Here is a 57,671-nt window from a genome sequence, read left to right on the forward strand (position 1 = left end):
AACAATAATAACATCAAACTACATCGAGGTGTTTATACAGCTGTTGTTGGCCCACAATTGGAAACCAAAGCCGAATATAGAATGCTCAAAATCATTGGAACTGATGCAGTAGGAATGAGCACTGTGCCTGAAGTAATTGTAGCCAATCATCTTAATTTGCCAGTTTTAGCCATTTCGGTTTTAACTGATGAATGTGATCCTGACAATTTAAAACCAGTCAATATCCCTGAAATTATTGCATTGGCTGGAAAAGCGGAACCAAATATGATTACAATTTTTAAAGCACTAATAAAAAACTAGAATGAGAAATTATATAGCCGAATTCATCGGAACATTTGCAATGATATTCTGTGGTACAGGCGCAATAATAGTAAATCAAGAAGCAAATGGTGCAATAACTCATTTAGGAATTTCAATAATTTTTGGTTTAATAGTAATGTCTATGATTTATGCTTTAGGAAATATTTCTGGAGCACATTTTAACCCTGCAGTAACCATTGCTTTTACAGTAGCTAAAAAGTTTCAAGCAAAACAAGTTTTACCTTATATAATTAGTCAATTATTAGGAGCTGTTCTTGCTAGCGCAACACTATATTTCTTATTTCCTAAAAACGAAATGTTGGGAGCAACTCTTCCGACTGGAACCGAATTACAAGCATTTGTATTAGAGTTTATTATAACCTTTATTTTAATGTTTGTTATTCTTTGTGTTGCCCACGGATCTAAAGAGCAAGGTATGTTTGCAGGCATAGCAATCGGTTCTGCAGTTTTATTACTAGCCCTATTTGCTGGACCTATTTGTGGAGCATCAATGAATCCTGCAAGATCATTTGCACCAGCATTAATATCAAATCATTTAGAACATATTTGGGTATACATAGTAGCACCAATTTTTGGAGCCATATCATCGGTATTTATATGGAAATATATCAACGAAAATGAAGAAATTAAAATCAATTAAAAAACTATCTTAAAATTAAATTATTATGGAATCTTATTTAAACGCAACTACAGATTTATACAAACAAGCAGCATTAACTCCAGATGTTGGATTATGTTGTACCACAACTCCTATTTGGAAATTCCCTGGATTAGAGATTCCAATGATTATGCAAGAAATGAACTATGGTTGTGGAAGCACTATATCGGCTCAAGATTTAATTAATAATCCAAAGGTGTTATACGTTGGTGTAGGAGGTGGAATGGAATTGTTGCAATTTGCTTATTTCTCTCGTCAAAAAGGCGGGGTAATTGGTGTTGATGTTGTTGATGAAATGCTAGAAGCGTCTCGCAAAAACTTCTTGGTTGCTGAACAAGAAAATGATTGGTTTAAAAGCGAATTTGTTGAACTTAAAAAAGGAGATGCGTTAAATTTACCAATTGAAGATGAAAGTATTGATATCGCTGCACAAAATTGTTTGTTTAATATTTTTAAAACTGAAGATTTAAAGAAAGCATTGCAAGAAATGTATCGCGTTTTAAAGCCTCACGGGCGACTAGTAATGAGTGACCCTACTTGTGAACAAACTATGAACGAAACTTTACGTAACGACAATCATCTTCGCGCTTTGTGTTTAAGTGGAAGCATTCCAATTGCCGATTATATCAAAGCTTTGACTGATGTTGGTTTTGGAACAATAGAAATTCGTGGGCGTCGTCCATACAGAATTCTGGATCCTGAAAATTACGCAACAGACGAATTGATTTATATTGAAAGTATCGAAGTTTGCGCCATAAAAGACCCAATGCCAGTAGATGGACCTTGTGTTTTTACAGGAAAATCGGCAATTTATTATGGTTCAGATAATCATTTTGATGATAAAAAAGGACATATTTTAATGAAAAATCAACCGCTTGCGGTGTGTGATAAAACAGCTGGGGCTTTGGCTTCTTTGGGTAGAAACGATATGTTTATTAGCCAAAGCACCTTTCATTACAACGGAGGTGGCTGTTGTTAAAGATATCTTTTTTTTGATTAAATTTGTATAAATAAAAAAACAAAAATGATGAAACATATATTCAAAACAGCAATTTTTTCAATACTTTTTTTTAATCAATTTGTCACAGCACAAAGTCCTTGGACAAGAGAAGCTGGGAAAGGATTTGCCCATTTAGGATTTTCTGGAATTTTTTATAATAAAGTAGAAATTAATGGAAAAACAGTCGATTTAAATGCGGATTATACAGATCTAACATTGCAAGTTTATACCGAGTATGGGATAACAAATAATTTGGAATTTCAATTCATTTTACCTTATAAATCAGTAGGTTATAAATCCAATATTGGGAATTTTTCACAAGATTTATCTGGAATTGGAAATGTAAGTTTTGGTATGAAGTACAAAGTGTATGATGGTAGGTGGAAAGTAAGTACAGGATTGTTATTTTCAGCCAATTCAATTTCAAAAAACAATGTCAAGCAATTGAGTTCAGGATTCAATGCAGAAACGTTCTTAACCTATGCATCTATAGGAACAAGTGCTGGTAAATGGTATTATTTTGGAAATATTGGATACGGATTTATGACCAATCATTATTCAGATTATATGAAAGTTTCAGCTGAATTAGGGTATAACATCATTGAAAAAGGGCATATTGTCTTGCTTGTTGATACTAGAAATGTAATTTCAGAGGAAGGTGCTTTTGATGGTGATTCGAATCAATGGCCTTCTTATCAAGACAGACAGTCATTTTCTGCGGTTGGTTTAAAATTTAATTATGACTTCACTAAAGATAAATTTGGAGCTAATATAGCGGTTTTAGGTGCTTTCGATCTTGACAATGCACCAGTAGCACCATCAATAAATTTAGGGGTTTATTCAAAATTCTAACAATGAACAAATATGTAGAAATAGTTTCTAAATCCTATAATGATTACTTCAATTATTTAAAAAATGAAGTATCAGATTTGTATATTGAAAACTATTTCTACGGATTGATTGTTATCTCATTAGTCGTTTTTCTATTAGAGATTATGTTTCCTTGGCGAAAAAATCAGGCTATAATTCGAAAAGATTTTTGGCTGGATTTTTTCTATATGTTTTTTAATTTTTTTCTGTTAAATCTTATTATTCTCATTGCATTATCAAATGTTACGGAACAGCTTTTTAATGATATTTTAGCAAAATTTGATTTGAAACTCATTTCATTACAACTAATCGATATTTCAAAATATCCCAAAATAATTTCACTTTTCCTATTCTTTATAGTTTCAGATTTTATCCAATGGAACACACATCGAATGTTGCATCGAGTGCCTTTTTTATGGAATTTTCATAAAACACATCATTCCGTCAAAGAAATGGGATTTGCTGCACACTTGCGTTATCACTGGATGGAACCAGTAGTCTACAAATCAATGTTGTACATTCCAATAGCAATTATTGGTGGATTTAGTATTCAAGACGTGTTTATAGTTCATTTTTGCACTATCACAATTGGTCACTTGAATCACGCTAATTTAGGCTGGGATTATGGTGTTTTTAAATACGTTTTCAATAATCCAAAAATGCATATTTGGCATCATAGTAAAGAAATGCCTTCTAAATATGGTTCAAATTTTGCACTCACGTTGAGTGTTTGGGATTATATTTTTAAGACCAATTACATCCCAAAAGACGGTCGAGATATTGAATTAGGTTTCAACGGCGATGAACAATTTCCAAAAGAATTCGTCAAACAAGAAATATATCCATTAAAGTTTTAAGTATAATTGAATTAATTTGAATGTATTTAATTAGGATTTAGGTTCTAAAAAGTACAATTTAGTTAAAAAAAAATGTTTTTTAATGATGGAAATGTAAATTATAAAAAATGAAAACGAATCAAAATAAATCTTATGATTAACCCTAAAAATACACTTTCGGTTTTATTCATTTTATTTTATCAAGCGTTTTTGATCAAATAAATCCTGTAGATAAAAATAAAATTGCTAATGGTGGTTATGATCTCGTATCTTATTTTAAAGAAAATAAAGCAACAAAAGGGAATGAAAAAGTTGAGACAACACATAATGGCGTAAAATATCGTTTTTCGAATGCCGAAAATAAAACTTTATTTATTGAAAATCAAGTAAAATATTTACCCCAATGTGATGGTTATTATGCGTATGGTGTTTCCGAAAAAAATGCAAAAGTCTCAATAAATCCAGAAACTTTTAAAATTATTGAAGGGAAATTGTATCTGTTTTACAATGATACTTTACTTGGTACTAGAACAAACACGCTATTAGATTGGAACAAAACAGAAGCCAAACAACTTAATAAAATACATGGGAACTGTCTAAAATTGAAATCGAAAAAGTAATATTTAAACTGATTTAAAAACTTTGCGTTAACTTTTTTACCTCATTATGATAAATAAAATAGGTATTTTTGTTAAAAATAAATTATGGAGTTTTTAGGGAGTTCTGATGAATCAATTCAATTATTGACTATTACCAATAAAGATACGGATGCTGTTACAAGAAATGTAGATAGTAATTTGTTTATTTTTTGGAATACCAATCAAGAAACAATATTGAACATTGATGGGATTGAGTTCAAAATACTGCCCTATCAAATGGTTTTGTTAACAGAGTTCCATAAAATAGATATTTCTAAAATTAATGAAATGAAAATGATAAAATTTAATAGAAAATTTTATTGTATTCACGAGTTTAATGAAAAAATTGGGTGTAGAGGAATCTTATTTTTTTGGGCTTCAGAAATTCCTATTATATCTTTAAATGAAGAAAATATTACTAAATTTGAATTGCTTTGGACAGTTTTTCAAGCAGAATTGAAATTAAAAGACGATCTTCAAGGTGAAATGTTAAAAATGCTTTTGAAACGTTTTCTAATTATGGCAACACGGATTTATAAAGAATTTCATCAAATGAAAGACATCGAAGAATCTAAAATTGATGTAATTAGAAATTACTTTTATTTTGTTGAAACCAATTATAAAACAAAACATTCCGTTGCTGATTATGCCATTTTGCTTAATAAACCTGCAAAATCAATAACAAATCTTTTTGCAGCACATTATAACAAAAGTCCACTAAAAGTGATTCAGGAACGAATACATATTGAAGCAAAACGCTATTTAGGGTTTTCTGACAGAAGTATTAAAGAAATTGCTTATGATTTGGGTTTTGACGATATGCAATCCTTTAGTCGGTTTTTTAAAAATATTGAAGGTGTTTCCCCTAAAGAATTTAAGGATGCTTCACGAAAATTAGCATAATTGATAAGTTATTAGGTAGCATTGTCAATTTCAAGACCTTTTTTTTTAATTAAATTTGAATAAAACTTTAATTATGAAAAATTTTATTCTCCAATTAGCAACATTGTTTTTTTTTATATATACTAATTTAAATGCTCAATGTACCGTTTTGGCTACAAATTTCGGCAATAATGCAACTACTTTATCTTATAATATTACTGGAAATGTAAATGTAGTTTTGAATGCCAACAATACAGTTACACTAAATTTAATGCCAAATTTTATGACCGCTGCTGGACCAGATGTTAGGGCTTACCTTATTGCACCAGGAAGTGTTTCTGATGCTATGATTAGTAACTCAAATATTTCTGCTTTTCCAAATCGTATTATGTTTGGCATTGTAAGTAGTAGTACAATCCCAGAAGATGGGGAAAAAACCTTTACAGTTGCTATTCCTTCAGGGCAAAATATTAGTAATTATACTCGAGTACTTTTTTATTGTCAACAGTTCAATGCTTTTTGGGACTTTGGGAGAATCATTCCTTTTACAACAGGAAATTGCTCAGTTTTAGGAACTGATTCCTTTGAACAGTATAATTTTAAAATGTACCCAAATCCAGCCTATGATAACTTGAATATTGATTTTAAAAATGAAACACAGCCAGAATTGATTAGAGTTTATAATGCATTGGGTTCTGTTGTTTTAGATAAAAAAAACTTTTTAACATCTAATGAAAAAATCAATATAAGTCAACTTAAAAACGGAATTTATTTTGTTGAAATAACGGATAAAGTAAGTAATCAAAAAACGGTAAAACGCTTTATAAAACAGGATTAGATAAACCCTTTGTGAGTGTAATCATTGCGAAATGTCAGTTCAGTGTTTTGTACAGAGAAATGCAACAAAACTTCTCGATACGCGCTTCGCTACTCGAAGTGACGTGAATTGTGAACCGTTTTAATGAAATTTTTCTTGTTCTCTCATCCGTAGCGAAGCCGAAAAGTGTTTTTTTTTAAATCACTTTAACAGACGAATTTTTTTCATTTAATACCAACTACACCCAACGGGTTAAATAAATGATTTTTTATCATTTAACCTGTAAAGCAGTTTTTGATATTTAATTTGTTAATCATCTCCACTAATTTTATTTGGTTTAAAAAGCAACATCTCTAACTCCAAATAGAGCAAACATATCTAAATAATTATACCGTTATGTTGAATAAACCAGTAAAATTATTAACGTATGTTTTTGAATTGCATTACAATAAAAGTCCTCTAAAAGTTATTCAGGAACGAATATATTCTATACTAGCATAAATGTCACTTATAATTTTATGAAGCAAAAAGCACATTTTTTTTTAAAATTTGACAACCTATTCACAAACGTAGTATAATTGCTAAACCAATGTAAAATATGCTTGTAACTAAATTTATAATCTCATATCTAACTATATTTAGTTATTTATTTTGTCATTTTACTTACTAAATAATTTTTGGCACTAAATTTGGTTAATAATTTTATGCAATTTTATTGGATTTTAAAAAAAAGTACTATTTTTAACACCAAAATTAAAACGAAGGGCTATTTTTTTTCGTATATAGAATATGCATAATAACAAATAACTAAATTTTTAAAAATGAAAAAATTAATACTATTAATTGCGTTTCTTGGGTTTTATTCACAAGCACAATCGCAAACTATTGATTTGTTTTTTGAGCAATCAAATGAATTCTTCAAAAAAAATGTAACTCCTGATGGAAAGATTGACTATTTGTCCCTTAAAAAAAGTCCTGGAGAATTGATGTACATTTTGAGTAACATCGAAAAGATAAAAACACAATTTGATACTAAAGAAGCAGCAAAAGCTTTTTGGATTAATGCCTATAATCTCCATGTTATTAAAGGAGTTTTGGATAGTTATCCAATAAAATCTGTTGATTTTGTTAAAGGTTTTTTCAAAGAAAAAACATTTATGGTAGGAAATCAAGAATTAACACTTGATGATATTGAAAACACTATTTTAAGAGAAATTTTTGTCGATGCAGGAATTCATTTTGTTCTCTCAAGTGCAGCAAATGGGGGTGCTCCGTTATTGAACATTGCTTATTTTCCACAAACTGTAAATGAGCAAATGAAACAACAAGCAAAATTGTTTATAAATTCAAAAAATTTTATGAGAGTTAACAAAGAAACTAAGACTGTTGAACTTCCTAAAATTTTCGAATGGTACAAGAAAGATTTTGTTACGCAGTATTTTAATGAAATCGACTTTTTAAATTTATTTTTAGAAAAGAAAATTGACAACAAAATGATTATTAAAACCTATGATTTTGATTGGTCTTTGAATCAAAAAATTTAAAAAAAATAGAATTATATATAAAGCAAGGTACAATGTGATGTTGTACCTTTTTTATTTTTTAGCATATTGATTTTTTACAATCAGTTCCGATGGTTTATTTTGAACCGTATAATCGGTATCTATTGTTCCGCCTACTTCGTTGTGGTTGTCATACCATTTCCAAAGAAATCCACCAGCAAACCAATCTTCTTTCCAGAAAATAGTATAAATTGATTTTAAGGCAATTTCTTGACCTTTTAAGTTCACTAATTTATCTTTTGAGTATTCCCAAGGTTCTTGCGCTGTAAAATCCTTACTTTGATAACCGTACTCTGTGAATAGTATTTTTCGATTGTATTTTTCCGACAGTTTCTTAATCTCATTTTTCAATGGTTTCCAAGCTTTTTGTATTGTTTTTAATGTAGGTGTTTTTTCACCACTTAAAGGGAAATAAGCATCAATTCCTATATAATCAAGACTAGAAATAAAAGGAACCTGCTTGTATGTGTCCCAATTTTCAGCGTATGTAATTTTACCAGAATATACTTTCTTAATTTTTGTAATTAAGTTTTTCCAAAAAAAGGGTCTTGAAGACACAAAACTATTTAATTCAGTTCCAATACAGTAGATTTCGCAATTTGTGGTCTCAGCAATTTTTGCATAAAACAGTATAAAATCTTGATAGTTTTTTTCGAAAGCAACCCATTCATTTTCACTTTTCATATTTATTTTACCTGTAAAACCTCCTTTAGGAATCCAGATTTGAGGTTTTAACATTACTTGTATTTTTCTCACTTTGAATGATTTAGCCGTTTTTTCGATACCTTCTTTGCGCTCGCCAATCCATTGTCTTTTACTATTATAAAGTATTGTAGTGTCAGTAGTGGTTTTCATAAATGCAAATGGCATCAAGGTTACCCAGTTTGCATTTAATTGAATTACAGGTTCAATTGCACTAGTTGTAATGTTTCTGTCTGATGCCACAAAACTAACTCCATTAATTTTTTTTTGAGAATATGAAGTCCCAGTGATTATTAAAAAAAAGAAAAAAAAATGTTTCATTTTTTGATTTTTAAACTAATTTTAAAAATATTGACCTATTCCAAAAACCACACCTTGTGAAGCGTTTTTCGTAATTCCATATCCATAATCTAATCTAAATACAGCATTGAAAATGGTTTTATGGATAAATCGTATGCCCAAACCAGAATAAACCCTAAAATTTTTTGAATTTCCAAAATCGCTAAAATCACCACCGGGATTCCTCCAAGTCCCACTATCAACAAATGCATTTCCTTGCAATACAAACCAATTTTTTTCAAATAATGTTTTTCTAAATTCAGTGTTCAGTACAATAGTTCCAGTTCCTCTATCAATAATATTTCCGACACCTCTTATATTTAAATTGTTATCTACGGAAAATGGAGAAAATGGACTTTCATTATTAGAGGCAAGTCCCAATCGTAATCTAGAAGCCCAGTTCCCACGATTGCCAATTCTTTTGTAATAAAGAAAATCATTCCAACCAATTAAAAATTTTTCTTGAAAATTATTTTCAGAAATTACATATTGAAAAAAAAAGTTATTTTTAAAACCACTTACAATATAGTAGTCATAATTTAGATTGTCATAAGTATACGCTGCTTTTATAAGTTTTTTATTCAAATTCAAATTCTGTGGTATTGAAGTGTTCATTGCTCCTTCAATATATTTATACTTTTCATTAAAAAGGGTTATACCCAATTTGAATTGGTTTTTTGCATTGTATTGGTAAACACCCACAGTTTCGGCAGCCGTATTTGAATAAATGTAATTTGCCGATGTATTATCAAAAAAAACAGGCTCTTTACTAACTAGTTTTTGAGTATTAAATTCAAAGCCATATTTTGAAGAAAAAAATTGTGGTGATGAGAAATTTAACCCAAATGAATTGTAATTATTATATTGATAAAACCCACCAAGGGTATTATTTTTTCCAAGAAAATTGTATTCGTACAATCCAATTCTATAAGCTCCAATTTCGTTAGTAGTCCAAACGGATAGTATTGGTATCAAGCTATGATTTTCGGTTACAGTATAGTTTACTTCGTATTTATTGTTTTCTATTAATTGAATATCAAATTCCGCTTTAGAAATTCCATTTAGTCTATTTAATACCTGAATATCACTCATTATTTGAGTGCTATCTAGGGATTGACCTTCTTTAGTTTTAATTATTTTTTTTAAAAAATCTACATTCATTTTTTTAGTATTTGAAAATACAATTTTACCTATGACTTCATCTTGAGCATAGCTTAAATTTAAGAACAAAAGCATAAGAAAAATAAATTTCATTTAAATGATATTTTAATTACCAAATATCTAAAAAAATAATAAGAATTTAAACTAATAAATTTTGAATATTTTTTTTATAAGAATATGATTTAGTTTAAAAATAAAATATTGATTTTCAGTTATTTATTATTTATTTTAAAAAAAAATATTTTTTTTTAAAACCATAAAAAACTTTTTGTCGTAAATTACTTTAATTAAAACAAAAAATACTATCATTATGATTAAAAACAAATTACTCTCGGTTTTCGTATTTGCATCATTTGCAGTAACAGTTAGTGCACAAAGTCCAGTAAGTGGTTTTATGCAAGGAAAAGGAAAAGGAAATGTGGTTGTTTCCTACGGAATGGAAAAATACGATAAAGTACTTCTTGTGCCAAAAGTTGTAGATGCTGTTCCAGTTTTTAGAAATGTTGATGTTTCAAGCGCTTCTCTTTATGCAACTTATGGTATTACAGACCAACTTGATATCGAAGTTTCATTACCATTTATTACTGTAACTGGAAATGCTTCAGAAGAAGTGCTTAAAAATTTGAATTTTGAAAACGAAAGAAGCGGTTTGCAAGATGTTTCTGCTTTCCTAAAATTCAATCCTTTTGATATTAACATTGGATCTTCAAATTTAAAATTAATTGGTGCTTTAGGTGTTAAGACTCCAGTTGGAGATTATAAGGTAGACGAAGGACTTCAGTCTATAATTGCAATTGGTAATAGAAGTACAACAGTAAGCGCAATTACATTAGCAATGTTTAAAACCAAATATGGAATTTTCACAACAGGACAATTTGGAGTAAACCTAGCTTCAAAAGGTGTTCCTGATTCCTATATATCAGAAATAAAATTAGGATATGCTGCTAGTAAGATTTATGGTGATGTTTTTATTTCAAATCAAACTTCGGCTTTTGGTACTGATATTTTAGCAAATGGATTTGATGGATTCTTTCCTGGAACTAGAGTAAATACAACACGTGTCGGATTGAATCTTTATGCACCCATATACAAAACTATTGGAATTGCAGGTGGTGCAAATTCATATATTGATGGGAGAAACCTTGGGAAAGCAACGGGATTTTACGGAGCATTAGTTTATAAATTTTAATTACGATTTTAAAAAATAGAAAATATGAATAAAATAAAATTTCACATCGGTTTGTTGGTTATTGCTACCACAGCTTTTTTAAGTTCTTGCGAGAATGATTATGAAAATCAATTGCCTAGTATTGCTGCAATTGCAGTTGAAGGAGTAGATTTTAGTATTTTGGAAGCTGCCGCAATTCAAGGGGATGTTGCTTTAACTTTAAGTAATAGTAATCCAAATGATCTATCTGGAAAATACACCGTTTTTGCCCCAACTAATGCAGGATTTGCACGATTAGGTTTTAATACTCCAGGAAGTTTAGGAGGTTTGCAGAATTCTTTTTTAACAAACACATTGCTATATGCTGTTTCTAATGGAAACTTATCAAGTGGTTCAATAGTTGCTGGAGGCACTTCGCAATCTGCTTTAGGACCTAACAGACGTTTTATTACAAGAGGATCAGATAAGTTTATCAATGGTTCAAAAATTATCGCAACGGACGTTGCAGCAAGTAATGGAACTGTTCACGTAATTGATAAAGTTTTAATCGCTTCAGGCGCTGATATTGTTCAAACGGCAATTGCATTACAAACCGCTCAAGTTTTTAAACAAAAAGAATTGACCTTCCTTGTAGAAGCAATTGTATATGCAGGACTTGCAGAAGCATTAACAGCATCAGCAGGAAGTCCGTCATTTACAGTTTTCGCTCCAAACGACGCTGCTTTCAAAGCTTTAGGCCCAATTTTAGGAATTTCGATGAATGTCCCTACTGATGTTCGTCAAATTCCAGTTGCTACATTAAGAGCAGTACTACTAAGCAGTGTGATAAATGATGGAGGAAAGTTTACTTCCGAAATGAACGCTGGTGCTGTAGCCAGTTTGAGCGGAGCAAATATAACATTTGGAGCTTATAATAATGGTGTGTTAACTGTAAAAGGAAACGGTTCATCTGAGGCAAATATGGTTATTCCAGACGTTCAAACTACAAACGGAGTAGTACACGTTATTGACAGAGTATTGTTACCATAAAAATTTATTTATTTTGATTGTTAATAAACCGGGGCAAAGTTTGTAATTCTCCGGTTTATTTTTTTTAATTCAAATTCAGAAAAAAGTAATTAATTTTCAATTATATCATTATTTAATTGTAACATTATAGATATGAAATATTGCTAACTATTAAGGTAAAATTGAAAATTAAATTCCTAAATAAAACTTTAATATTGTTTTTTCCAAGTTAAGTACTATTTAGGAATTATAAAATTAAAAAATCTATGAAAAAGATAATATTAGTAATTACATTTTTAGTCTTAACAACCCTTTGTAAGGCTCAAAGTATTGATGTTTTTTTTAGCAAAACAGATGCGTTTTTTGACAAATATGTCAAAGACAATAAAGTGGATTATGATGCCATTAAAAAAAATGATGATGCTCTTGAGAACATTCTTGAAATAGCTTCTAAAATTGACATTTCAAAAGAAGGTGTAAATACTACAAAAGCATTTTGGATTAACGCTTATAATTTATCTGTTATAAAAGGGATTGTGTCTAGATATCCTGTGAAATCTCCACTCGACATATCTGGTTTTTTTGATAAAATGACCTTTACTATTTCGGGTAAAAAAGTCACGTTGAATACCATCGAAAATAAAATGATTCGTGCAAAATATGATGATGCGCGTGTTCATTTTGCCTTGGTTTGCGGAGCGAATGGATGTCCACCGATTATAAGTAATGCTTATATGCCCAATACCTTAGAGGAGCAGTTAAACAAACAAACTAAACTTGCTGTTAATAATCCAAGTTTTATAAAAGTAAACGAAGAGTCAAAAAAAATTATAGTCTCGCAAATTTTCGAATGGTATAAGGATGATTTTATTTCAAAGAATTCTAAAGAAATTGATTTTATAAATAAATACAGAACTGACAAAATAGGAAATGATTTTAAAATTATATACTATAAATATGACTGGACATTGAATAAAAAAAAATAAATTAGTTTAGATTTTTAACACCAAAAAACCAACCAGAATGAAATACTTTCAAAAACTCTATGTTGTAATTGTATTAAGTCTATTTTCTACAACCTATGCGCAAGTTGATAGCATTTATGTTGGAGAATCAAATATTCAAACGTATACCCCATCTAAACTTTTAGAAAAAGGAAAGTTAGATATTAAATGGTTTAATAATTTGTATACTCAAACACGTGCTGAAGATGATGGAGAGATTGTAGATGTTGATAGATCTAACTATTTTACAACGTCTTTAGAAATTTTTACAGGTGTTTCTGAAAGTAAAAAATTAAATGCAGGTTTGATTCTTGAATTCAGGTCAAATACTTTTGGAGGGAAAAGTGCAGGGAGTGTTTTTGGTTTTAATAATCAATTAGGAGAATCAAGATCTAGGTTCACTCATATTGCACCATCTATAAAAATTGCACCTTTTGAATCTTTAACTAATTTTTCTATTCAAAGTTCCTTTTTTATTCCTTTGCACAAACAAGAGAGCGATTCTAAATTTGCATTTCTTGCGGCTAAAAGTTTTATCTGGCAAAATCGATTTTTCTATGATTACACTTTTACTGGAAGTAAGTTCCAGTTGTTTTCTGAATTGGGGACTCGGTTTTTCTTTGGCAAAAAAAGTAAGAATCCTGATGGATCTTCAAACCCAGAAGGGGGTTATGCAAACAATAGTGTAGAGTTAGCACCAGGTGTTTTTTTAAGTTATTTTCCTTCAAATAAGTTTACTGTTCTAACCTTTTTGCAACACGCTCAATTGATTGAGATAAGTAATAAATTTTCTCAAAATTACACAGCTACAGGTTTAGGCGCAAAATATCAATTATCACAAACTTTAAATATTGAAACCATTTATAGTAAATTTATACGTGGAAATGATTCTGGTTTAGGGCAATCGTTTAATCTTGGTATTAGAGCTATTTTCTAAAATTATAAATTTGTCATTACATACATTTTTTTTTTAAAACTTAACTACACTTTATGGAACACATAGCAATTATAGGGAATGGTATTTCAGGTGTAACATTAGCGAGACATATTCGTAAACTTTCTGACAAAAAAATAACGATTATTTCTGCTGAAACCGATTACTTTTTTTCAAGAACAGCTTTGATGTATGTTTTTATGAGACACTTAAAGTTTGAACATACACAACCTTATGAAGCTGATTTTTGGAAAAAAAACAAAATAGAGCTCAAAAAAGCATTTGTAAATAGAGTTGATACGGAAAATAAAAGCCTATTTTTTTCGGATAATTCAACTTTAAAATACGATAAATTAGTCATTGCAACGGGATCTAAACCTAACAAATTTGGCTGGAAAGGTCAAGATTCAAACGGTGTTTTTAGTTTGTATAGCAAACAAGATTTAGAAAAAACAGAACAATTGGCTCTTAACTGCAAACGAGCAGTAGTAGTAGGAGGAGGATTAATAGGAATCGAATTAGTCGAAATGTTATTGTCTAGAAACATTCCAGTAACCTATTTGGTTCGGGAAAAGAGCTTTTGGTCAGGCGTTTTGCCTTCTGGCGAAAGCGAAATGATAAGCAAGCACATTGTAGAACATCACGTTGACTTGAGATTGGACACAAATCTGGAAGAAATTATTGCTGACGAACTTGGAAATACAAAAGCAATTGTAACGGACAAAGGAGAAACTATTGATTGTATGATGGTTGGAATTACAGTAGGTGTTTCGCCAAATATTGATTTTCTAAAAGGGTCAACTATTGATATAAACCGTGGCGTCAAAGTCAACCGATTTTTAGAAACTAACATAAAAGATGTATATGCTATAGGTGATTGTGCGGAACAACACGAAGCCATAGGAAACCGAAAAACTATTGAAGCCGTTTGGTACACAGGCAGAATGATGGGTGAAACTTTGGCACAAACCCTTTGTGGAAACCCGATGCAATACAATCCAGGACATTGGTTCAATTCTGCAAAATTTCTAGATATTGAATACCAAACATACGGTTGGGTTTTTTCAAAACCATTAGAAAATGAAGAACAGTTTTATTGGGAACATTCGGCAAACAAAAAAGCCATTCGAATCTCGTTTGACAAAGAAACCAAAGTGTTTTTAGGAATTAATACTTTTGGGATTAGAATGCGTCACGATTTTTTTGATAAAATACTTACCGAAAAAAAATCAGTATATTATGTTATGGAACATTTAAAAGAGGCAAATTTTGATCCTGAATTTTTTAAACCCCACGAAAAAGAAATCCAAGTTCAATTCAATTTACAGTTTAAAAATCTAGAAACAGTATAAATTATGAGTATATTAGACAAAAACATATCTATCGCTTCACATCAAGATAGTAATTTAAAAACGTCTCAAAAAATAGGCTTAGCACTAGGTTTTGTAGGTCTTTTTATATTGGCAATAGCTTTTTTTAATGTTTCTATTCCATATAAAATGGCTTGGCTTACAGGAGCATTACTTTCTATTTTATTAGGATGTATTATTTATGCAAACGCAACTTATTTATCTCGTCCTGAAGGAATAAGTAATAATGGAGTATATGCCAAAAGCATTTCTAATAAAGGGATTGTAGCTTGGATAATAGGAATTGTTTTAACAGCATTTTATGTTGCTTTATACTGGTTTCCAAAATATTTAGGGCTGGGAGAGAATGGAATTGCTAATTCTGGAATTGTAGCTTTTTTTGATCCGTTAAGTTTGCTTTTGAATGGTAAAGTTGCCTCACAATGGTTTGTTTATGGAACATTGTATACGGTAGCAATTTTAGGTTTAGGATATAAATTTATATTGAAATACAGACACAATAAATACCAGTTGGTTCGAACCATTTCTGTAATGTTCTTTCAGTTAGGTTTTGCTTTTTTGATACCTGAAATTTTAGAAAAACTAAATCCTGAGAAAGCTTATTTTGCTAAAGATTTGAAGAATATGTGGCCATTGAATTATTATTTTTTCAACGATTGGCATCTTAAAAACATGCTGGCTGGTGAAAATCTTGGAATGTTTATGTTGGTTTTTGGTATTGCAATGATATTCATAATCTCGCCAATATTGACTTATTTTTACGGAAAAAGATGGTATTGTTCTTGGGTTTGCGGTTGTGGTGGTTTGGCCGAAACTGCAGGCGATAGTTTCCGTCATTTGTCAAATTCAACACAAAAAGCTTGGAAATTTGAGAGATGGTCTATACATATCGTCCTAGTACTTTCTTTTGTAATGACAATTGCGGTTGTTTTTACTTTTTTGAATGACAATCCTGATTTGAGTTTCATTACAAAAAATCAATTTGTTAATGGGATTGTTGGTTTTTTAATTGTTTTCACAGCGGTTTTGTATCGTTTTAAACGCAACGATTTGGATACTGACGCTAAGTTTACTTTAGGTTCATTAGTGGCAGTTATTATTATTTCGTTACTCATAAACTTCTTTTCTGGAAGTTCAAATATACTTTTTATAAACAGTAATTCCTTGCGTGAATGGTATGGTTTTGCCATTGGTTCTGCCTTTAGTGGTGTGATAGGAGTGGGGTTTTATCCCATTTTAGGAAACAGAGTTTGGTGTCGCTTTGGTTGCCCAATGGCTGCAATATTAGGATTACAACAACGTTTATTTTCTAAATTCCGAATTACTACTAATGGTGGTCAATGCATCTCTTGCGGTAACTGCACCACACATTGCGAAATGGGAATTGATGTTCGTGCTTATGCTCAAAAAGGAGAAAACATTGTGCGTTCTTCGTGTGTAGGTTGTGGAATTTGTTCTGCCGTTTGTCCTCGTGGTGTTCTAAAATTAGAAAATGCATCAGAAAATGGAAGAATAAATGCGAACGAGATTTTACTTGGAAATGATGTTAACTTGATGGATTTGATAAATAGAAAATAAAATTCACTTTTTTGAAAACCAAATTCTGTGATTTTTCGTAAATGTAATTAGCAATAAACATAAAAACAAAAAGTATGAAAATTTCAAAAAAATCACAAATTACATTCTTATTTCTTTTATTTTCGTTTCTAGTAAATGCAAATACAGTAGAAGTTTTTTTTCAAAAATCAGATTATTTTTTTAAATTGTATGTATTCAAGAACAAAGTTGATTATGCAGCAATAAAAAAAGATCCTAGTCTGCTTAATGAAATTGTAGCGATATCTGCCGATTTGGATTTGTCCGTTTTGGAGAAAAACAGCTATAAGGCTTTCTGGATTAACGCTTATAATATTATGGTGATAAAAGGAATTGTGAGTAATTATCCAACATCATCAGTTCAAGAAATTAAAGGTTTTTTTGATAAAAAAGTCTATAAGATTGGCGGAGAAGAGATAACGTTGACTAATATTGAAAGGTATAAATTAAAATCCATACTTAAAGACTCGTTTCTAAATTTTGTTCTTGTATGCGCTGCAAATGGCTGTCCGCCTCTTATAAACCAAGCCTATATGCCTGATATGATAGATCAGCAATTAGAAAATCAAGCGAAAACATCGATTAATAATCCCAATTTTATTCGAGTAAACAAAAAAGCTAAAGTGGTAGAAATATCAGAAATTTTTGATTGGTACCGACAAGACTTTATTAATCAAGACGAACGAATTATTGATTTTATTAATAAATACAGAACCGAAAAAATTGACAATACGTATACTATTGAATATTACAAATACGATTGGACATTAAATACTAAAATTTAAGTTGCGATACTTCTAAATTCAAAATAAAATAGTAATTTTCAAAAATAATATTTGCAAATGTTTAAAGCGATATATATAGTCATAATGGTTGCTTTTTTCCAGTTTTCGGATGATAAAATCTATGTCAAAAATTATTTCGACAACGGTCAAATGAAGTCGGAAGGATGGATGAAAAAAAATCAAAAAGAAGGATACTGGTTCTCCTATTACGAAAATGGAAACAAAAAAGAAGAAGGACATTTTAAAAATAATAAAAAAGCCAAATGGTGGATTTATTATAATGTAAATGAAGGTATAGAAAAAAAATGTGAATTTGAAAACGATGTAATGAACGGATATTGCATCATTTATTTTAATGGAGACGTTGTTAGAGGTGAAAAATACCAATCAGGAAAAAAAATTAAACAGTGGAATAGTCTTTCAGAATTCAAAAAAGACAATTCCATATCACAAACCAAATGAAGATAATAAAAGTTATAATTCCTGCATACAATGAACAAGATGCCATTGCAAATGTCATAAATGAAATTCCTAAAATTGTTGATGAGGTTATCGTTATAAGTAACAATTCAACAGATAAAACAATTGAAGTTGCAAAAAATGCTGGAGCAACTGTGCTTTCAGAAAATAGAAAAGGATACGGTTTTGCTTGTTTAAAAGGTTTAGAATACATTGCTTTGCAAGAAGTGAAACCAGATATAATAGTTTTTTTAGATGGTGATTATTCGGATTTTCCAGAAGAGCTAACAAAAATAGTTGCGCCAATTCTTGACCAAAATATTGATTTTGTAATTGGTGCAAGAGTGTCGTCATTACGAGAAAATGGATCAATGACACCGCAGCAGGTTTTCGGAAACTGGTTGGCAACATTCTTAATGAAGTTGTTTTTTAAGGCTAAATTTTCAGATTTAGGGCCATTTAGAGCCATCAAATATGATAAATTAGTACAACTTCAAATGGAAGACAAAACCTATGGTTGGACTGTAGAAATGCAACTTAAAGTGCTAAAACAAAAAATGACTTATGTAGAAATCCCAGTCCGATACAAAAATCGTATAGGTATTTCTAAAGTTTCTGGAACAGTAAAAGGAACGGTTATGGCTGGAATAAAAATAATTGGATGGATACTCAAATACTCCTTAAAAAAATAAAATGATTTTAACCATTTCGTATATAATTATAGTCATTTACAGTATCTCGATTCTATTATTATTCTTGTATAGTTTAACGCAATTCAATTTGTTAATCAACTATTTGAATAGTAAAAAAAACAGTATTATAAACGAAAAATTTGATTTTTCCAACCCATCAGAAATACCATTAGTAACCATTCAATTGCCAATTTATAACGAAAAATATGTGGTGGAACGATTGCTTGATGCCATATCAAAATTAGATTATCCTTCAGAAAAATTAGAAATCCAAGTTCTTGATGATAGTACTGATGATAGTATTTTGCAAACCATAGCATTAGTCCAAAAATACCAAAATCAAGGAATTGATATCAAGCACATTACAAGAAAAATTAGAACAGGATTTAAAGCGGGTGCATTAAAAGAAGGACTTGTAACAGCCAAAGGAGAGTTTATTGCTATTTTTGATGCTGATTTTATGCCCAAAAAAGACTGGTTGTATAAAACAATTCCAAATTTTAAAAACCCAAATGTTGGGGTAGTTCAAACTCGTTGGGGGCACATAAATCGCGATTATTCGATGCTTACTAAAATACAAGCCTTTGCTTTAGATGCTCATTTTACTTTAGAGCAAACAGGGAGAAATTCCAAACAACATTGCATTAATTTTAATGGAACCGCTGGAGTTTGGAGAAAATCATGTATTCTTGATGCAGGAAATTGGGAAAGTGACACGTTAACCGAAGATTTGGATTTAAGTTATAGAGCACAACTTAAAAACTGGAAATTTATTTATCTTGAAGATGTTGAAACTCCTGCGGAATTGCCTGCAATGTTAAGCGCAGCCCGTTCGCAACAGTTTCGATGGAACAAAGGTGGTGCTGAAAATTTTGTAAAAATGGCTTCAAGAATCGTTTTGGCAACTACCATTTCTGGCAAATCAAAGTTTCATGCCATTCTTCATTTACTCAATAGTTCTATGTTTTTATGCATATTTGTAATGACAGTGTTGAGTGTTCCTATGTTGTATCTCAAAAATAATTTAGTTCATTTGAGTTTGTATTTTGATATTATGGTGTTTTTTATTATTACATCAATTATTTTCTTTGTGTGTTACTGGTTCACTTTCAAGAACATACAGGGTGGAGGTTTTAAAAATTTTATAAAATATACGGGACTATTTTTTACTTTTTATACCATTGTGATGGGTTTTTCATTTCAAAATTCAATTGCGGTTTTAGAAGGATTGTTAGGTAAAAAAAGTGAATTTATTAGAACGCCAAAATTTAATATTGAAGCTTTAAAAGACAAATGGAAAGACAATATTTATATTTCTAAAAAAATATCAAAAAATACTATTTTTGAAGGGTTATTGATTTTTTATTTTTTATTTGGAATGTATAGCGGTTATAAATTCAACGATTACGCCTTGTTTCCTTTTCATTTGATGTTGTTGTTAGGATATAGTTATGTTTTTGTACAATCAGTAAAAGCCAATTAGTTTGCTGAATTTTAATACAAAATACAGCAATTATACTTTTTTACTTTTAGTTTCAATTTGCTGTTTCGTGTTGGGTTATTTTACAGAAAGAGAAGAGTTTGAAATGTTAATTGCAATCTATATTTTCGTGTTTATGACATTTGTGTATGCAATGAATTTAAAAATAAATGCCAATCATCTTTTTAAAATAGGCTTACTTTTTAGAATTATTTTTCTGTTTTCTATACCGTTTTTATCTCAAGATTTTTATAGGTTTATTTGGGACGGAAGACTTATCATTTCTGGAATAAATCCATATGAATTTCTACCCAATCAAATTATTGATACACTGGTAAGCTTCTCACAAGCGGATATTTTATATCAAAAAATGGGTGATTTGAGTGCGGCTCATTATTCTAATTATCCACCTTTTAATCAATATATTTTTGCTATTACTGGATTGCTTTCTGGAAAATCGATACTTGGATCCGCCATAGTTTTTAGAATAATAATTATTTTGACTGATGTTAGTATTTATTTTTATGGAAGAAAAATTTTAATACATTTCAATCAAAGTCCCGATAAAATATTTTGGTATTTCTTGAATCCGTTGGTTATAATAGAACTTACTGGAAATCTTCATTTTGAAGGCGTAATGTTGTTGTTTTTGATACTTGGGTTTTATTTTTTGATACAGAATAATTGGTTTTTAGCAGCTGTTTTTATTTCCATTTCCATTTCAGTTAAGTTATTGCCCTTGTTATTATTGCCTATTTTTTGGCGTTATTTAGGTTGGAAAAAAAGCATTGCATTCTATTTTTGGATTATAATTTTAAATCTTCTTTATTTTATTCCGTTTTTAACACACAGTCTAGTTAGTAATTATTTAGAAACTATTACATTATGGTTTACTAATTTTGAATTCAATGCTAGTATTTACTATCTTGTTCGGGAAATAGGGTTCTATTTCAAAGGGTATAATATTATAGGAACAGTTGGAAAAATCACTCCAATTATTACAATACTGATAGTGCTTTTTTATGCTTTTTTCAAAAAAAATGAATCCGTCCAAAAAGTTATTACCCATTCTTTAATCGCCTTAACAATTTATTTTTTTATTTCTACAACTGTCCATCCTTGGTATGTGATTAATCTGGTATTATTAAGTGTTTTTACAAAATATAAATTTCCAATTGTATGGAGTGCTACCATAATTTTAAGTTATTATGCATATGGTATCACACCATTTAAAGAAAATATGATACTTATTTTTATAGAATATTTAGTTGTTATAATTGTATTTCTATTTGAAATAAATAACAAACAGTTTCCTTATACATCTTTAATAAAATCATCAAATTCTAGGTAAAAACCTTCCAAAGCGTCCATTTTTGCATTAAAAAAATCAAAAATTTCATCCCAGTAATTTCGATTACTAACACTTACACTGTTTAGTTCTACCCAAATTCTGCAAATAGTTTTGCCTGATTCCAGTGTGTGATTTTTTTCAAAAACCAAATTTTTAATATAATCTTCTTCTAGAATAGCTTTCAAAGATTCTAGTTTCTCAAAATAGGCTACTCGTTTTTCGCCATCACGCATTTCAATATCAATAAGCACTTGAGCTTTCTTGTTGTCTACATAAAATTTAAACGAAAAATCTTTGATTTTTGTATCATACAAAATCCATTTTCGAGGATATTTTTCGGCAAATGCAACCCAAAACTCTCTTTTTAATCGTTGTGCTTCTTCTTTACTATACATTATTTATCTGGTGTCAAAATTTGTAAATTTAACTTATTAGCCTATCTTTATGTTTTTAATGTTAAAAATCAATAGTTTAGCAGTTTGTAAAATTTTAAAAAATGGAATTCTTAAACTTTTTAAAATACATTCCAAAAATAGCAAAAGAAACGCTACCAGCTACTATTGCACATCTAAAAATGGTACCACCCAATCGGTTGGAATTACTTCGAAAGCAAGAAATGTTGAATATTCCTCCTAGAAAAGCAGCCGTTTTAATGCTTTTGTACCCCAAAAATAATATTACACATTTGGCATTGATTGTTCGAAATACATATCCTGGCATACATTCTTCTCAAATTGCATTTCCGGGAGGAAAAGTAGAAGAATATGATGCTGATTTATCTGAAACCGCTTTGAGAGAAACGCACGAAGAAATTGGAATTCATTCGGATAAAATAGAAATCGTAAGAGCATTTACTGAAGTCTACATTCCACCAAGTAATTTTTTGGTTGCTCCATTTCTTGGTTTTTCCAAACAAGAACTAGAATTTACACTAAGTCCAGATGAAGTAGCTGAAATCATTGAATTGCCTATCAATCAATTTCTTAACGATAAAAATGTAGTCAAAGTTAAAATGTCCACATCGTATGTGACCAATATTGAAGTGCCAGCTTTTCAAATTAACGAGCACTTAGTTTGGGGTGCTACAGCAATGATGATGAGCGAATTAAAAGAAATATTAAAAAAAGTCTTATAACTTAATAGTTTTTGTAAATTTGTAGCTTACTATTTTATTAAAATTATGGGATTATTCAAACGCAATCCTTTTGGACATATACTTTTTATCAAACTCTGGTTAATTAGAATTTTGGGTGCTTTAACCCATCGCAGGTATCGTGGTTTTAACGAATTGCAAATAGATGGTTCAGAGATTATAAAAACATTACCAGACTCAAATGTTCTTTTTATATCCAATCACCAAACCTATTTTGCTGATGTAGTGGCTATGTTTCACGTTTTTAATGCCAGTTTGTGTGGTAGAGAAGATAATATCAAAAATATAGGTTACTTGTGGAGACCCAAAATGAATATTTACTATGTAGCCGCAAAAGAAACTATGAAATCAGGAATTCTACCTAGAATTTTGGGATATGTTGGTGCTATAACTGTAGAGAGAACTTGGCGTGCAGGAGGAAAAGACGTTAATCCAAATGAAAAAAAAGAAATCAATCCGAACGATACCGAAAACATTAAAATTGCTTTAGAAGATGGTTGGGTTATTACCTTTCCGCAAGGCACTACAAAATCGTTTAAACCCGTTCGTAAAGGAACAGCACACATTATCAAACAACACAGACCTATCGTTGTGCCTATTGTTATTGACGGTTTTCGTCGTTCGTTCGACAAAAAAGGATTGCGACTCAAAAAGAAAGGAATACTACAATCGTTCACTATAAAAGAACCATTGGAGATTGATTATGATAACGATACTATCGAAGAAATTGTTGAAAAAGTAGAATATGCTATCGAACAGCACGCATCGTTTCTAAAAGTAATTCCTGTAGAAGTCCTTGACGAACAAAAAGAATTGGACAGAATGCGTCAGTGGCAGTACTAATTAGTCCTAAAGTCAAAAGTCTCAAAGCTAATGGGACTTTAAGACTTTTGACTTTTAAACTATATTACAAGTCAATCTTTTTCAGTTCCTGGTAATTCACTTTCAATTTCTTGAGCAAGAAACCGTAAATCAATCTGTAAATCACCCAAAACAATCCAGTAATAGCAGCTGTTACTAGAACAATTACCAAAAATGCAATAAGATAAAAACTATCTGAAATACTGTTTAGGTTTTCATTACTAGCTTTTTCAACACCCATTTTAAAACTATAAGTCAAAATTGCAATCGAAAAAACTGCAAAAGCAACCAAATTGAATAAAATATAATTTTGAACTGTTTTTCTAGTTTTCAAAATATTTTTCATCAAGAGTTTTGTATTATCTGTAGTCGAAACTTTTCGGTACATCAAATAGAAATTGACAATAAAGTAAACAATCACAACATACAAAAAGGCGGTAAAAGCTAGATAATAATTGTATATCCCAAAATCTTTTAGGAGTTGCGTATTGTCACTATCAAATTTTGTAAACGACAATCCAATACTCAAAACAAATCCCAATCCTAACTCAATCAAACTCACAATAAAAATCCACTTCACAGTCGAAGACGAACTTTTAAGCATTAGCTTATAAATTTCATTTTCGGTGATTTTAGGATAATTATCCTTATTCCAATCTTTTTTTAACAAATCTAATTCTTCCATATATATTGCTCCTTACGGATTAATAATTTTTTTCAATTTACCTTTTATTCGGTTCATTTTAACCCTAGCATTTACTTCGCTAATACCTAATGTTTCAGATATTTCAGTATAATCCTTGTCTTCCAAATACATAAAAACTAAAGCCTTTTCAATATCATTCAATTGCTGCACTGCTTTATATAGAAGCTTAATGTGCTCCTCTTCTTCATAATTATACTCCTCTTGTAATACAAAATGAGTGCCAGATTCAAATTCAATGGCATTAATCGATTTCGTACTTTTTCTATATAAAGTTATTGCTGTGTTTAAAGCAACCCGATAAGCCCAAGTCGAAAATTTGGAATCCCCACGAAACTTCGGGAAAGCCTTCCACAACTGAATCGTAATTTCCTGAAACAAATCATTATGTGCATCTTGCCCTTGAGTATATAATCGACAAATCTTGTGAATTATATTCTGGTTTTCCTTCAATTGTGCAACAAACGATTGTTCTAAAGCAGTACTCATATTATAGTAAGTAGTCAAAAAGTTAATTTTGTTACAAGATAATTCTTTTTTTAGAAGCACCAACATTTCATTCCAGATGAAACCTTGTCCCGCTTTCGGCTTTATCCACGCTGAAAAAGCGTGGGATATCGCCTCAATCGGGGCTATACAGAAACATTCCCGATTCTAGGCAAACATACCTCACACATTGTTTTTCTATTTTTAAAATACCCAATGGTAGGTCTCGACCAAAAAAACTTTGTAACTTTGTAACTTTGCAACTTAGTAACTCTGAACCTTTGCCACTTTAAAAATGAACATTCCACAATCAAAAAAACCTCGAGTTGTCATCATAGGTGGCGGATTTGCAGGAATTTCCATAGCCAAAAAACTAAGAAACAAAAACCTACAAGTAGTGCTTCTTGACAAGCATAACTACCACACTTTTCAACCTCTATTATATCAAGTCGCTACTGGTGGACTAGAAGCAGGTTCCATAGCCTATCCAATTCGGAAAGTAATCCAAGAATACAAAGATTTCTATTTCCGATTAACTTCCGTTAAAGAAATTGACACCAAAAATCAAAAAATCATTTCCGAAATTGGAGATTTAAACTACGATTATCTCGTTATTGCCACAGGATCTAAAACTAATTATTTTGGCAATAAAGAAATCGAGCGCAACTCGATGTCAATGAAAACTATTCCGCAATCATTGAATATCCGAAGTCTAATTCTCGAAAACTTCGAGCAAGCCGTTCTTACCAAAGATGGTAACGATAAAAATGCGTTAATCAATTTTGTACTCGTAGGTGGTGGGCCAACAGGAGTAGAGCTTGCTGGAGCATTAGCCGAAATGAAAAAAGCCATACTCCAAAAAGATTATCCAGATTTGGATATGAGCAAAATGCAAATCAACCTCATTCAAAGTGGCGACAGAATTCTGAACACAATGAGCGAAAAATCGTCTAAAGCTGCCGAAGATTTTCTTCAGAGTTTGGGTGTAAAAATCTGGAAAAACGTCCGCGTAACCAACTACGATGGTCGTACCATAACTACAAATTCTGATTTAACTTTCGAAACCGCAACAATGATTTGGACAGCAGGTGTTCAAGGCGCAGTTGTTACTGGATTAGATGCAAAATCATTAGTCGAAAAAGTAGAGCGCATTCGGGTAAACCAGTTCAATCAAGTCGTGGGGTATCACAATATTTTTGCCATTGGCGATATTGCCTCAATGGAAACCGAAAATTTCCCACAAGGTCACCCAATGATGGCACAACCCGCTTTGCAACAAGGCGATTTGTTAGGAAAAAACATTGTCAAATTCATCCATAAAGAACCGATGACTCCGTTTGAATACAATGACAAAGGTTCAATGGCAACCATAGGTCGTAACAAAGCAGTGGTGGATTTGCCACGCTATCATTTCCATGGTGTTTTTGCTTGGTTTGTTTGGATGTTTGTGCATTTATTTTCATTAATTGGATTTAAAAACAAAGCAGTCGTTTTCTTGAATTGGGTGTACAATTACATTCGTTTTGACCGAGAAGGGCGTTTGATTATTCGTCCATATAAAAAGAAAAGTTTTGTAACCTTTACGAGTGATGAAGTCTAAATTATGGAAAGAAGAGATCTTATTCAAGACCAAATAGATCAGCTGGGTGCTGTTTTAGCTAATATGTTATCTAAAATTTTAGGTTTAAAAAACCAAGCACTAGCAGTAGAATCTGTTCAGGTTGTGAACCAAGATTTGAAAGACACACTTGGTATAGACGATTTTTTATCTTTAAGTTCGGATGAATTGCTATCTGTTTTAGAAAAAAATCCAAATTTCAATAGTACTAATTTAGAAAAACTTGCTAATAACGTATTACTAATTGCAGAAAGTCTGGATACTGAAAATAGTAAAAATTTATATCAAAAAAGCTTTCTGATTTTTGAATTAATTAATAGAAAAGAATTGACGTATTCACACGAGAGATTTACTAAAATGAAAAATATTGAAGCTGTTTTAGAAAATTATAAAGCTTTATCTTCATAATAATTCACCATCAAATCGACAAACTTACTATAACTTTCTAATTCGTCTTTTTTTTTCAATAAATTATCCTAAAAACTTTGAAATATAGTATCAACAAATAGTATTAGTTTAAGTGAAAATAATACTAGTATTTCGGTTTTTGTTTTGTTCCTCTAAAATTCACAATTTCGACAACACTTTTTTTACTGTTTGTTCTATAAACTAGATAATTATTTTTGTCAACTATTGCTTTATGTAGATTTTTATAGCTTTCTGATTTTGGATATAAATCTGGATTAAGACTAATTTGAACTATTACTTGATTTATTTTTTCTTCCAGTTGCAATATTTCTTTTGCTGTCCATTCTGCTTCTAAATATTTTAGTACTCTTTCTAACCCTTTATCTGCTTGTGGCGCCCATTTTATTTCTAATGCCATTTTGCAAATTTCTTCATTACATCTTCATTATTTATAAATTCATTTTTATCAGCTTCCATTAATCCAATTTCTATTTCAGATTGCTCATCAATAGATAGGTCTAAAAACCAATCTTTGTTTTTTTTACTAGACATTAAAACCTTTTCGAGTTTTTCTAATAACACTTCATCAACTCTAGTTAATTCTTTTATGAAATTATATTTTCTTGTTGCTAAATCCATAACAGTAATTTTATGTGTTTCACAAATATACAAATTTTGTTTTATATTTATTTTTCTATTGTAAGTTTAGGAATTTTGAAAAATGTATTTGCAACATAAAGTTTTTAGAATGAAATGATGTTACTTTATAATTCCCTCTTCTCATAATAATTCACCATCAAATCCACAAACTTACTATAACTTTCTAAACCATCTTTTTGTTGGTTGAATTTCAGAAAATTATCATAAAAAATCTTAAAACCGGTATCAATAAATGTCTGATGGCTTTCCCAAAAATCTTCGCTTTCTTGATAATTTTTTAAAACTCCTGGATGTATTGTTTTTAGTAATTGTTCTAAAATTTCAGGATTTCGAGCGTCCCAATTCGACAAGCAATACCGCAAAGCATAACTGTAACCGGAATATTTAAAATACAAATCTTCGTTTTTTGTTGTGGCTAGAAATCCAATGAAATTGCATTCGCTTTCGCTGGCATAACCCATTTGATGTGCCATTTCGTGACAAGAAGTCATCGGGAAACCATATTTTGGAATCATATAGTTTACTTGCGACTCATTGGTAAATGGATTCAAATAGCCGCCAAAACCCATATAAGTTAGTGGATAACTAAACAATGATTTCTTCTGACTTGGAAATTCATATTTAAAAAAAGAATATTCATTTGAAAGGCTTCTATAACCAATCAATGATTTTTCAAAGATTTGATTTTGGGTAAAAGGATTGACAACTTTTTTGGCAGTATCGTTTGTGATTTGAAAATGAATATCATTGGTTTTTGCAATTATTTTTTTTGTAAAATTGAGCAATTGAGCGTCAGAATATTCGGTTTTAATATTCATTTTTTCAAATAATGGTAATCGATGGTAGTTAAAAGCCCACAAAAAATGAAACAGAAAATAAACTACTGAAATAACACTCAAAATAGAAAGCGTATTCGATTTCCAACCCGTTTTTCTATTTTTATAAATCCATTTGACGCTCCAAATAATTAAAATTCCATATAAAACATCTCCAAACGAAAACGGAATCCATCCCAAAACACTTCTTGAAAATTTTGAAATATAAGGATATAAACCATTACTGTAATAACGTTCTACAAATTCAGGAAAAAACGAAAGTATTTTCAGACCTATAATTTGAATCAATAGTAATAAAGGAAGTAAAAACTGTTTTTTTGGCATTATTTTAAAATATTTTTTCGTTTTTTCCAGAAAAAGTATAAACAGAAACACCCATTAATTGATTGTCTTTTACAATTTTTTGAAGATTTGTTTCCGTATTTTGTGCAAATAGCGAAATGTAGAAAAGCAATATTAATAGTATTTTCATTGTGAACTATTTTTATCAAATATAGATTTTTTTAAAAATAAACTAAAACTTTTATCAAACTAACTTTGTAACTTTGGCATTACGTAATTTAGAAACTAAAAAAATGAGTCAAGAAATAAGAAATTTAGAGCCAAAAAATCTTTGGAATAAATTTGCCGATTTAAATGCTGTACCGCGTCCATCTAAAAAAGAAGAACGTGTAATTGAATTTATGAAAAACTTTGGAAACAGTCTAGGATTGGAAACTTTTGAAGACGAAATTCGAAACGTTATTATCCGAAAACCCGCAACTCCAGGAATGGAAAACCGCAAAGCACTTGTTTTGCAAGGACATTTAGATATGGTACATCAAAAAAATAATGATACCAATTTTGATTTCGACAAACAAGGAATCGATATGTATGTTGATGGCGATTGGGTTCGTGCTCGTGGTACAACTCTTGGTGCTGATAATGGTCTAGGAGTAGCTATGATTATGGCAATTCTGGAATCTAAAGTCATCAAACATCCAGCCATTGAAGCCTTATTTACCATTGACGAAGAAACAGGAATGACAGGTGCTTTGAACCTTAAAGGTGGTATTCTTCAGGGTGATATCCTTTTGAATATGGATACTGAAGAAGACGATGAAATTGATATTGGTTGCGCTGGAGGAATAGATGTTACCGCCAACAGAAGCTACAACGAAGAAGAAACACCAGAAGGTTCTGTAGGTTATGCTATAACTGTAAAAGGCTTAAATGGTGGACATTCTGGAATGGATATCCACAAAGGTTTGGGGAATGCCAACAAGATTATGAACCGTTTATTGTTTGATGGATTCGAGAATTTTGGACTTCAAATTGCAGAAATTTCTGGTGGAAGCTTACGCAATGCTATTCCTCGTGAAAGCGTTGCTAAAGTGATTGTAGCCGGAATGTATGACGAAGCGTTTGCATTTGATATGCAAGAAATCATCTCCGATATTAAAACCGAATTTAAAGCAACAGAACCCAATTTAACTATAGAAATCACAAAATCTGATTTGCCTAAAAAAGTGATGGATTTGGGTGTGCAAGAAGGATTAATCCGTGCAATATATGCAGCCTTAAATGGTGTATATCGTATGAGTGCTGATATGGATGATTTAGTAGAAACATCCAATAATATTGCCAGAGTGATTGTAAAAGATGGCGAAATTTCGATTCAAAATTTAACCCGTTCTTCAGTCGAAACATCTAAGATGGATTTGGCAAATGCCTTGCGTTCTGCTTACGAATTGTTTGGTTGTGAAGTTACTTTTGGAGGTAGCTATCCTGGTTGGACTCCGAATGTAAAGTCTGAAATTTTAGATGTATTAGTCACAATTTATGAAAAGCAAAACAACGAAAAACCTAAAGTAGTGGCTTGTCACGCTGGTTTAGAATGTGGAATTTTAGGTACAAATTACCCTGATATGGATATGATTTCCTTTGGGCCTACCATTCATGGAGCACATAGCCCAGATGAAAGAGCTTCGATAAAATCTTCGCAAAAATTCTATAAATTTGTATTGGAAATTTTGGAGAATATTCCAGTAAAATAGATTTTATATTTTTTTAAAAAGACCTCGTTAACTTATTTTTACGAGGTTTTTTTTTACTACTTTATAATATGTTTTTTAACTAAATCTAAAACGACAGTTTTATCTAAAGGTTTCGAAATATAATCGGTAAATCCAGTTTCAACTATTTTTGCGATTTCTTCAGGAAAAGAATACGATGTTTGAGCTATAATTGGAATTTTAGAATCTAGTAATCGAATTTCTTTAAACGCTTGATAACCATCCATATTTGGCATTCTGATATCCATAAAGACTAAATTAAATAAAATAGTTCCTTTAAAAATACGTACTGCTTCAAGACCGTCGACAGCTCGTATTACCTGTATTTTATTTGATTTTAATATTTTTTGAATCAATAAGTAGTTCACATTATCATCTTCGGCGACTAAAATTTTTATTGTATCTTCAAATAATAATTCTTCTGAATCAGAAATTTTAAGTTCCGTTTCTACAAAATTTTCTTCATATTTTAATGGAATCCAAAATTTAAAAGTGGAACCAATCCCAACTTGAGATTGAACCGAAATTTCTCCTCCTAACATTTCAACATAAGCTTTTGAAATTGCCAAGCCTAAACCAAGTCCTTCATTTGCAGAAATACTATGAACATTTAACTTGTTAAAACGTTTGAAAATGTTGTCTTTAAAATTTTCGGGTATTCCAATTCCAGAATCTTTAATTTCAAATACAATTTTATGATTCAATGAATCAATATCATAATCTAAAACTACCGAACCTTCATCTGTAAATTTTAAAGCATTGTTTAATAAATTTATTAAAATTTGACTTAGCTTAACCGAATCTGTAATTATATTTTTTTTAGAACTTGCTTTATTTTTAATGATTTTAAAATCAAGATTTTCTTTGGTATTTGTAATCGAAATGGCGTCAAAATTTGATTTTACAATAGTGTCAAGATTAACAGCACTGTAATTTGGTAGAACCAAATTGGTTTCAATTTTTGACATTTCTACTAAATCATCAATAATTCCAATTAAGTTTTTACCGCTATTTTTAATAATCGTTATGTATTCATTTTTTTCTTTCTCGGTGATGTTTGGATTAGCCATTAAATCTGAAAACCCAATAATGGCATTCATAGGTGTACGAATTTCGTGAGATAAATTCATTAGAAAAGCTGATTTGAGCCTGTCGCTTTCTTCCACTTTTATTTTAGATTTCTGTAATTGTATTTTTTGATTGTTGTTTTCTTCAAAAAGCTTACCTATATAGCGAAACTCCCCTCGAATTTTTTTCAAAGATTGTATGGCACTTTGATCACCTTTAAGAACGTTAGTGATTAATTTGATAGGTGTTTTAGACCATTTTTTAGCATAATAAAAGAATATTGAAAAACCTATAATTGACGCTAATGCAATTATTCCAAGGATGGTTTTGGTTGTTGAAAAATTTACATTTATGGGTCTTTTAAATACTAATGCGTCGATTTTTTTACCATTTAAATCCTTTAAAGGGTATGTTATAAACATATCCTTAGAGTCAATATTTTCATTTTTATTGTAAAATGATATTCGTGATCCACTTATTTTTTCTAGATTATTAAAGTATTTTGAATCTATGAGTTTAACCATAAAGAAATAACCTCTAGGTTTTGTTTTATTCTTAAAAGGATCTTCAGACGGATGTATGGTTGCCCCATAAACTTCAACATATCCCTCTGGAATTTTCATAATAAATTTAAGGATTTTCCTTTTATATAAAATTGGAAAAACCTCTTTTGGGATATAATTTTCGGAAGTTATTTTTAATGTCGATACTTTTGTAATAAATTGACTGTCAATATTATAGGAATCTATATAGTCTACCTTGTTAGTGTCAACCAAATAGGAAATGGATGAATTAAACCATTTTATGTCTTTGTTTTCTACGAAATTTACTAACTCGTCCCAATAGGATATTTCAGTTATTAATGCGAAATAGGATTCAGAATTTAGCTCTAATAAAGCATTAATTTCTTTTTCGTAAAGTTCAGTTGTATTTTGTGAAACTTGTTTCTGTTGTTGTATACTATAGTAGAATAATATAAAGTATAAGACAAAAAAACTTACTGCTGATACTAACAACAAAAATACCACTTTGGAATAAGTAGATACTTTTAGATTTTTTCTAGCTGTAGTAAATGACATTTGTAGATTTTGGAGATTTACTCTATAAATGTATAAAAAAATATTTATAAAAAAATATTTTTCCTAATTTATCCAACAAACATCAATATAATCAATGTAAAAATCAATCCGGCTAAAGCTAATTTCAAGCCTCTAATTTTAAAACTAAATTTTCCTACTGGAATCATAAGCTCATCAGTAATCGCAATTAAGGAAAGATCAAAATATCAATATAATAAATCCGCCAGTTAAACGTGTTTTTATGCAGTTTCATCATATGACTAGTTAGAGGCGTTTTCTAATAGGTTTCAATTTCACTTTTGCCCGTTGTCAAATCGATTTCATTTTAAATTAAAGTGTTTAAAAAGTAAATTCCAAAGTCGCATAAAAAGTTCTATTGTCCGAAGGTATAATTCCTGGACCTGGATATCCTGTGGCACGTCTTGTAAAATAACTGTTGTTGGTAAAATTGTTTATTCCAGATTCTATTTTAAAATATTTGAATTTATACGAACAAGAAAAATCGGCAACATAATAAGACGGAATACTTCCTGAAATCCCATCGTTTATATCATTATTTCTTAAGTCACTATTCGCACTCGATAATTGTTCAGAAATATAAGTAAACTGAACTGACGATAAAAAGTTTTTGTATCCAATTCCAGTTCCAGTTTTAAGATTTATTAAAGGCACAAATTCTACTTTATTGCCTTGAATTTTTGGAACATCTGATTTTAAATACTCAGAATCCGTTATTGAAACATTTGAAAAAACAGACCAATTAAAATTTTCATTTGACTTTAAAAAAGTTTTACTCAAACTCCAATCAAACATAGTTTCGAAACCATAAGTAATTGCTGTGCCTAGGTTTCCACGAAAACGAATGATTAGATTTCGTGAATTTGTTGTATTGAATTCACCAATTTTGTTATCATAATACAACCCAAAAACATTAGTATCAAAGGTGATTTTATCACCAATTTGTCCTCGAATTCCAATGTCTGAAGTATAGCCTTTTTCGTCAGAAATGTTTTCATCAATCTCGAAACTTGGATTGGCAGTGCGTATATCGTTAAAAGTTACTGAACGGTAATTTTGAGAAACATTTCCATAGAATTCAATTCTGTTTTTGGGTTTGTAACTCAAGCCAATTCCTAGCAAAAGCAAGTTTCTATCTTTGATATTTTCTTCAGGTATATTTTTATCAAGGATTATATTTCCAGCAAAATCGCGGTTTATTTGTCTATAAAAACCATTGGCTTGTGTTTTTATATTTTCGAATCTAAACCCTGGTGTTATAGAGAATTTTGGTGATATTTTGAAAATATTTTCCCCAAAAATAGCCACATTCAAATTTGGATATTTATAATCAGATTGATTTGCATAGAATGGAAACTCTGTATTGGCAATAGTAAAATTGGCATCTGAACCAGAGCTTCCTGCATTCTGAATTCCTGAATTATCAGCTTGATAATATTTGGCGCCAATCAAAAAAGCACTGTTGTTATTTTTGATTTTATATCGTTTCAAAAATCTGGCTTCGGCTCCCCAATTTTTGAATTCTCCAATAATTAAATCTCTTTCTGTGCCTAAAACATCATTTCCTGAAACTCTATTTGTACGATAACCAACTGCTTTTCTGGAAGCATCTAATCCGAATAATTGCAAGGAAAAATCTGTTGTAGAATTAAATTTATGTTTCAATCGCAAAGCAAATAAATTCCAGTTTACTGCAAACCAATTTCGAGTTCTGTTGCTTTGCAAAGGGTTTTCTTCAAACATACTGTCAGTTAAACCACCTGCTTGTTGCGCTAGATAACTGTAATGAGTATAATCAAAATGTAAAGAAGTTTTATCGGTAAATTCATAATTTAAGTTGGCAAAATAATTTTTAGATTCAAATTTTGAATTGGGTCTAAAACCATCGCCTTGCTTGTAATTGTAAAAAGTATAGTAACTAAATTTGCCGTTGGTTCCCGATAACGAAGTAAAATTGGTAAATAAATTAAAGGAACCAATTGTATTTCTAGTGACCACTTCAAAAGGTTTTGTAGTTGGTTTTTTTATTTTAAAATTGACCAATCCGCCAAATTGTGTTCCATATTGTAATGATGCGGCGCCACGAACAACTTGTATTTCTGCTAAACCTTCGGTTGGTGTTGCATAATAACTTTCGGGATAACCCAAAACATCGGCAGAAATATCATAATCGTTTTGGCGTGTATTAAAGTTTGAAGTTCGGTTTGGATCTAGTCCGCGACCACCAATGCTAAGTTGCAAACCGCCATCGGAACTTTCGTTTATAGTTAAGCCTACAACTTGTGCAAAAATTTGTCTAGCATTATTCGTTGCTTTATTTACGGTGAGTTTTTCAATCGAGATAACTTCGGTTTTTTTGCCTGCATAAATAGCTGTTTCTTCAATATCTCGCAACTTATTTAAGGCAAATATCTTTTCCTTTTGTTTCTTTACAACAACTTCTGAAAGGTTATTTGTTTTTTCTAGAACTATTGTTTTATTGGTTTCTGATGTTGAAATTTCGATGTCTAAAAAACCATAATTTTCTTTATAAAATGTAAAATCATAACTTCCTGATTTTTCTACTTCAATAGAAAACGTTCCATTTTTGTCTGAAAATGATTTTGTACCAGTTGTTTTATTATAAATTTCTACTAATGGTAATTTTGCACCAGTTGACGAAGTGACTGTTCCAGAAATTGTATTTTGAGAAAAACAATTGAAGCTAAAAAGTATAAAGAGTAAAAATTTAAAATCCGATAATTTCATCGTTAAAAGGTAAAATCCAAGTTTTGGGTTGGAAAGATTCATATTCGTTGGCAAGATTTATTTTTTGGTCTATGTATTTTTGACTCAATCGACCGTTTAATGCGACATAACTTTCTACATAAACTTCGGGATTTTGAATTCCTTGTTTTTTATAATAATCGCAAAGATAGTGCGCATATTCTAAAATAAAATCAGGTTGAAACGACATTTGTTTTTCTTGAAAAGTCGTTAGAAAGTGACTGTTATTGATTCTTATTTCTTTTTTAGAAATTTCATCTTTTACAATAAATTGAGTGTAACCCGCTTTTTCCATAATCATAACGCGCCAAGAAAAACGAAATCCTTCTTCGGTCCAAAAAAGTTCGTCTTTATATAAAAAATAACGAAAAGGAAATAGCAATTGAAAGGCAATAAATAAACTTATAAAATTTAGTTTTAGTTTATTACTAATAGTATACTGTTGGATTTTTACTTTTCCGTTTTCGAATAAATTCGCATTAATTGAAAATAATTTTGAAAAGTAGTTTAAACATTTTTTATGAAAATTAGCATCAAAAAATATCAAAGTACTAATTATCATTATATATGGAAAAACGCCGATAGGAAATAAAATTCGTGTCAAAACGTGAAAAATCACAACCATTACAAATGCAAAAATTCGAGTACGTTTGTACAATAACAAAAACACAATACTCAAATCGTAAATCATTCCTGTCCACGAAAAAGCATAATGTACCCAATTTTCATTCAATAAAGAACCAATAATAGGTATATTGGAGTTGTTGGGCAGCCAAATTTTGAGTGGCATTGCACTGAATAACCAATCGGAATTGAGTTTGGCCAAACCTGCGTAAAAATATACGATTCCTAATAAAAGTTTAAGAATATCAATAGTCCATTTTGGGATTTTTTGAAAAGAAAGTTTAGAATTTCTAAAAGCATCAATAGAATATGAAGCGTTTGCTGGTAGAAAAATTAATACAAAACTTATTATGGAAACAAAATAATAATGATTGAGATACGTCGTTTTATCTATCAATTCGATATAAGTAAAACTAAGAAAAAAGGTGATGATTGCAAGTCGGTATTTATAACCAATAGCGACACATAATGCTGCAATTCCTGAAATTATAAACAATAAATAAATATAATTCCCCATTGGTTTTACCCAACCAAAACCATAATACGTAAAATGAAATTTAGGTTTGATATAGAATTCGGCAATCCAATTGTAACTTGCAAAACGTATTAGACTAAAAAACATCATAAAACCAAACGCTAGCCTAAAAAATGCTAGCGTTGCGGTTTCTGAATAAGAATTCAAATATGTTTTTAGACTAAAATTCATTGATTAATCGCCATCACCATCTACATAATCAATAGAAATATTCAAGGCTTGCATCATATCTAATTTAGTGTAAATTACATTTTGTTGCAAAGCATCGTAAGCAGCAAGCATTTTTGTATTATCAGTATTTACTTGTGTCGAAAAACTATTGTTCAACACATTATTATTGGTGTAAATAGGGGTGAACTGATTGTTAATAATATCACTTAGCTTCTGACCATTTCTAACAGAATTCAAAAAATCTAAGTATGATTTTAATCCTTCTCCAGTAGTTTCAGATCCAAAATGTTTACCATTAAAAAAATCTTGACTTGCTTTCACAGCTTCGTTTAATAATATTTTAGAAATATCATTCTTATAAAAACCTTCCACTTTTTCAGGAAATTTTACGCCACTAGAAAAAACACCAGCAGGAATTCCTAATTTGCCAGTTCGAATGTCTTTCTCCAAATTTTTCACAAAGTTATTTGTTGTTTTGTTTACAGAACTGCTTACAGAAGTTCCATTGTTGGCAATATAACTAGCCTTGAAGCTTGAATTCCAATCGGTTACAATAGCATCTGCATTGGTTTTTAATCTATTGGCAACGGCTAGCAAATATTGTTTGTAATTTGTTGCGTTTGTATTCGTATCATAAAATCCAACTATTGTAGCATCATCTGCTCCTAAACCATTTAGTAAATAATCTAACGAAGGAAATCCTTGTTTGTCAAATTGTGATAGCAATGTCAAATTATAACTTCCAGAACTAATATTAGTTTCAATTCCTGCTGCATTTGTTGGATAAGTATTTGATGATTCTTTAATATAAACTTCTTCTGCTTTTCCAAAATTGTAGATCGAAATATATTGATACGCTTTGTAAGATTCTAACCAAGATGTTCTAACGGTTTGCAAATTTGAAACCGATGGCGTAGTGTTGAAACTGTTAATATCCGTAACTAATACTTGTACTTTTGCTTGATAATTCACATAACTAGGCACAATAATGTTATTAGCCCAATTGGTTAAAAGTGCCGTTCTATCGTAATTATTTAAAGGTATAGACGAAGAGTTCTCATCTTTAGAACAAGCAAAACCTAAAATTAACAAAACAAAAAGTGGAATTATTTTTTTCATTTGGAAATATTTTTTACAAAATTACGAAAGAATTTTTAGTTATATTTACTTAATCTAAATAAACTTTTGCAAATTTATAATTATTTTTGAAATTTTAAAATAAACAAAAGTTAATTATTTTTCTAGTTAACGACTGCTGCTTGTGCTACTGTAAAACCAAATTTAGCAGCAATTTGAGTTGATATTACATCTAGTTTTGCACCCAAAGTATCTATTTCCCAAAGTCCGTTTGTACCACTTGTTAAGGAAGCAAGCATAGTATCAACTTCCGCTTTTGTGAAATACGGATTGTTTGTACCTGGTTTGTTAGTGTAACGTAACGACATTATAAAACCATAACCTTCAGACAAATCGTGAAAAGCTGCTGCACCACTGTCAGTTACAAGTTTCCCTTTTCCAACTTGCATATAAAATACCGAACGAACAGCAACAACTACAGCTAATTTTTGTTTAATAATATTAATTTGAGCATCTCGAGTTGCATAATCATTAGCAACAATTGCAGCACGACCTTTTCTAAATGCTAATGAAATATCCTCTTTTACAGTATTAAAATCTACATCTGCGTTTACTTTAGTAATATATTCAGATAAGAATTTATCGCCAGTTGCTCCAAAAACATAACCGTAAGCTTCGTCCCAAGTGTGTTCCATTTTGGTATAATTGCTTGTACCGTCAAGAACTTTATTGGTATTGTTGTCTTTGTTTGAAGCTTCATCAAGTTTGTTTAAACTCAAGTAATTATTTACTACTTGATCTAAAATTGTAGCACCAATAGTTCCTTTTAAGAAAACTTGAATTGGTTCTAAACCATTTCCTGAGAAATATCTTGTAGATGAACCAGTTCCATATTTTCCAGCTATTCCTGATGCAGCATTGTTACCTTGACTAGCAACATTAATATCATTAAAAGTAGATTCAAAAAATGTTCTAACATTACTTTGTTCGGTTACAGAACCACCACCTAAATACAAATTAAAATAATCCTTAGAAGCTGCAGTTTTATCTTTTATCTGTTTTCCAGACGTATTTAAAACTGCATTTGTAAATTGATTATTAGTGTTTGAATACATTGATTGTAATTTGGTATTATCAACTACAAGACTTGTGGTAGCTTGAGTTTTTACATAACTACTCATTTCGTCAAGCATCAATATTCTGGTTGATTGTCCTGAAAAATCTACTGATGTTATTGCGTTTCTATCAAATGTATACGTTGTTGGAATGGTATAATTGAAAGCTGGTGGAGTTACAATAGGTGTAACTATATTATCGTCATTAGAACAAGACGAAACTAATAAAATTGTAAATGATGCTAAGAGAAGATTTTTGAAATTCATATTTGTTTATTTAGATTGAATAAGAATAATTTCTGCAAATATAAAATCATTTATTTGATAATTCTTATTTTATTTAGAATAATTACAAATAATTTTAAAATTTAACTTTTGTTCTATTTCTTATTGTTGTAAAACCTTGTTTAGGATTAATTATCTTCTTTTTTCCATCATTAATATTCAACAATTTATAATTATTTAAAATTGTTCTAAATAATTTTGTGTTTTAAAAATTAAAATTATATTTGCTTAAATTTAATCAATCTAAATAAAAATAATATGAAAAACCTATTCTTAAAAACAATACTATTTATAGTTACCACAACAATAGTTATTTCTTGTAACAATGATAATACACCTGTAATGCCAATAGACAATAGTGTTACAAAAAGACAAGCAATTGAGAATTATGCAAACATTGCATCAGCTAATTATCAAAAAGCGTATGACGATGCAGTAGTTTTAGAAACTGCTATTACAACATTTACGACTACACCTAACCAGATTAATTTTGATAATGCAAAAGCCAAATGGAAATTATCCCGTGAAAGTTATGGTACAACCGAAGCTTTTCGTTTTGCAAATGGACCTATTGACGATTCGGCTGGGCCAGAAGGTTTACTAAATTCTTGGCCAATGGATGAGAATTTTGTAGATTATGTAGATGGAGCTACTAACGCTGGAATTATAAACAATCCAACATTATACCCTACAATTGATAAAGGTACTTTAGAAGGTCAAAACGCATTAGATATTGACGAGAAAAACGTTTCAGTGGGTTACCACGCCATAGAATTTTTATTATGGGGACAAGATTTAACAGCTCCTTCAGCAAATCAAGCAGGACAACGACCTTATACAGATTATTTAACTACTGGAGGAACGGCTAGTAATCAAGCTAGAAGAGCACTATATTTGCGTGTTTGTGCTGATTTATTGACAGATAACTTATTATATATGGTAAACCAATGGAAAGTGGGTGGAGCATACAGAACTATATTTTTAGGTTTAGCAGAAAATGTAGCACTTAAAAACATATATTTAGGCATAACCACTTTAATTTCAGCTGAATTGCCTGTAGAACGTATGGAAACAGCTCTTGGAAATGCAGATCAGGAAGACGAACATTCTTGCTTTAGCGACAACACTCACAGAGATATTATATTGAATTTGCAAGGAGTTGTAAATGTTTACCAAGGAAAGTATGGAACAATTGATGGCGCATCACTTGAAGATTTAGTAAATCAAGCAAATGTTCAAGCATATACTGATACTAACGCCTCAATAACTTTATCATTAACTAAGGCAAATGCACTATTAAATCCGTTTGATTTGGCTATTTCAGGAGGAGAAACTTCAGCAGAAGGTGCCAAAGTTAAATCGGCAGCTTTACAATTTAAAAATTTAGGATCAAATTTATTAAATGGAGCTACTAAAATTGGAATTATTGTTAACTAGTAGTTTCTAAAATATATTAACCAAAGTGTTCTTTTAATTAAGAACACTTTTTCTATTTTTACATTATGAAAATTCTTTCAAAACTTATCCTTGTTATTTTCTGTGTTCAACTTATTGGATGTGAAGATGATGATTATAAAAGTATTCCAACGGAAGTAATACTAACTGCGGAAGAGCGTGAGGAATATTCAGGAGGCGAAGCGACAGTATTTAATGCTACACAGGAGGCTTTTGGCTTTTTTGCTTCAACATTAACCCAAAATGAACAATCAGATTTCGGGATAGGAAATTCTTTTTTTAGACAAAGTTGGGTTTCTGCACCTGCATCAACAACTGCTCGTGATGGTTTAGGTCCTTTTTTTAATGCTAATAATTGTTCAAGTTGTCATTTTAAAGACGGTCGTGGTCGTCCACCTGCTTTTGATGGTCAGTTAGGTCGAGGTTTATTATTACGTTTGAGTTTAGCAGGAAGTCACCCTAACGGAAGTGCTTTTTCGGACCCAATTTATGGAAATCAATTACAAGACAATGCTATTTTAGGGCAAGTTATTAAAGGAAAATACAATATTACATATCAAACTATTTCTGAAACTTTGGCGGATGGAACTGTTGTTGAACTTCAAAAACCATTGTATCAAATTAATACTTTAGGTTATGGTAGTTTAGCTAGCGGAATGTTGGTTTCTCCAAGAATTGCAAATCAGATAATAGGTTTGGGTTTGCTGGAAGCAGTTTCTGAAAATACAATTTTGGGCTTTGCAACAACTAATAATAGTAATGGGATTTCGGGAAAAGCCAATTATGTTTATGATGTTGAGAGTAACTCTCAAAAGTTAGGTCGTTTTGGTTGGAAAGCTAATCAACCTAGTATAAGACAACAAGTGGCTGGAGCTTTTTCTGGTGATATGGGAATTACAACCAGTATTTTTCCAAATGAAAATGCGCCTCCAAGTGTCGATTTAAGTGCCATCCCTAACGGAGGAAGTCCTGAAATATCGAATTCAAATTTCGATAAAGTTGTATTGTATTCAAGTTCATTAGCCGTTCCTGCTAGACGAAATGTTTCAGATCAAAATGTATTAAAAGGAAAGAAAACTTTTAATGACATTCAGTGTGCAAGTTGTCATGTTCCCAGAATGCAAACAGGAAATACATATTCAATAGCAGCATTAAGGGACCAGATAATTAGACCTTACACCGATATGCTCTTGCACGATATGGGAAATGAATTGTCTGACAATACTCCAGATTTTCTTGCAACTGGAAACGAATGGAGAACACAACCACTTTGGGGAATTGGACTAATTAATACTGTGAACGGGCACACTAATTTACTGCATGACGGAAGAGCTCGAAATGTTATCGAAGCTATTTTGTGGCATAGTGGCGAGGCACAAAATTCAAAAATTAAATTCAAGCAATTGTCTACAAATGATAGAAATAATTTATTGAGTTTTATTGATTCATTGTAACTTATTTTCTTTACATTGGAAATAATTTTTTTGAGAATTTCAAATTTTGAGTTCCAAGAATTTAGGCAAAAATACTATCATTTGAAAATTTAATATAATGCACTAAGGTTATTTTTACATTTTAAATATTTATTATTGTTCCTTAAAAGTTGCTAAAATAGCCCTGATAGAAGTGAAAATCCTATCGTTTTTTTCTTTAAAAAACGATAGATTGAAACGGATAGCAGGAAATAGCTCCAAAAAAACTAATCGCTAAATACGATTTACTGAACACTTTTTTGTATTTTTGCACTCCAAATAAAGGAAATATAAAATGTTAGACAGACTTCAAATAATCAAACAAAAATTTGACGAAATATCTGATTTGATAATTCAGCCAGACGTGATCGCAGATCAAAAACGTTACGTGCAATTAAATAAAGAATACAAAGACCTAAAAGGGCTTGTTGAAAAACGTGACGAATACGTTATTTTGATGGCTAATATACAAGAAGCTCAGGAAATTATTGCTGATGGTTCTGATGCTGAAATGGTTGATATGGCTAAAATGCAAATGGATGAAGCCAAGACTCGAATTCCAGAAATTGAGGAAGAAATTAAATTTTTATTAATTCCTAAAGATCCAGAGGATGCTAAAAACGTAATGGTTGAGGTTCGTGCAGGAACAGGTGGTGATGAAGCCTCAATTTTTGCTGGTGATTTGTTTAGAATGTATACTAAGTATTGTGAAGGTCGTGGTTGGAGAACTTCGGTTGTAGATATGAACGAGGGAACTTCTGGAGGCTTCAAAGAGGTTATTTTTGAAGTGACTGGAGATGATGTTTATGGAACCCTAAAATTTGAAGCAGGCGTACATCGTGTGCAACGTGTGCCGCAAACGGAAACACAAGGTCGAGTACATACATCAGCAGCTACAGTAATGGTTTTGCCAGAAGCGGAAGAATTCGATGTTCAGATAGATATGAATGATGTGCGTGTGGATTTCTTTTGTTCGTCTGGACCAGGCGGGCAGTCAGTAAACACTACTAAATCAGCAGTTCGATTGACCCATATTCCTTCTGGATTAGTGGCACAATGTCAAGATCAAAAATCGCAACATAAAAATAAAGATAAAGCTTTAACTGTTTTACGTTCTCGATTGTACGAACAGGAATTGGCAAAAAAGCAAGCAGAAGATGCTACAAAACGTACTTCGCAAGTGAGTTCAGGTGATCGTTCGGCAAAAATTAGAACCTATAATTATGCGCAAGGTCGTGTGACAGATCACAGAATTGGGATGGATATTTTTGATATGGATGGGGTTATGAATGGGAAAATTCAAAAACTTGTTGATGAGCTTCAATTGGTTAACAATATGGAAAAACTCAAAGAAAGCGAAGTTTTTTAATAGTTAATTGACTTTGGGCTAAATTAAGAAATTCAAAAAAAAATATTGAAAAATAGTGTTTTGGAATCAATTCTTTGGTAAGTAACTTCAATTTTCTATAATATTAAAAATAACGAAATGAACACTATAGACTATAGACTAAAGCCTAATTAATTTAAAATGATTTAATAACTTAAATCATTTTTTTTTGAAATGAATCCACAATAATTAACAAGTTTCCCTCTTATAACCTAATAATATACTCAAATCTATGAAAAATAAAATTTTAATTTTTTTCGCATTATTAAGCATCTCATATACAAATGCACAAAGCTATTTTGGCTACCTTAATGATAACTATGCTGGTGTGCATTCTGTTATTAATAATCCTGCAAACATTGTAGATTCCCGTTTTAGAACAGATATTAACCTTTTTACGATAAGTGGTTTTGTTGGTAATGATTATTATGGAGCAAAATTTAATGATTTATTAAAAAACGATTTCGATTTTGAAAACGATGGGTCGAAAAATCCAAAATCTGTTAATAATTTTCTAACAAACATTGATGTACTTGGACCTTCATTTATGTTTAATTTGAATGAAAAAAGTTCCATAGCCATTTTCTCAAGAGGAAGAGGTATTTTACATATAAGTAATATTAACGGTAAAGCACTGAACGACATTCAAGATGTTGTTAGTGAAGATTATAATGTTCCTAACCAAAATTTTAGTGTTGCATCAAATTCTTGGATGGAATTTGGAGTTTCTTATGCTCGAATTTTGATGAATACAGGAACACACTTTCTAAAAGGGGGTTTTTCTGCAAAATACTTAAGTGGATTATATACAGGTTACGTTAAATCAAATAACTTATCAATAAATTATGATTTTACTGGAAATGATGCTACCAATACTACAACTTCAACTGGATATATAGAATCCGGTAATATAAACTCCTTGGATAATTTAGATTCTCCTATAGATAATTTAGGAAAAGGTTTTGGTGGTGATTTAGGTTTTACTTATGAATATCGTCCAGATTATGCTAATTATCAATATACTAATAAAAAGGGTGGTAAAAGTTATCATAAAGATCAAAATAAATATAAATTTCGAATCGGATTGTCTGTAACCGATATTGGTAAAATTAATTATAGAGATGCCATTGTTTCAAAATACAATGCAAACACAAGTTATACTGATTTGCAATACAATATTAACTCAAGTTTTGATGTTTTGTATGCTAAAATTGAAGAAACGAAATCAATTAAATTTAATCTACCAACGGCTATTCACGCTAACGCAGATTGGAGAATGAATAAGCGTTTGTATTTGAATCTAAATACAGATTTAAGTCTTATAAGTGCTAAAAATAAAAATTCTTCATATATAAATAATAATGTTACTTTAACTCCACGTTACGAAGTGAAATGGTTAAGTTTATATACACCAATTACGTATTTGCAGTATTCGGGTTTACAAGCTGGTTTTGGATTTAGAGTTGGACCATTATTTGTTGGCTCTGGTTCAATTCTAAGCGCAATGCTTATTGAAACAAAAGCAGTTGATGCTCATTTTGGTTTAAAAATACCTATTTATCAAAGAAAATTGAAAGATATTGATTTTGATGGTGTTTATGATAAATACGATAATTGTCCAGAATTTCCTGGTCCACTTGAAAACAAAGGATGTCCTTGGGAAGACAGTGACAAAGATGGTGTTTTAGACAAAGATGACAAGTGTCCAGAATTTGCTGGTCCACTTGAAAACAAGGGGTGTCCTTGGGAAGACAATGATAAAGATGGTGTTTTAGACAAAGATGATAAGTGTCCAAAAATTTTTGGAGAAATGACCAATGAAGGTTGCCCTTGGGAAGATTCAGATAAAGATGGTGTTTTTGATAAAGACGACAAATGCCCAGAAGTATTTGGGACAATAGCAAACAACGGATGTCCTGAAGAAATTATAAAGGAAGTTCCAAAAACAGAAATCAAGCAAGATGTAATTAAGAAAATAAATGCTTTTTCTAAAACAATACTTTTTGATACTGGAAAAACAACAATTAAATCGGAGTCATTCTCTAATCTGGATCTTATCGTAACATTATTAAACGAGTATGATACGGTCAGCTTCAGAATAGAAGGACACACAGATAGTGCTGGAAAACCAGAGAGTAATCTCAAACTTTCCAAAGATAGAGCAGCTGCGGTTAAAAAATATTTTGTATACAAAGGAGTAAATCAGTATCGATTAACTTCTGAAGGATATGGTTCCAAAAAACCAATAGCCAGCAATAATACTACAAAAGGGAAAAACCTAAACCGAAGAGTAGAAATCAATTTAGTAAATTAATTTTTTTTAAAATTCATAAGCACGTCTCAAGGAATTGGGACGTTTTTTTTGGAGCTATTTCCCGCTATACGTTACAATCTTTTCTTTTTTTGTCATACTGAGCTTGTCGAAGTACAAAAAAAGAAAAGGATTTCCACTTCTATCGGGGCTAATGCAAAAAAAAGACTAATTAATTTATGAATTTTTTATTGGTCTCAAGTATAGCTTAAAACTATACCCTTTTGGTTTATTAACCTTTCATGTTCTAAAAAAACAATCACGAATTTGCTTCGCCATTAGCACTTTCAGGCTCTAGTCACGAATCTTCACAAATTAATTCGTGCTAACTTCTGTAATTAGAGGCAAATGAAGTATTACAACCTACTAGACTCGCTTAGGTTTAAAATGTATGAAGGGTATTAAAATATCCATAACTTCTTCAATGGTTAAAAAAACTTTGTAACTTTGACACTTCGCAACCAAGGAACAATGACAACAGAACAACTCATTCATCAAATTAAATTCAAAAAATCATTTCTCTGTATAGGATTAGATATTGATTTAACTAAAATTCCACCACATTTACTCGAGTTAGAAGATCCCATTTTCGAATTCAACAAAACGATTATCGATGCTACCCACGATTTGTGCGTTTCCTACAAACCAAATACGGCTTTTTATGAAGCTTATGGAATAAAAGGTTGGCAATCGCTACAAAAAACAATCAATTACATCAATGAAAAATATCCTAAAATATTTACAATTGCCGATGCCAAACGGGGCGATATAGGAAACACATCGTCTATGTATGCCAAAGCTTTTTTTGAAGATTTGAATTTTGATTCTGTTACCATTGCACCTTATATGGGCAAAGATTCTGTAGAACCATTTTTAGCTTTCGAAAACAAACACGCCATACTATTAGCCTTAACATCAAACGAAGGCGCATTCGATTTTCAAACTTTAGAATCCAATGGGAAAGAGTTATACAAACATGTGTTAGAAACTTCAAAAAAATGGAAAAACGCACAAAATTTAATGTACGTTGTTGGCGCAACCAAAGCGGAATATTTCTCTGAAATAAGAAAAATTATTCCAAATAATTTCCTTTTAGTTCCTGGAGTTGGAGCTCAAGGCGGCAACTTACTAGAAGTTTGCAAATACGGAATGAATTCCGATATAGGATTACTTATCAATTCCTCTCGAGGTATCATTTATGCTTCAAATGATATAGATTTTGCTCAAAAGGCTAGGGAAGAAGCATTGAAAATGCAACTAGAAATGGAAGAAATACTAGAAAATTATTTCTCTTAATGAAAACTTTAAATTTCTTAATTTTTCAATAAAGAATAGCATTTCGTAAAAACAAACTATGAAAACTTTAGTCGACCAACTCGGAAACCAACACACTTTCCAATCCACACCCAAACGAATCATTTCACTTGTGCCATCACAAACCGAGTTATTATATGATTTGGGATTAGAAGAAAGCATAGTTGGCATCACGAAATTTTGTGTGCATCCCTTTCATCTCAAAGCAACAAAAACAATAGTTGGCGGTACAAAACAGGTGAAATACGATAAAATTAAGGAGTTAAACCCGGATATTATCATTTGTAATAAAGAAGAAAACACACTCGAAATAGTGGAAGAACTTCGGGAAATTTGTCCAGTATGGATTACTAACATCATCACAATAGAAGACAATCTGCAAATGATTCACGATTTTGGTCAAATTTTCAACAAACGAACCGAAGCACAAAATTGGACTGATAAAACCAACTTTGCACTTCAAGATTTTCAAAATTTCATTAAAGACAAACCCATACAAAAGGTGGCCTATTTTATCTGGGCAAATCCATATATGGTTGCGGGTTCAGATACTTTTGTAAACGAATTATTGAAGCTCAATAAACTAGAAAATATCTATCAAAATAAAGGACGTTACCCAGAAGTTATCATCCAAAAAATGAGAATACAAGGTGATCCAGATTTGGTTTTTCTATCCTCTGAACCTTTTCCATTCAAAGAAGAGCACGCCTTCGAGATTGGTCGACACACCCACCATGCCACTACAGTTTTTGTGGATGGCGAAATGTTTTCTTGGTACGGAAGCCGACTTGTAAAATCCTTCGAATATTTTAAATTACTACATTCCAAAATCTAAAACCCAAATCACAATTTCCAAATCCCAAATCCCAAATTTTATCCTGATCTTGTCGAAGGATAAAATCTAAAATTTTAAACTATATTTGCTAAAAATCATAAATTGATAAACTATACCATCTATAAAAACGAAAACAGCGATCAATGGGTAACTTTTGTACACGGTGCTGGTGGAAGTTCGTCCATTTGGTTTAAGCAAATACGTGATTTTCAGAAGCATTTCAATATACTTTTGTTGGATTTGCGTGGTCACGGAAATTCAAACGAGCAAATTAAACGTGCATTTCAAAAGAAATATACTTTTAAATCCATTGCTAACGATGTGCTGGAAGTTATTGATTTTCTTAAAATAAAAAACTCTCATTTTGTTGGGATTTCGCTTGGAACTATTGTCATTCGGCAACTTGCTGAGATGCACCCTGAGAGAGTGCAGAGTATGATTTTAGGAGGTGCCATCTTAAAAATGAATTTCCGCTCCCAAATATTAATGCGATTAGGTAATATGTTTAAATATGTTTTGCCTTATTTGGTGTTGTATAAGTTTTTTGCATTTGTCATTATGCCTAACAAAAACCACAAACAATCTCGTTTGTTGTTTATCAACGAAGCCAAAAAATTATATCAAAAGGAATTTATTCGTTGGTTTAAATTAACAGCCGAAATTAATCCTGTTTTAAAATGGTTTCGTCAAGTAGAAGTCAATGTTCCAACACTATATATTATGGGAGAAGAGGATTATATGTTCCTTCCATCGGTTCGAAAAGTAGTCGAAAAACACTATAAAACATCCAAACTATTTGTCATTCAACATTGCGGACACGTGGTCAACGTGGAACAACCAGCAATTTTTAACAAAGAAGTAATTTCATTTCTCCAACAAGCATAAAAAAAGCCAGTACCTAAATACTGACTTCAAATTTTAACTAACCAAACCGTTTTTACACACCACAAATGTGACAATTTATTCGTTTCAATATGTTAAGTATTCGTTACGATTTTGTTATTAATTCATAAATAACACATTTATTTTTTATCCTGAATAGCAAAAACCTGCTGTAATAAAGTAGAAGTCCTTGCAGACAAATTCCCTCTAATCTCTTTTTCTTCTACTGCAATCATTTTAAAAACACCTGTCATAGCTTGGTTTGTCACATAATCCGTCAAATCAGGATTCACTTTATTCACAAACGGTATCGAATTATATTTCGTAATTATATTTGCCCAAACCTTATCCGCACCTACTTTTGCAAACGAATTTTTAATCACAGGATTAAATTTCCCATACAATGCCGTCGAAGTCGAACTCTGCAAATACCCAGTTGCTGCAGTCGAATTTCCCATCAAAATATTTTTCGCATCCGCAAAACTCATATTTTTAACGGCATCTACAAAAATCGGAGTTGCTTCTTTCACTGCATCTTCCGCAGTTCTATTTATCGCTCTCAAACCATCGTCAGCCAATTTGCTCATCCCAATTTTGCGCAAGCCAGCATCTACTTTTTTCAACTCTTCAGGCAACAAAATCTTCACAGCCTCATTTCTAAAAAAACCATCTACGGCAGTCAATTTCGACACCTGTTTCGATATTCCGTTGTTCAAAGCCTCCTTTAAACCACCCGAAATATCCAATCCCATTTGTTGAGTTTGCGGCAATTGTTGTAAAACTTGTTGCATTTCTGCACATCCAAAGACAGGAAGTAAAGCCAATAATAATATAGATTTTCTCATAAAATGTTTTTTTAAGATTAGTACAAATATAGAGCCAAATTTTTTTAGGAGCACAAACTTTTTGTTTCTTTAGCAACATTGTACCCGCTATCCGCAGTATCTTTTTATTGATTTGTAATTTCTACCACAGTACAAATTGCTCACAACAAATCAATAAAAAGGATACTTGCTTCTATCGGGGCTAAAATGTAACTTGGTTTTGTACCTAAAAACTTTTAGTTTTACATCTTTCCAAGCAAAAAATCTGTAAATTTGCACTTCAAAATTATCAAATCCTTAAAATGGAACCACAAATACCGTATATTCCTAAAAATAAAGTAAGAATCGTAACCGCAGCAGCACTTTTCGACGGTCACGATGCAGCCATAAACATCATCAGAAGAATCATCCAAGCCACAGGCTGCGAAGTCATACATCTTGGTCACGACCGAAGTGTAGGAGAAGTAGTAAACACTGCCATTCAAGAAGATGCCAATGCCATTGCAGTAAGTTCCTACCAAGGTGGTCACAACGAGTATTTCAAGTATATGTACGATTTGCTCAAAGAGCGCAATGCCACACACATTAAAATTTTTGGTGGCGGCGGTGGTGTAATCCTTCCGACAGAAATCAAAGATTTGATGGATTATGGTATTACACGATTATATTCCCCAGACGATGGGCGAGCAATGGGATTACAAGGAATGATAAACGATAAAGTTTCCAAATCAGACTATGTTTTACCTGATTTACCAGCCGATTTGGACATTCAAAAATCCTTAAAAGAAAAAAATATTTCCACCATAGCCAGATTAATTTCTTTGGCAGAAAATCGAAATGAGGAATTTAAAAAAGTCTTTCAATTTGATGAAAACAAATCAAAAAAAACACCAGTTCTGGGAATAACTGGAACGGGTGGTTCTGGAAAATCATCATTAGTTGACGAATTGGTTCGTCGTTTTTTAATCGATTTTCCCGAAAAATCCATCGGATTAATCTCCGTCGATCCATCCAAAAAGAAAACAGGTGGCGCACTTCTTGGCGATAGAATTCGTATGAACGCCATTAACAATCCTAGAGTTTATATGCGTTCTTTAGCAACTCGCCAATCCAATTTGGCATTGTCTAAATATGTTTCCGAAGCCATTCAAGTCTTGAAAGCAGCCGAATACGATTTAATTATCCTTGAAACTTCTGGAATTGGTCAATCCGATACCGAAATTATGGATCATTCTGATGTTTCGTTATACGTGATGACACCAGAATTTGGTGCAGCCACGCAACTCGAAAAAATCGATATGTTAGATTTTGCCGATTTGGTAGCCCTAAACAAATTTGACAAACGTGGTGCACTCGATGCCATTCGCGATGTCAAAAAACAATACCAACGCAATCACAATTTGTGGGATGAAAACCCAGATTCGATGCCGGTTTTTGGAACTATTGCATCGCAATTTAACGATCCAGGAATGAACACGCTCTACAAATCAATAATGGATAAAATTGTTGAAAAAACAAGTGCTAACCTGAAATCTACATTTGAAATTACTCGCGAAATGAGTGAGAAAATATATGTAATTCCGCCTCACAGAACCCGATATTTATCGGAAATTGCCGAAAACAATCGCAAATATGACGAAACGGCGCTTACACAAGTAGAAGTCGCTCAGAAATTATACGGAATTTATAAAACTATTGAAAGTGTTACCAATGCCAAATTAAGCTTGTCAAAATTTGGCATTGAAGAAGAAGGTCTTCGACAAGCTCTGCCTGAAAGCCAAGTTTTTGTTGATTTATTAGTAAAAGAATTCGACCGAGTAAAAATGAATCTCGATCCTTACAATTGGGAAATTATTCTGAATTGGGACGAAAAAGTAAACCGATACAAAAATCCAATATATTCGTTCAAAGTACGTGACAAAGAAATCAAAATTGCCACACATACCGAGAGTTTATCACACACCCAAATACCAAAAATAGCCTTGCCTAAATACCAAGCTTGGGGCGATATTTTACGTTGGAATTTACAAGAAAATGTACCTGGAGAATTCCCATTTACCTCAGGATTATACCCATTCAAGCGAGAAGGCGAAGATCCAAGCCGAATGTTTGCTGGAGAAGGTGGGCCAGAACGAACCAACAAGCGTTTTCATTATGTAAGCGCAGGATTGCCAGCCAAACGACTTTCGACAGCATTTGACAGTCCAACATTATACGGAAACGATCCACACGTTCGTCCAGATATTTATGGAAAAATTGGAAATGCTGGAGTTTCTATTTGCTGTCTAGACGATGCTAAAAAACTATATTCTGGCTTCGATTTAGTACACGCAATGACTTCGGTTTCGATGACTATAAATGGGCCAGCTCCAATGTTGTTAGGTTTTTTTATGAATGCAGCTATCGACCAACAATGTGAAATTTATATCAAAGAAAATAATCTTGAAGTTGAAATTAAAGAAAAAATAAACGAAATCTACAAGAAAAAAGGAATCCCTCGTCCAAGTTATCAAGGAGAAATTCCAGCTGGAAACAACGGTTTAGGATTGTTTTTATTGGGAGTAACAGGTGATGAAGTTTTACCAATCGATGTTTATAGCAAAATAAAAACTAGAACTTTATCTCAAGTTCGTGGCACCGTTCAAGCCGATATACTTAAGGAAGATCAAGCGCAAAATACTTGCATATTCTCTACTGAATTTGCTTTGCGATTAATGGGTGACGTGCAAGAATATTTCATCAAAGAAAACGTGCGTAACTTTTATTCGGTTTCTATTTCAGGATATCATATTGCTGAAGCAGGAGCAAACCCAATCACCCAATTAGCATTTACACTTTCCAATGGTTTTACTTATGTAGAATATTATTTAAGTCGAGGAATGAATATCAACGATTTTGGACCTAACTTATCGTTCTTTTTTTCTAACGGAATCGATCCTGAATACGCAGTAATAGGTCGGGTGGCACGCAAAATTTGGGCAAAAGCCTTAAAAAATAAATATGGAGCCAACGAAAGAGCTCAAATGTTGAAATACCATATTCAAACTTCTGGTCGCTCGTTGCACGCACAAGAAATTGATTTCAATGACATTCGTACTACTTTGCAAGCGTTGTATGCAATTTATGACAATTGTAACTCGTTGCATACCAATGCTTATGATGAAGCAATTACCACACCAACCGAAGAATCGGTGCGTCGTGCAATGGCAATTCAGTTGATTATAAATAAAGAATTAGGATTGGCAAAGAATGAAAATCCAATCCAAGGTTCGTTCATCATTGAAGAATTAACAGATTTAGTAGAGGAAGCGGTGTTACTAGAATTTGACCGAATTACAGAGCGTGGAGGCGTTCTTGGTGCAATGGAAACAATGTACCAACGCAGTAAAATTCAAGAAGAAAGCTTGTATTACGAAACCTTAAAGCACAATGGTGAATTTCCTATTATTGGAGTGAATACTTTTTTAAGTTCTAAAGGTTCCCCAACTGTAATTCCAGCAGAAGTTATTCGAGCTACCGAAGAAGAAAAACAATATCAAATTGATATGTTGACCAGTTTACATTCGTCAAGCGCAGCAAAAGTGGCTGAACACATAACAATTTTACAAGAAGCAGCTATTAAAAACGAAAACCTATTTGACCATTTGATGGAAGCTACAAAAGTTTGTTCGCTAGGGCAGATTACTGCCGCTTTGTTTGAAGTAGGTGGGCAGTATAGAAGGAATATGTAATAGTTAAAAAAATTAGATTTTGAAATTAAAGTGTAAAATAGTTGTATTGATTTTTGTTTGGTTTAGTTGTTTTACTATTCAAGCTCAAATTTTGGGTTGTATGGATAAAAAGTCATTAAACTATAATCCAAAAGCAACTGTTAATGATGGTAGTTGTCAATTTAAAAAAACAAAAATTGATCCAATTGAAAGCTTTGATTTAGATAAAAAATTAAATGAAACATCAGGTTTAATTCAATGGAATAATCGCCTTTGGACTCACAACGATGATACGGATACGAATTTGTATGCTTTGGATACCATTAACGGAAGTATTTTGGAAACCTATAATTTACCAAATGTTGTCAATACAGACTGGGAAGAGATTTCTCAAGATGAAAAATATTTGTATGTAGGTGATTTTGGAAACAACAAAGGAAATAGAACCAATTTACATATTTTAAGAGTTGAAAAAAAATCGTTATTGGAACGAAAACCAATAATAGATACTATTGCATATAAATATCCAAACCAAATTAATTTTGGAAAACAAAAAACAAAGACAACAAATTTTGATTGCGAGGCTTTGATTATAACTAATGATAGTATTTATCTTTTTTCGAAAGAATGGAAAAATAAACAAACAACTATTTATGCTTTACCTAAAATACCAGGAAACTATATAGCATATAAAAAAGACTCATTTAACGTAAAAGGAGTTATAACAGGTGTAAATTATTTGCCTTCCAAGAAAATAATAGTGTTGTGTGGATATACTAAAAAAGGGAAATCATTCCTGCATTTATTTTATGATTTTAATAATAATAATTTCTTTTCTGCAAATCATCGTAAGTTAAACTTCAACTTTAATTTTCAACAAATAGAAGGTGTTTCAACTAGAGATGGTCTCAAATATTATATTACAAATGAAAATTTAAAGTTTTTGACTGTCAATAATCCTCAAAAAATGCATATTTTAGATTTGAGGGATTATCTTTAAAAAAACACATAACTCAAAATTTATGATAATTTTAAGTATCAATTTTAATCCAAAATCTGTATTTTCGCAGTATGATGACAGATATTGAAATTGAAGCAATTAAAGATTTATTGGCTTCTCCCAAAAAAATAACGATAATTCCACACAGAAACCCAGATGGAGATGCAATGGGTTCCACACTAGGATTGTACCATTTTTTAGTACAACAAAATCACGAAATATTAGTTATGGCTCCAAACGAATTTCCTGATTTTTTAGCTTGGTTGCCAGCATCTGAAAAAGTTGTGATTTTTGAAAAAAATACAGAAACGTGTACTGAAATACTAAACAAATCGGATATTATTTTTACACTCGATTTTAATGCATTGCATAGAGTAGGTGAAATTATGGAAAGAACTTTGTCCAAATTAGACAAAACCTTTATTATGATTGATCATCATCAATTTCCAGATAGTTTTGCTAAATATACTTTTTCGGATACAAAATATGGCTCAACATGTGAGATGGTGTATCATTTTATACATCAATTAAACCAACAAAAATTAATTAACAAAGCGGTTGCTACTTGCATCTATACTGGAATTGTTACTGATTCTGGTTCGTTTAGATATCCAGCTACAACAAGTACTACACATCGTGTAGTAGCTGATTTAATTGATATTGGTGTCGAAAACAGCAAAATTCACAACCAGTTATTCGATACAAGTTCATACAGTCGCTTGCAATTATTAGGTCGAGCACTTCAGAATATGAAATTAATGCTAGAAAATAAAACTTCCTATATTACATTGTCACAAGCAGAATTAGATGAGTTTAATTTTGAAAAAGGCGATACGGAAGGAATTGTAAATTATGGTTTGTCTATTGATGGAATCGATTTTACTGCTATCTTTATCGAAAATTTAGCGGAAGGAATTATAAAGATTTCATTTAGATCTCAAGGTAGTTTTGATGTCAATCAGTTTTCAAGAAGTTACTTTGGCGGTGGCGGACACATTAATGCAGCTGGAGGAAAATCAGACAAATCACTTGCAGAAACTGTAATAGAATTTGAAAGAATCGTTAAAGAAATTAAAAAATAAAACAAATATGAAACTATTAAAAATATTTTGTTGTTTATTTCTGGGAGTAAATTTGGTTACATGTTGCACTCCAAAACAAGAGCCTCGCAGGCCTATTTCGCAAAAATCTGGAGCGTTTATGAAGCAATCTATCGAACGAAATATAAAGATGAATCAAAACGAAGAAGCTTTAATTGAGTCAATTATCGAAAAAGATACATCAGTAGATTATATTTCATCAAAAAAAGGATACTGGTACCATTATATCATCAAAAATGATTCGGTAAATACAAAGCCAATCAAAGGCGATGTTGCTTTTTTTGATTATGAAATAAAAGATTTAAAAGGAAACATCATCTATTCACAACTGGAACTAAAACCTCAAAAATATATAGTTGATAAACAAAATATTATGATAGGTTTGCGTGATGGAATTAAACTGATGAAAAAAGGAGAGAAAGTAACCTTTTTGTTTCCATCACATATGGGATATGGTTACCACGGAGATAGCAAAAAAGTAACCAACAATATTCCGTTAATGTGTACCGTTACACTAAATGATATAAAACAAGAAAACGAATTGAAAATTGAATAATTAATATATTTTTTTAAAATGAACCAAATAGCAAAATTAGTATTAAGTTGTATTGTTGTATTATTTTTTTCGTGCAAATCAGAACACAATGAATTAAATGATGGATTGTTTGCCGAAATCGAAACCAACAAAGGTAAAATAGTTGTACAATTAGAGTTTGAAAAAACACCAATAACTGTTGCAAATTTCGTTTCGCTAGCCGAAGGAAAAAACACAATGGTCAGTGAAGCATTAAGTGGAAAACCTTTTTATGATGGTTTAAAATTTCATAGAGTATTAGCTAATTTTATGATTCAAGGAGGTGACCCAGACGGAAATGGTTCTGGTGGTCCAGGATATAAATTTAAAGATGAGTTTGTTCCAGAATTAGTAATGGATAAACCAGGTATTCTAGCAATGGCAAATGCTGGTCCGGGTACAAACGGAAGTCAGTTTTTCATTACACACAATGAAACCAATTATTTGAATGGTCGTCATACCGTTTTCGGTCACGTAGTTTCAGGACAAGATGTGGTTGACAAAGTGGCTCAAGATGATTCAATTTTTAAAATTATAATTATTAGAAAAGGAGAAAAAGCTAAAAAATTTGATGCTCCAAAAATTTTCAAAGATCATTTTGAAGCTGAAGTGTCTGTTAAAAAAGAAAACGACGCTAAATATTCTAAAGTAATAGCTGATAAACTAGCTTATTTTACGTCTCAAAAAAGTAGAGCTACAAAAACGGAATCTGGATTAATGTATACCATTGTTCAAAAAGGAACAGGAAAAAAACCAGCAGCTGGAGTCACATTTTTCTTTCACTATGCGGGTCATTTTGAAGATGGTAATCTTTTTGACAGTAGTATTGAAAACGTGAATCGTGAATTTGGAAAATTAGATGTAAATAGAGCTGCTGCAAAACAATATCTTCCACTCCAATTTGTAGCTGGACAAAAAGAAGGTATGATTCCAGGTTTTATTGAAGGACTAGAAAAAATGTCTTTTGGTGACAAAGCAGTCGTATTTATTCCTTCTAACCTTGCCTATGGTGCACAAGGAGCAGGAGGAATTATTCCTCCAAATACAAATTTAATATTCGAACTAGAATTGCTTGAAAAAATGCCAAATCAATAAATTAATTAAAGAAAAATGAGAACTAGATTAAATGTACTATTTGTGTTTCTTTTGGTAATGGGTAATAGTTATGCTCAAAAAGGAAAAACACCAATTAAAAAAGGAAAACCAAACACAACAAAAAAAGCAACTCCAAAAACAGTAGTTAATGGAATATTTGCAGAATTCGATACCTCAAAAGGGAAAATAGTTATTGAATTGGAATATGCAAAAACACCAATTACAGTAGCAAATTTCATATCATTAGCAGAAGGAACTAATACTATTGTAAAAGCAGAATTAAAAGGAAAACCGTACTATAACGGATTGAAATTCCATAGAGTAATCAAAGATTTTATGATTCAAGGTGGAGATCCTCTAGGAAATGGTATGGGTGATCCAGGATATAAATTTAAAGATGAATTTACAGATTTAAAACACGATAAAGCAGGAATTTTGTCAATGGCAAATTCTGGTGTGGCTACAAATGGAAGTCAATTTTTTATAACACACAAAGCAACTCCTCATCTTGATGGCAAACATACTGTTTTTGGAAAATTGGTTTCTGGAATGGATGTTGTAA

53 protein-coding genes (2 of these 53 only partly in view) are annotated in these 57,671 nt (G+C 31.2%); 38 read left to right on the forward strand and 15 right to left on the reverse strand.

What is annotated here, in order from left to right; translation table 11 throughout:
- The 9 genes from RMO70_RS13520 to RMO70_RS13555 form a co-directional block, all read left to right on the forward strand.
- Nucleotides 1-300: the 3' end of a purine-nucleoside phosphorylase gene (locus RMO70_RS13520; RefSeq protein WP_310556967.1), read on the forward strand. The gene continues 522 nt to the left of window position 1, outside the view; 300 of the gene's 822 nt are visible here — the last part of the coding sequence; its start codon lies off the left edge, out of view; it ends in the stop codon at nt 298-300.
- 1 nt (nt 301) lies between these two features.
- A complete protein-coding gene (locus RMO70_RS13525) occupies nt 302-961 on the forward strand; it encodes an MIP family channel protein (protein WP_310556968.1) in 660 nt (219 codons plus the stop codon).
- A gap of 25 nt (nt 962-986) precedes the next feature.
- Complete coding sequence (arsM, locus tag RMO70_RS13530) at nt 987-1,958, forward strand: arsenosugar biosynthesis arsenite methyltransferase ArsM (RefSeq protein ID WP_310556969.1); 972 nt, start codon at nt 987-989, stop codon at nt 1,956-1,958.
- A 45-nt stretch (nt 1,959-2,003) separates the two neighbouring features.
- Entirely contained in the window at nt 2,004-2,831 is an 828-nt protein-coding gene (locus RMO70_RS13535) for a hypothetical protein (RefSeq protein WP_310556970.1), read from the forward strand.
- 2 nt (nt 2,832-2,833) lie between these two features.
- Nucleotides 2,834-3,706 (forward strand): sterol desaturase family protein, encoded by an 873-nt coding sequence (locus tag RMO70_RS13540; RefSeq protein ID WP_310556971.1) that lies wholly within the window; start codon nt 2,834-2,836, stop codon nt 3,704-3,706.
- Nucleotides 3,707-3,927: 221 nt separating this feature from the next.
- Nucleotides 3,928-4,305, forward strand: a complete 378-nt coding sequence (locus RMO70_RS16960) for a YHS domain-containing (seleno)protein (RefSeq protein WP_409025091.1) — start codon at nt 3,928-3,930, stop codon at nt 4,303-4,305.
- 84 nt (nt 4,306-4,389) lie between these two features.
- Nucleotides 4,390-5,226, forward strand: a complete 837-nt coding sequence (locus RMO70_RS13545; RefSeq protein ID WP_310556972.1) for a helix-turn-helix domain-containing protein — start codon at nt 4,390-4,392, stop codon at nt 5,224-5,226.
- 73 nt (nt 5,227-5,299) lie between these two features.
- Nucleotides 5,300-6,043 carry a DM13 domain-containing protein gene (locus tag RMO70_RS13550; RefSeq protein WP_310556973.1) on the forward strand — a complete coding sequence of 248 codons (744 nt, stop codon included), beginning with the start codon at nt 5,300-5,302 and terminating at the stop codon, nt 6,041-6,043.
- 800 nt (nt 6,044-6,843) lie between these two features.
- Nucleotides 6,844-7,566: a DUF547 domain-containing protein gene (locus RMO70_RS13555; protein ID WP_310556974.1), complete on the forward strand. Its 723-nt coding sequence runs from the start codon at nt 6,844-6,846 to the stop codon at nt 7,564-7,566.
- Nucleotides 7,567-7,617: 51 nt separating this feature from the next.
- Here the strand turns inward: RMO70_RS13555 and RMO70_RS13560 are convergent, their stop codons facing one another.
- Together RMO70_RS13560 and RMO70_RS13565 are read right to left on the reverse strand one after the other, a co-directional pair.
- Complete coding sequence (locus RMO70_RS13560; protein ID WP_310556975.1) at nt 7,618-8,607, reverse strand: glycoside hydrolase family 113; 990 nt, start codon at nt 8,605-8,607, stop codon at nt 7,618-7,620.
- Between the two features lie 21 nt (nt 8,608-8,628).
- Nucleotides 8,629-9,879, reverse strand: coding sequence for a POTRA domain-containing protein (locus tag RMO70_RS13565; protein WP_310556976.1), 1,251 nt, complete (start codon nt 9,877-9,879; stop codon nt 8,629-8,631).
- A gap of 217 nt (nt 9,880-10,096) precedes the next feature.
- Here RMO70_RS13565 and RMO70_RS13570 point away from each other — a divergent pair, with 217 nt between their 5' ends.
- The 11 genes from RMO70_RS13570 to mptB all read left to right on the forward strand — a co-directional run bounded on the left by RMO70_RS13570 (nt 10,097) and on the right by mptB (nt 21,633).
- Nucleotides 10,097-10,975 carry a hypothetical protein gene (locus RMO70_RS13570; RefSeq protein WP_310556977.1) on the forward strand — a complete coding sequence of 293 codons (879 nt, stop codon included), beginning with the start codon at nt 10,097-10,099 and terminating at the stop codon, nt 10,973-10,975.
- Between the two features lie 24 nt (nt 10,976-10,999).
- Nucleotides 11,000-11,983 carry a fasciclin domain-containing protein gene (locus RMO70_RS13575; RefSeq protein ID WP_310556978.1) on the forward strand — a complete coding sequence of 328 codons (984 nt, stop codon included), beginning with the start codon at nt 11,000-11,002 and terminating at the stop codon, nt 11,981-11,983.
- 245 nt (nt 11,984-12,228) lie between these two features.
- Nucleotides 12,229-12,948, forward strand: coding sequence for a DUF547 domain-containing protein (locus tag RMO70_RS13580; protein WP_310556979.1), 720 nt, complete (start codon nt 12,229-12,231; stop codon nt 12,946-12,948).
- A 37-nt stretch (nt 12,949-12,985) separates the two neighbouring features.
- Nucleotides 12,986-13,903, forward strand: a complete 918-nt coding sequence (locus RMO70_RS13585; protein WP_310556980.1) for a hypothetical protein — start codon at nt 12,986-12,988, stop codon at nt 13,901-13,903.
- A 53-nt stretch (nt 13,904-13,956) separates the two neighbouring features.
- Entirely contained in the window at nt 13,957-15,252 is a 1,296-nt protein-coding gene (locus RMO70_RS13590; RefSeq protein ID WP_310556981.1) for an FAD/NAD(P)-binding oxidoreductase, read from the forward strand.
- A gap of 3 nt (nt 15,253-15,255) precedes the next feature.
- Entirely contained in the window at nt 15,256-16,848 is a 1,593-nt protein-coding gene (locus RMO70_RS13595; protein WP_310556982.1) for a 4Fe-4S dicluster domain-containing protein, read from the forward strand.
- Between the two features lie 74 nt (nt 16,849-16,922).
- Nucleotides 16,923-17,651, forward strand: coding sequence for a DUF547 domain-containing protein (locus RMO70_RS13600; RefSeq protein WP_310556983.1), 729 nt, complete (start codon nt 16,923-16,925; stop codon nt 17,649-17,651).
- A gap of 57 nt (nt 17,652-17,708) precedes the next feature.
- Entirely contained in the window at nt 17,709-18,113 is a 405-nt protein-coding gene (locus RMO70_RS13605; protein ID WP_310556984.1) for a hypothetical protein, read from the forward strand.
- The gene (locus tag RMO70_RS13610; protein WP_310556985.1) at nt 18,110-18,802 is read left to right on the forward strand and encodes a glycosyltransferase family 2 protein; all 693 of its coding nucleotides are present in this window, start codon (nt 18,110-18,112) and stop codon (nt 18,800-18,802) included. The genes RMO70_RS13605 and RMO70_RS13610 overlap by 4 nt, the downstream gene beginning before the upstream one ends.
- Nucleotide 18,803: 1 nt before the next feature.
- Nucleotides 18,804-20,285 carry a glycosyltransferase family 2 protein gene (locus RMO70_RS13615; RefSeq protein WP_310556986.1) on the forward strand — a complete coding sequence of 494 codons (1,482 nt, stop codon included), beginning with the start codon at nt 18,804-18,806 and terminating at the stop codon, nt 20,283-20,285.
- Nucleotides 20,286-20,388: 103 nt separating this feature from the next.
- Complete coding sequence (gene mptB, locus RMO70_RS13620; protein WP_310556987.1) at nt 20,389-21,633, forward strand: polyprenol phosphomannose-dependent alpha 1,6 mannosyltransferase MptB; 1,245 nt, start codon at nt 20,389-20,391, stop codon at nt 21,631-21,633.
- On the opposite strand, the gene RMO70_RS13625 is transcribed toward mptB, so the two are convergent.
- Nucleotides 21,597-22,028, reverse strand: a complete 432-nt coding sequence (locus RMO70_RS13625; protein WP_310556988.1) for a DUF4268 domain-containing protein — start codon at nt 22,026-22,028, stop codon at nt 21,597-21,599. The genes mptB and RMO70_RS13625 overlap by 37 nt on opposite strands.
- A 101-nt stretch (nt 22,029-22,129) precedes the next feature.
- Here RMO70_RS13625 and RMO70_RS13630 point away from each other — a divergent pair, with 101 nt between their 5' ends.
- The gene (locus tag RMO70_RS13630; RefSeq protein ID WP_310556989.1) at nt 22,130-22,768 is read left to right on the forward strand and encodes a CoA pyrophosphatase; all 639 of its coding nucleotides are present in this window, start codon (nt 22,130-22,132) and stop codon (nt 22,766-22,768) included.
- A gap of 45 nt (nt 22,769-22,813) precedes the next feature.
- Nucleotides 22,814-23,629, forward strand: a complete 816-nt coding sequence (locus RMO70_RS13635) for a lysophospholipid acyltransferase family protein (RefSeq protein WP_310556990.1) — start codon at nt 22,814-22,816, stop codon at nt 23,627-23,629.
- A gap of 64 nt (nt 23,630-23,693) precedes the next feature.
- On the opposite strand, the gene RMO70_RS13640 is transcribed toward RMO70_RS13635, so the two are convergent.
- Nucleotides 23,694-24,332 (reverse strand): hypothetical protein, encoded by a 639-nt coding sequence (locus RMO70_RS13640; RefSeq protein ID WP_310556991.1) that lies wholly within the window; start codon nt 24,330-24,332, stop codon nt 23,694-23,696.
- Between the two features lie 12 nt (nt 24,333-24,344).
- Complete coding sequence (locus tag RMO70_RS13645; protein WP_310557027.1) at nt 24,345-24,839, reverse strand: sigma-70 family RNA polymerase sigma factor; 495 nt, start codon at nt 24,837-24,839, stop codon at nt 24,345-24,347.
- Between the two features lie 292 nt (nt 24,840-25,131).
- Here RMO70_RS13645 and RMO70_RS13650 point away from each other — a divergent pair, with 292 nt between their 5' ends.
- Entirely contained in the window at nt 25,132-26,436 is a 1,305-nt protein-coding gene (locus tag RMO70_RS13650; protein WP_310556992.1) for an NAD(P)/FAD-dependent oxidoreductase, read from the forward strand.
- A gap of 3 nt (nt 26,437-26,439) precedes the next feature.
- Complete coding sequence (locus RMO70_RS13655; RefSeq protein ID WP_310556993.1) at nt 26,440-26,862, forward strand: hypothetical protein; 423 nt, start codon at nt 26,440-26,442, stop codon at nt 26,860-26,862.
- A gap of 124 nt (nt 26,863-26,986) precedes the next feature.
- Here the strand turns inward: RMO70_RS13655 and RMO70_RS13660 are convergent, their stop codons facing one another.
- From RMO70_RS13660 to RMO70_RS13675, 4 genes are all read right to left on the reverse strand, one after another.
- Nucleotides 26,987-27,280 carry a type II toxin-antitoxin system RelE/ParE family toxin gene (locus tag RMO70_RS13660; RefSeq protein WP_310556994.1) on the reverse strand — a complete coding sequence of 98 codons (294 nt, stop codon included), beginning with the start codon at nt 27,278-27,280 and terminating at the stop codon, nt 26,987-26,989.
- On the reverse strand, nt 27,271-27,501 hold the full coding sequence (locus tag RMO70_RS13665) for a hypothetical protein (protein ID WP_310556995.1): 231 nt from the start codon (nt 27,499-27,501) through the stop codon (nt 27,271-27,273). Before RMO70_RS13665 ends, RMO70_RS13660 begins: the two co-directional genes overlap by 10 nt.
- A 125-nt stretch (nt 27,502-27,626) precedes the next feature.
- Nucleotides 27,627-28,682, reverse strand: a complete 1,056-nt coding sequence (locus RMO70_RS13670; RefSeq protein ID WP_310556996.1) for a DUF3810 domain-containing protein — start codon at nt 28,680-28,682, stop codon at nt 27,627-27,629.
- Between the two features lie 4 nt (nt 28,683-28,686).
- A complete protein-coding gene (locus tag RMO70_RS13675) occupies nt 28,687-28,830 on the reverse strand; it encodes a hypothetical protein (protein ID WP_310556997.1) in 144 nt (47 codons plus the stop codon).
- Nucleotides 28,831-28,933: 103 nt separating this feature from the next.
- On the opposite strand from RMO70_RS13675, the gene RMO70_RS13680 reads away from it, so the two are divergent.
- Nucleotides 28,934-30,394 carry an aminoacyl-histidine dipeptidase gene (locus RMO70_RS13680; RefSeq protein ID WP_310556998.1) on the forward strand — a complete coding sequence of 487 codons (1,461 nt, stop codon included), beginning with the start codon at nt 28,934-28,936 and terminating at the stop codon, nt 30,392-30,394.
- 56 nt (nt 30,395-30,450) lie between these two features.
- On the opposite strand, the gene RMO70_RS13685 is transcribed toward RMO70_RS13680, so the two are convergent.
- The 5 genes from RMO70_RS13685 to RMO70_RS13705 form a co-directional block, all read right to left on the reverse strand.
- Nucleotides 30,451-32,559 (reverse strand): ATP-binding protein, encoded by a 2,109-nt coding sequence (locus tag RMO70_RS13685; protein ID WP_310556999.1) that lies wholly within the window; start codon nt 32,557-32,559, stop codon nt 30,451-30,453.
- Between the two features lie 339 nt (nt 32,560-32,898).
- The gene (locus tag RMO70_RS13690; protein ID WP_310557028.1) at nt 32,899-35,325 is read right to left on the reverse strand and encodes a TonB-dependent receptor; all 2,427 of its coding nucleotides are present in this window, start codon (nt 35,323-35,325) and stop codon (nt 32,899-32,901) included.
- The gene (locus RMO70_RS13695; protein WP_310557000.1) at nt 35,306-36,673 is read right to left on the reverse strand and encodes an HTTM domain-containing protein; all 1,368 of its coding nucleotides are present in this window, start codon (nt 36,671-36,673) and stop codon (nt 35,306-35,308) included. The genes RMO70_RS13690 and RMO70_RS13695 overlap by 20 nt, the downstream gene beginning before the upstream one ends.
- Before the next feature lie 3 nt (nt 36,674-36,676).
- Nucleotides 36,677-37,792, reverse strand: a complete 1,116-nt coding sequence (locus RMO70_RS13700; protein WP_310557001.1) for an imelysin family protein — start codon at nt 37,790-37,792, stop codon at nt 36,677-36,679.
- A 122-nt stretch (nt 37,793-37,914) separates the two neighbouring features.
- On the reverse strand, nt 37,915-39,132 hold the full coding sequence (locus RMO70_RS13705; protein WP_310557002.1) for a DUF4856 domain-containing protein: 1,218 nt from the start codon (nt 39,130-39,132) through the stop codon (nt 37,915-37,917).
- A 276-nt stretch (nt 39,133-39,408) separates the two neighbouring features.
- Here RMO70_RS13705 and RMO70_RS13710 point away from each other — a divergent pair, with 276 nt between their 5' ends.
- The 7 genes from RMO70_RS13710 to RMO70_RS13740 all read left to right on the forward strand — a co-directional run bounded on the left by RMO70_RS13710 (nt 39,409) and on the right by RMO70_RS13740 (nt 48,809).
- The gene (locus RMO70_RS13710) at nt 39,409-40,587 is read left to right on the forward strand and encodes an imelysin family protein (RefSeq protein ID WP_310557003.1); all 1,179 of its coding nucleotides are present in this window, start codon (nt 39,409-39,411) and stop codon (nt 40,585-40,587) included.
- A 65-nt stretch (nt 40,588-40,652) separates the two neighbouring features.
- Nucleotides 40,653-42,059: a di-heme oxidoredictase family protein gene (locus tag RMO70_RS13715; RefSeq protein ID WP_310557004.1), complete on the forward strand. Its 1,407-nt coding sequence runs from the start codon at nt 40,653-40,655 to the stop codon at nt 42,057-42,059.
- A 313-nt stretch (nt 42,060-42,372) separates the two neighbouring features.
- Nucleotides 42,373-43,446 carry a peptide chain release factor 1 gene (prfA, locus tag RMO70_RS13720; protein ID WP_310557005.1) on the forward strand — a complete coding sequence of 358 codons (1,074 nt, stop codon included), beginning with the start codon at nt 42,373-42,375 and terminating at the stop codon, nt 43,444-43,446.
- A 250-nt stretch (nt 43,447-43,696) separates the two neighbouring features.
- On the forward strand, nt 43,697-45,778 hold the full coding sequence (locus RMO70_RS13725; protein WP_310557006.1) for a DUF5723 family protein: 2,082 nt from the start codon (nt 43,697-43,699) through the stop codon (nt 45,776-45,778).
- A 468-nt stretch (nt 45,779-46,246) separates the two neighbouring features.
- Entirely contained in the window at nt 46,247-47,071 is an 825-nt protein-coding gene (gene pyrF, locus RMO70_RS13730; protein ID WP_310557029.1) for an orotidine-5'-phosphate decarboxylase, read from the forward strand.
- A 58-nt stretch (nt 47,072-47,129) separates the two neighbouring features.
- Entirely contained in the window at nt 47,130-47,924 is a 795-nt protein-coding gene (locus RMO70_RS13735; RefSeq protein WP_310557007.1) for a helical backbone metal receptor, read from the forward strand.
- A gap of 102 nt (nt 47,925-48,026) precedes the next feature.
- Entirely contained in the window at nt 48,027-48,809 is a 783-nt protein-coding gene (locus tag RMO70_RS13740) for an alpha/beta hydrolase (RefSeq protein WP_310557008.1), read from the forward strand.
- 137 nt (nt 48,810-48,946) lie between these two features.
- On the opposite strand, the gene RMO70_RS13745 is transcribed toward RMO70_RS13740, so the two are convergent.
- Nucleotides 48,947-49,651, reverse strand: coding sequence for a DUF4197 domain-containing protein (locus tag RMO70_RS13745; protein WP_310557009.1), 705 nt, complete (start codon nt 49,649-49,651; stop codon nt 48,947-48,949).
- Between the two features lie 281 nt (nt 49,652-49,932).
- On the opposite strand from RMO70_RS13745, the gene RMO70_RS13750 reads away from it, so the two are divergent.
- From RMO70_RS13750 to RMO70_RS13775, 6 genes are all read left to right on the forward strand, one after another.
- Nucleotides 49,933-53,361, forward strand: coding sequence for a methylmalonyl-CoA mutase family protein (locus tag RMO70_RS13750; RefSeq protein WP_310557010.1), 3,429 nt, complete (start codon nt 49,933-49,935; stop codon nt 53,359-53,361).
- A gap of 100 nt (nt 53,362-53,461) precedes the next feature.
- A complete protein-coding gene (locus RMO70_RS13755) occupies nt 53,462-54,340 on the forward strand; it encodes a T9SS C-terminal target domain-containing protein (protein WP_310557011.1) in 879 nt (292 codons plus the stop codon).
- 71 nt (nt 54,341-54,411) lie between these two features.
- Complete coding sequence (locus tag RMO70_RS13760) at nt 54,412-55,422, forward strand: bifunctional oligoribonuclease/PAP phosphatase NrnA (RefSeq protein WP_310557012.1); 1,011 nt, start codon at nt 54,412-54,414, stop codon at nt 55,420-55,422.
- A 7-nt stretch (nt 55,423-55,429) separates the two neighbouring features.
- Nucleotides 55,430-55,996: a gliding motility-associated peptidyl-prolyl isomerase GldI gene (gldI, locus tag RMO70_RS13765; RefSeq protein ID WP_310557013.1), complete on the forward strand. Its 567-nt coding sequence runs from the start codon at nt 55,430-55,432 to the stop codon at nt 55,994-55,996.
- Between the two features lie 18 nt (nt 55,997-56,014).
- Nucleotides 56,015-57,109 carry a peptidylprolyl isomerase gene (locus tag RMO70_RS13770; protein ID WP_310557014.1) on the forward strand — a complete coding sequence of 365 codons (1,095 nt, stop codon included), beginning with the start codon at nt 56,015-56,017 and terminating at the stop codon, nt 57,107-57,109.
- Nucleotides 57,110-57,124: 15 nt separating this feature from the next.
- A protein-coding gene (locus RMO70_RS13775; RefSeq protein WP_310557015.1) for a peptidylprolyl isomerase crosses the window boundary here: on the forward strand, nt 57,125-57,671 show its 5' portion. It continues 662 nt past the right edge of the window; the window shows 547 of its 1,209 coding nt (coding positions 1-547); it begins with the start codon at nt 57,125-57,127; its stop codon lies off the right edge, out of view.

This window comes from Flavobacterium sp., assembly GCF_031422135.1.
Taxonomy (GTDB): Bacteria; Bacteroidota; Bacteroidia; order Flavobacteriales; family Flavobacteriaceae; genus Flavobacterium.

Bases quoted from the DNA above. Each gene is read 5' to 3' on its own strand.
- RMO70_RS13525 (WP_310556968.1), top strand. From the start codon at position 302: ATGAGAAATTATATAGCCGAATTCATCGGAACATTTGCAATGATATTC.
- arsM (WP_310556969.1), top strand. From the start codon at position 987: ATGGAATCTTATTTAAACGCAACTACAGATTTATACAAACAAGCAGCA.
- RMO70_RS13535 (WP_310556970.1), top strand. From the start codon at position 2,004: ATGATGAAACATATATTCAAAACAGCAATTTTTTCAATACTTTTTTTT.
- RMO70_RS13540 (WP_310556971.1), top strand. From the start codon at position 2,834: ATGAACAAATATGTAGAAATAGTTTCTAAATCCTATAATGATTACTTC.
- RMO70_RS13545 (WP_310556972.1), top strand. From the start codon at position 4,390: ATGGAGTTTTTAGGGAGTTCTGATGAATCAATTCAATTATTGACTATT.
- RMO70_RS13550 (WP_310556973.1), top strand. From the start codon at position 5,300: ATGAAAAATTTTATTCTCCAATTAGCAACATTGTTTTTTTTTATATAT.
- RMO70_RS13555 (WP_310556974.1), top strand. From the start codon at position 6,844: ATGAAAAAATTAATACTATTAATTGCGTTTCTTGGGTTTTATTCACAA.
- RMO70_RS13560 (WP_310556975.1), bottom strand. From the start codon at position 8,607: ATGAAACATTTTTTTTTCTTTTTTTTAATAATCACTGGGACTTCATAT.
- RMO70_RS13565 (WP_310556976.1), bottom strand. From the start codon at position 9,879: ATGAAATTTATTTTTCTTATGCTTTTGTTCTTAAATTTAAGCTATGCT.
- RMO70_RS13570 (WP_310556977.1), top strand. From the start codon at position 10,097: ATGATTAAAAACAAATTACTCTCGGTTTTCGTATTTGCATCATTTGCA.
- RMO70_RS13575 (WP_310556978.1), top strand. From the start codon at position 11,000: ATGAATAAAATAAAATTTCACATCGGTTTGTTGGTTATTGCTACCACA.
- RMO70_RS13580 (WP_310556979.1), top strand. From the start codon at position 12,229: ATGAAAAAGATAATATTAGTAATTACATTTTTAGTCTTAACAACCCTT.
- RMO70_RS13585 (WP_310556980.1), top strand. From the start codon at position 12,986: ATGAAATACTTTCAAAAACTCTATGTTGTAATTGTATTAAGTCTATTT.
- RMO70_RS13590 (WP_310556981.1), top strand. From the start codon at position 13,957: ATGGAACACATAGCAATTATAGGGAATGGTATTTCAGGTGTAACATTA.
- RMO70_RS13595 (WP_310556982.1), top strand. From the start codon at position 15,256: ATGAGTATATTAGACAAAAACATATCTATCGCTTCACATCAAGATAGT.
- RMO70_RS13600 (WP_310556983.1), top strand. From the start codon at position 16,923: ATGAAAATTTCAAAAAAATCACAAATTACATTCTTATTTCTTTTATTT.
- RMO70_RS13605 (WP_310556984.1), top strand. From the start codon at position 17,709: ATGTTTAAAGCGATATATATAGTCATAATGGTTGCTTTTTTCCAGTTT.
- RMO70_RS13610 (WP_310556985.1), top strand. From the start codon at position 18,110: ATGAAGATAATAAAAGTTATAATTCCTGCATACAATGAACAAGATGCC.
- RMO70_RS13615 (WP_310556986.1), top strand. From the start codon at position 18,804: ATGATTTTAACCATTTCGTATATAATTATAGTCATTTACAGTATCTCG.
- mptB (WP_310556987.1), top strand. From the start codon at position 20,389: ATGTTAATTGCAATCTATATTTTCGTGTTTATGACATTTGTGTATGCA.
- RMO70_RS13625 (WP_310556988.1), bottom strand. From the start codon at position 22,028: ATGTATAGTAAAGAAGAAGCACAACGATTAAAAAGAGAGTTTTGGGTT.
- RMO70_RS13630 (WP_310556989.1), top strand. From the start codon at position 22,130: ATGGAATTCTTAAACTTTTTAAAATACATTCCAAAAATAGCAAAAGAA.
- RMO70_RS13635 (WP_310556990.1), top strand. From the start codon at position 22,814: ATGGGATTATTCAAACGCAATCCTTTTGGACATATACTTTTTATCAAA.
- RMO70_RS13640 (WP_310556991.1), bottom strand. From the start codon at position 24,332: ATGGAAGAATTAGATTTGTTAAAAAAAGATTGGAATAAGGATAATTAT.
- RMO70_RS13645 (WP_310557027.1), bottom strand. From the start codon at position 24,839: ATGAGTACTGCTTTAGAACAATCGTTTGTTGCACAATTGAAGGAAAAC.
- RMO70_RS13650 (WP_310556992.1), top strand. From the start codon at position 25,132: ATGAACATTCCACAATCAAAAAAACCTCGAGTTGTCATCATAGGTGGC.
- RMO70_RS13655 (WP_310556993.1), top strand. From the start codon at position 26,440: ATGGAAAGAAGAGATCTTATTCAAGACCAAATAGATCAGCTGGGTGCT.
- RMO70_RS13660 (WP_310556994.1), bottom strand. From the start codon at position 27,280: ATGGCATTAGAAATAAAATGGGCGCCACAAGCAGATAAAGGGTTAGAA.
- RMO70_RS13665 (WP_310556995.1), bottom strand. From the start codon at position 27,501: ATGGATTTAGCAACAAGAAAATATAATTTCATAAAAGAATTAACTAGA.
- RMO70_RS13670 (WP_310556996.1), bottom strand. From the start codon at position 28,682: ATGCCAAAAAAACAGTTTTTACTTCCTTTATTACTATTGATTCAAATT.
- RMO70_RS13675 (WP_310556997.1), bottom strand. From the start codon at position 28,830: ATGAAAATACTATTAATATTGCTTTTCTACATTTCGCTATTTGCACAA.
- RMO70_RS13680 (WP_310556998.1), top strand. From the start codon at position 28,934: ATGAGTCAAGAAATAAGAAATTTAGAGCCAAAAAATCTTTGGAATAAA.
- RMO70_RS13685 (WP_310556999.1), bottom strand. From the start codon at position 32,559: ATGTCATTTACTACAGCTAGAAAAAATCTAAAAGTATCTACTTATTCC.
- RMO70_RS13690 (WP_310557028.1), bottom strand. From the start codon at position 35,325: ATGAAATTATCGGATTTTAAATTTTTACTCTTTATACTTTTTAGCTTC.
- RMO70_RS13695 (WP_310557000.1), bottom strand. From the start codon at position 36,673: ATGAATTTTAGTCTAAAAACATATTTGAATTCTTATTCAGAAACCGCA.
- RMO70_RS13700 (WP_310557001.1), bottom strand. From the start codon at position 37,792: ATGAAAAAAATAATTCCACTTTTTGTTTTGTTAATTTTAGGTTTTGCT.
- RMO70_RS13705 (WP_310557002.1), bottom strand. From the start codon at position 39,132: ATGAATTTCAAAAATCTTCTCTTAGCATCATTTACAATTTTATTAGTT.
- RMO70_RS13710 (WP_310557003.1), top strand. From the start codon at position 39,409: ATGAAAAACCTATTCTTAAAAACAATACTATTTATAGTTACCACAACA.
- RMO70_RS13715 (WP_310557004.1), top strand. From the start codon at position 40,653: ATGAAAATTCTTTCAAAACTTATCCTTGTTATTTTCTGTGTTCAACTT.
- prfA (WP_310557005.1), top strand. From the start codon at position 42,373: ATGTTAGACAGACTTCAAATAATCAAACAAAAATTTGACGAAATATCT.
- RMO70_RS13725 (WP_310557006.1), top strand. From the start codon at position 43,697: ATGAAAAATAAAATTTTAATTTTTTTCGCATTATTAAGCATCTCATAT.
- pyrF (WP_310557029.1), top strand. From the start codon at position 46,247: ATGACAACAGAACAACTCATTCATCAAATTAAATTCAAAAAATCATTT.
- RMO70_RS13735 (WP_310557007.1), top strand. From the start codon at position 47,130: ATGAAAACTTTAGTCGACCAACTCGGAAACCAACACACTTTCCAATCC.
- RMO70_RS13745 (WP_310557009.1), bottom strand. From the start codon at position 49,651: ATGAGAAAATCTATATTATTATTGGCTTTACTTCCTGTCTTTGGATGT.
- RMO70_RS13750 (WP_310557010.1), top strand. From the start codon at position 49,933: ATGGAACCACAAATACCGTATATTCCTAAAAATAAAGTAAGAATCGTA.
- RMO70_RS13755 (WP_310557011.1), top strand. From the start codon at position 53,462: ATGGATAAAAAGTCATTAAACTATAATCCAAAAGCAACTGTTAATGAT.
- RMO70_RS13760 (WP_310557012.1), top strand. From the start codon at position 54,412: ATGATGACAGATATTGAAATTGAAGCAATTAAAGATTTATTGGCTTCT.
- gldI (WP_310557013.1), top strand. From the start codon at position 55,430: ATGAAACTATTAAAAATATTTTGTTGTTTATTTCTGGGAGTAAATTTG.
- RMO70_RS13770 (WP_310557014.1), top strand. From the start codon at position 56,015: ATGAACCAAATAGCAAAATTAGTATTAAGTTGTATTGTTGTATTATTT.